This window comes from Enterobacter asburiae, assembly GCF_007035645.1.
GTDB lineage: Bacteria > Pseudomonadota > Gammaproteobacteria > Enterobacterales > Enterobacteriaceae > Enterobacter > Enterobacter asburiae_B.
Genome location: NZ_AP019632.1, coordinates 1 through 57,266, shown reverse-complemented (window position 1 = coordinate 57,266; position 57,266 = coordinate 1). Strand labels below are relative to the sequence as shown.

Genomic DNA, 57,266 nt, shown 5'->3' with positions numbered 1-57,266 from the left:
GTCGCCGGACGCGTTAAAGCTCAGCGCGTCACCGGTGGATTTCCCGGCGTGCGCAATCGTGCCCGCCGTCACCGACAGGGCGCCTTTCGCCGCCTGGGTGCCGTTCAGCGCGGCGCTCTGCGCCTGCAGGGTGAGCCCCTGCCCGCTCTGCAGGTGCGCGTCCGGGCCGGTGGTCAGGTCGCCGGCGCTGACGGTGACCGCCCCCGCCGCGTCCGTCTGCCCGTTCAGGCTGGCGCTGCGGGTCGCGGTAATCTGTATATTGCCCTGGCTGGTCGTGCGGGACGCCTGACCGCTGGTCAGGGTGCCGGCCTGCGCCGTCAGCGCCGTCGCGCCGGACAGGGTGCCGTTCTGCTCAAGCACGCCTGCGGTCACGTTCATCGCACCGTCAGCCAGCAGGCTGCCGTCGTTACGCAGGGTCTGCTGCGCCGTGACGTTCGCATTGCCCTTCGCGCTCAGCGTGCCCCGCTGCGCCAGGGTTCCGGCGCTTAACGCCAGGTTGCCGGCGCTCTGCAGGGTGCCGTTGTTGGTCACCGTCTGCCCCTTCAGGGTGACGTCGCTGCCCTGCGCCGTGCCGCCGTTCGTCAGCTCTCCGGCGTTCACGTCCAGACGGCCTTTCGCCGCCAGCAGGCCGCTGCTGGACACCCTGTCGCCGGAGAGCGCAATGTCGCGCCCCGCATTCACCTGCCCCTGGTTACTGACGGTGCTGCCCGTCAGGCGGATATCGGCCGCGGCATCGGCCCGGCTCTGGCCGTCCAGCACCAGCTGCCCGCCGCTCAGCGCCAGGCTCTCCCCTGCCGAGACCGCACTGCCCGTGGATGACAGCGTGCCGCCGCTGCTGAGCGTCGCCGCGCCGCGGGAGATAAGAGAGGTATTGTTGAGCGTCATCGCCTGCCCGCTGCTGACCGCCAGCGCGCCCGCGCTGTTTGTCCCGCCGCCCGTCATCTGCACTTTCCCCGCCGCGGAAAGGCGCATGTCGCCCTGGCTGGCGAGCGTGCTGTTACTGAGCTCCACATCCTGCGAGCTGGCCACGTTCAGTGCGCCCCCTGCCTGATGGCTGCCGCTGAGGGCCACCCCCGCGCCCTTCGCGCTAATCGAGCCGCTGGCGAGGCTGTTCCTGACCGTCAGTTTCCCGCCCGCATCCAGCTGAATGTCGCCCTGGCGCGCGGTGAGGTTGCCGAGGTTCACCCCGACGCCCGCCTCGCTGGAGACCAGGCGGATACGGTTCGCATACATCCCGCCGAGCGCGCCGGTATCCACCGCCACCACGGGCGCGGCGCCCTCGCCGGCAATTGGCCTGACGCTGCCGTCGGCACCCACGCGGTTCGCCCCTGCCGTTACCGTCAGGTCGTTCGCATGTATCGCGGCGTTCACCTCCGTTGCGCGCGCAATCAGCGACAGCGCGTCGCTCTTGCTGGCGTCCAGCCCCTGGCCTTCAACCGTGATGGCCCCTTTCGTCACCTCCAGCGCCAGCAGGTTACCGCTGGCGTCGAACTGCGGTTTCCCCGTGGTCAGGGTGACGTTCGGGGTGTTGATAAATCCGCACCCGTTACAGGTAATGCCGTACGGGTTGGCCACCATGACGTTTGCCGCCTTACCGGCGACTTCCGTGTAGCCCTGCAGCTGCGAGCGGCTGGCGCCCGTGACTTCGTTGATGATGCCTTTCGCTTCCCGCCCGGCCTGCAGGTTGGGGTTGTTCTGGATAAGCCCGCCCAGCTGGGTCCGGGTTAAACGGTCCGTGCCGTTGTTGAGGATAAGCCCCTCGCTGCCGACGTTATACTCGCCGAACTGGTTATGCGAGATACCCGCCCCGTTCGGGGTGGCGATGTTGACGACCGGCACCCCGTTCCCCGCCCGGTCGACCGTGGTCTGCCCGGCCGGCGTGAGCGCCGCCGCGACGGCGGGTGCCACCGGCTGCCAGACCATCAGGCCGCAGACAATCCAGCTGATCAGACGCTGCGAGAAACGAACGGGTGGGTGACGGGTATCCATAGTCGTAGAGTCTCTTAAAGCATGAAGGCAATGCGCCAGTTAACGCTCACATGATCCGGGCCGAGCCAGTCGGGGTAGCGCAGGGGCGTGCCGACCGAAATCTGGCTGCTGTACCCGCGTCCTGCGCTGCTCAGCCCCACCGAACCGCCCCACAGCGTGCCGGAGGCAAAGCGGTCCTGACGGTCTTTTTCCAGCCAGCCGCCGTCAACGGCGACCGTTGCGCTTACCGCGCCAATCACCGGGAGGGTGAAGAGGGAATACCCCAGCTCGTTACGCCAGTAGCCGCCGTTATCCCCGGACAGGTACTGTTCTTTAAAACCGCGCACGGAGCTTTCGCCGCCGAGCGTCAGGCGCTCGGCGCCGTACAGCCGGTCGGGCGACCACTGGCCGTAGGCGCTGGTCAGCCACCACGCGTTACGGGCGACAGGACGCTGGAAGCTGGCGTTCAGGCTCCATTTGCGGAATTCCGCCCGCGGCATATCCCCGGATTTATTTTCGTCGGTTTCGGCATTGAACCACGGCATGCCGTGGCTCCAGGTCGGGTTAAAGGTCGCCACGCCGCCCAGCATTTTTTGCGTGTGGGTAATCCCCAGGACCAGGCTCGAGAGGTTGCGCGTGCTGCTCTTAAGCGGCGCGTCGTTCAGCCAGTTGCGGCTGGAGCGCTGAACCACGCCCGCCGCAATGCCGGTTTTAACATCCCCGTTGCGGAAAACCACCCAGGACGCGTTAAGGCGGTGGGTTTTCGTATCGCCCGTGGAGAGCCAGTTGAACCCCTGGTTACTGATGGTGGTCCGGTAGTTACTCCAGGCGTAGCTGTAGTCCAGCAGGCCGTAGCCAGACGGCACGCTGACGCCCGCCTGGAAATTCTGCGCATCGTACGCGCTGGCAAAATCGCTGCTGCGCCCGCCGCTGACAAACCATTTATCCGCCAGCCCCAGCATATTATTGGCGGTGAGCACGCCGTTAAGCTGGTTTTCACCGGTGCTCTTCTGCCCGCTATTATCCAGGCTCACGGATGCATTTAACGGAAATTCCGGCTTGCCCGTGAGATTAACGATGGAATATCCGGCCTGCGTTCCCGGCAGAATTTCAATCTGCACCGGCTCGGCGCGCAAACGGTTAATTTGCTCCATCCCCTGTTCGATGTCGCGTAAATTAAGGATGCCGCCTGTCCGTCCCGGAAACGCCATTTTCAGCATGCGCGGCGTTTCACCTTCCAGACGGATCGCTTCCAGCCGTCCTTCCAGCACCACAATATTCAGCTGACCGCCGGAGAGATCCTGCTCGGTAAGAAAAGCGCGGCTGGTGATATATCCCCGGCTGATATACCAGTCAGAAATACGGGCGAGAAGCTCCGTTATTTTCGCCATATCCAGACACCGGCCCTGCCACGGCGCGACAAGGGCCTGCTGCGTTTTCGGGGAAATGAGGGTCGTGCCGGAAAGGGTAATGGTATCAATGGTGAAGCAGGGCCCGGTGCCGGCTGCAGGCAGAGGCCTGTCAGGCGCCGGGCGAGGAATACTCCGCTCCAGCTCTTCACGCTGTTGCTGGTTCTGTAATAAAAGCTGCTGCTGTTGCTGCTGAATAGTATCGCGATCGGCTGGCGACAAGGGCGCAGCGTTAATGCTTGCTGAAAAAAGCGCACCCGATAAGATAAAAATAATATAATTTGCTAATGAAATTATTCTTCTTTCTATTTTATTGCTATTCATCCATGCCACAAAATTTATTCGCAATTAATATTTTCGAAATATAAGAGCATTCTTAATGCGAGTATATCTAATTTGCGTTAAGGCGAAGCAAATAAAATATTTTTTCAGAAAAATGAGAGGTGGATTAAGAAAAAATAAGAAGTGATTTAACTACCCCTTAAATCTTGAGTTAGCCGTAATACACTAGCTGTGAAGACGGAATGTTTTCCTCCATTCCGCAGGGCTCACCCCAAAACGCGCCTTAAACTGCTGTCGCCAGGTGACGGCGGAATTAAATCCCACCAGTTCGGCCACGCGCTCAATCGGCATATTTCCGGCTTCAAGCAGGAGCTGGCTGCGCCGCAGGCGTTCGGCGGTAAGCCAGTCGGCGACGCTCATCCCCGTGGCTTGAATAAAATGACGGGTCAGGGTGCGGCGGCTCATCGAAACCACCTCCGCCAGTGAGTCCAGGCTATGCGGTTCGGTGATGTGCCGCTGCAGGTAGTCGATCAGGCAGTTAATGCGTCCGTCGCGGGTATCTTTGGGTACCGGCTGGGCGATGAACTGCGCCTGACCGCCATCGCGGTGGGGCGGAACAATCATCCGACGGGCAATCTGGTTGGCGACCACGCTGCCAAAGCGCTGACGAATGATATACAGGCAGCAGTCCAGCGCCGCCGCGGTTCCGGCGGAGGTGATGATATTGCCGTCATCCACGTAGAGCGCATTGATATCCAGCTGAACGTGCGGGAAAAGGGACTGGAACTGATGTTCGAACTCCCAGTGGGTGGCCGCACGTTTGCCGTCGAGAAGCCCCGCCCAGGCCAGCACAAACGACCCCAGACACAGCCCGACGATTTCCGCGCCGTTGTCTCTCGCCTGCACCAGGCTGTCGAGCAGCGTCTGGGGCGGTCGTTCAAGGACGTGCTGCCAGTAGGGAACGACGACAATATCGGCCTGACCAAGGGCGGTAAAATCCTGCGTGGCGTTGAGGGCAAATCCGTCTTTTGAGGTGAGAAAACCCGGCGTTTCGGCGCAGATCGCCACGTTAAAACGCTTTTCACCGGAGACCGAATCGCCAAACAGAATGCAGGGAACGGAGTAGTGGAACGGGCTGAACCCGTCTACCGCGACAATCGCGACGTTGATTAGCGACATCTGTCTCTCCTTTCCCTTTAATGCACTCAGAATATAACGGTTTCGCCATCCTGGGGAATGCTCACTGCGTCACTCACCTGATTGGCTTCAACGTACTCACGCAGCGCGCTGCGGGTCAACAGGCAGTGGTTAATCGCCTCCATATGGATCGCCACAATGCTGGCCTGCGGCAGCAGGAAATGAACGTTGAGCACGTCCTCCTGCCCCATAATAATGGGCCCAAAACCAATAACGTGGGCATAGCCCGCGTTCAGCACCACCACGTCCGGCTGGTGCTTTTGCAGATCGGCCGCCACCTCGTCACGCCAGACGGTATCCCCGGCAAGATAGAGCGTCTTCTCATCGGGATGACGCAGCACCACGCCGCAGGCCTCGCCCAGACGCTCCGCCAGCTCCGGCACGGCGTAAGCGCGATCGGTGCCGTGCTGCCCGCCGTGGGTTTTCGTAATCTGAATATCGCCGAAGAAGGTCGCGTCGGTCATGACCGTCAGGTTGCTGAATCCCTGGCTGCGCAGCAGCGCGGCGTCACGATCGTTTTGCACGTAGACAGGTTTATCTTTGGCGATCAGCTCCGCTGCAGTGCGATCCCAGTGATCGTCATGGGTATGGGTAACGATCACCGCGTCGGCGCCCAGCAGCGTGTTGACGTCAACGGGGAGTTCGACCGTCGGGTTACGGCGTTCGGCATACGCCGTGCCGGGAAAGCCCGGATAAGCCCCCTTCGGGGCCAGCATCGGGTCGATTAAAAGACGTTTTCCGGCGTAGGAAATCAGCTGGGTGGCGTTGCGAATGTGGGTAATGTTCATGGGCTATCCTCCGGTGGGTGTGATAAGGAGGATAGCCAGCCGTCGCACTTGGCGCAGTGGGTTAAAGGGCGATTACCGATGGAATCGGGCCAATTTAAGCAACCCGTTTTCCGTCAGATCGTTTACCAACCCGGCACCGCCCCGCCGTTAAAGATCGTCTCAGCCGCTTTTGCCACTTCAGGCGACTGATACGACTGGATAAACGTCTTCACGTTCTCCGCGTCCTTGTTGTCTTCGCGCGTCACCACGATGTTCACGTACGGCGAGTTTTTGTCTTCAATAAAGACGCTGTCATGCACCGGCGACAGCCCGGTTTGCTGAATATAGGTAGTGCTGATGATGGCGACATCCACTTTCGGATCGTCCAGCACGCGCGGCAGCTGTGCCCCTTCCAGTTCCATAATTTTCAGCTGTTTAGGGTTGGCGGTAATATCCAGCGCCGTCGGCAGCAGCCCGGTGCCCGGCTTCAGGGTAATGAGCTTCTCCTTTTGCAGCAGCAACAGCGCGCGGCCAAGATTGGTCGGGTCGTTTGGAATGGCAATCGTCGCCCCGTCCTTCAGGTCAGAGACGGATTTGATTTTGCGGGAATAGCCGGCCATCGGAAAAACAAAGGTGTTCGCCACGGCCACCAGCTTGTAGCCATGCGCCTTGTTATCCTCAGCGAGGAACGGGCGATGCTGGAAGACGTTGGCATCCAGTTCTCCCTGGTTGGTGGCATCGTTGGGCAACAGCGAGCCGCTGAAGCCGACCAGCTCCACGTCCAGGCCATATTTCTCTTTTGCCACCTTTTTGGCGATTTCCGCCACGTCCTGTTCAGCGCCGTTGATGACGCCCACTTTAATGTGTTTGGCATCGCTGCCACTTTGATCGCACCCTGCCAGCAGCAGGCCAGCAAGTACCAGAGCACCCAATCGACGTTTCACAAGACAGTTCCTTTTGCTAAATGTTGTAGTGACTATATCGACAACGAAGCGGTGAAATAAAAACCGAAAAAGAATCAATAAGAAGGATAAGTTATATGCGGGTTTTGCCGGGTGGCACTGCGCTTACCCGGCCTACAGATCCGGGGCTTAAAGCGCTTTCGCCAGGTAATGCCGCTGCATGCCCTCATACGGGTAATCCTGTAGCGACATCTGCAGCTGGTACCCCTGTTTTTCATAGAACGGGCGCGCCTGGAAGCTGGCGGTATCGACCAGCGCGTGCTTGCAGCCTTTGCGTCTGGCTTCCTCTTCGGCCGTTTTGATGAGCTGGCTGCCCACGCCGGATCCGCGCACGGTCTCGCTGACCCAGAGATAGTCGATATTCAGCCAGTCGCCTTTACGCACCCCAATTAGCCCGCCGAGCATGACGCCTTTATCGTCTCGTACGTAAACGCCAATGTCGCCGCTAAAGGTCGCCATATCCAAAAATTGCCCGTTATAGGCTCTTAACCCCACAAATAACTCTTCTTTTTCAGCGGGCGTTACATTATTTGTTATGCTCAGGTGCATTTTTCTCTCCTTATTTTCTATGCAATCTGAATATCTCACAGCTTAACCTCCACAAAAACTCCTCATTCCCTCCATTTTTTAAATACGGAAACATTCCCTCAATATCTAAATAAAAAAGGCCTTTCCAATATGCACCCAAAACGTATACTGAGAACGATCATTCTCACTTTTACACGGTAGCCGACGATGAGTACGAAACTGGAAGAACGACAAAAACAACGTCAGGACGAGATCATCACCGCCGCGCGTCGTTGCTTTCGCGCCAGCGGATTTCACGCCGCCAGCATGTCGCAGATCGCCAGCGAGGTGAAGCTCAGCGTCGGGCAAATTTACCGTTATTTCAGCAACAAAGACGCGATTATCGAAGAGATGATCCGCCGCATCATCGACTCGCGCATTGAGGAGATGCAGGGTAAAACCCTGGTGGAAGGGATGCCGCAGGCGCTCGCCTGGCGACAGACCCTCAATGAAGATGACGATGCGCTGATGCTGGAAATGTCCGCTGAGGCCACGCGTAATCCGCAGGTGGCGACGATGCTGATCGAAGCCGAATCGCGCATGTTCGCCAACGCCTGTGCGCACCTGAAAAAGCAGTTTCCCCACCTGAGCGACGAGCATATTCGCTGCTGCGTGGAGATTACCGCCGTGATGATTGAGGGGACGATTTATCGTCGATTAACCCCCTTAAAAGTCCCGTCAGAACAATTAGAACCCCTTTATCAGGATATTTTAAATATGCTTTTCTCTGCGAAGTAATCGCATATGAATAATTAGCGGGAATAAGTAATTCCCCTTTTTTACATTTCTGGCTCAGCCGGAGATGCGGTATCGCTGTGCCTTTAAATAGCCCTCCTCCCCGTTGAGCCATTAACGGGGCAGGCGTCGTTCACCCTGGAAAAAGATTATGAAAAACATAACAACCTCCATCGCGGCATTATTTCTCCTGACCGGGTGCGATAATGCGCAAACATCTGCTCCCCAGCGTCCTCTTCCGGATGTGGGGATTGTCACCCTCATGAGCCAGCCGGTGTCCGTCGTCAGCGAGCTGACCGGCCGCACCACCGCCGCCATGAGCGCCGAAGTGCGCCCGCAGGTGGGCGGCATTATCCAGAAGCGGCTGTTCGCCGAAGGCGATACCGTGAAAGCCGGGCAGGCGCTGTATCAAATTGACCCTTCCAGCTACCGCGCGGCGTTTGATGAAGCCGCCGCGGCGCTGAAGCAGGCTCAGGCGCTGGTAGCGGCCGACTGCCAGAAGGCCCGGCGCTATGCGCAGCTGGTGAAAGACGAGGGCGTGTCGCGCCAGGACGCAGAGGACGCACAGTCCACCTGCGCGCAGGACAAGGCCAGCGTCGAGTCAAAGAAGGCCGCACAGGAGAGCGCGCGCATTAACCTCAACTGGACCACCGTGACCGCGCCGATTGCCGGACGCATCGGCATCTCCTCCGTCACGCCCGGCGCGCTGGTGACCGCGCAGCAGGATACCGCGCTTGCCACCGTTCGCGGACTGGACAGCATGTACGTCGATCTCACGCGTTCCAGCGCCGATCTGCTGCGTTTACGCAAGCAAACCCTTGCCACAAATAGCGATACGTTAAGCGTGTCCTTAATCCTCGAAGACGGCAGCACCTACGGCGAGAAAGGCCGTCTGGCGTTAACCGAAGTGGCGGTGGATGAATCAACCGGCTCGGTCACGCTGCGCGCCGTCTTCCCGAATTCGCAGCACCAGCTCCTGCCGGGGATGTTCGTTCGCGCCAGGGTAGATGAAGGCATCATGAACGACGCGATCCTGGCACCGCAACAGGGCATCACCCGCGACGCCAAAGGCACCGCCACCGCGCTGGTGGTGAATGCCAGCAATAAGGTCGAGCAGCGTCAGCTGGAGACGGGCGACACCTACGGCGACAAATGGCTGGTGCTGAGCGGCCTGAAGGCGGGCGACAGGCTGATTGTGGAAGGTACCGACAAAGTGACTCCCGGGCAGGAAGTGAAGGCCGAAGAGATGAAAGCTGCGGGAGGAAAAGCCTGATGTTTTCCCGCTTCTTCGTGCGTCGCCCGGTCTTTGCCTGGGTTATCGCCATTCTTATCATGCTCGCCGGGATGCTGGCGATCCGCACGCTGCCGGTGGCGCAATACCCGGACATCGCCCCGCCGTCGATCAAAATCTCCGCCACCTACACCGGTGCCTCCGCGCAGACGCTGGAAAACAGCGTGACGCAGGTGATCGAGCAGCAGCTGACCGGGCTGGATAACCTGCTCTACTTCACCTCCACCAGCAGCTCGGACGGGTCGGTGAGCATTACCGTCACCTTCGAGCAGGGAACCGACCCGGACACCGCCCAGGTGCAGGTGCAGAACAAGGTTCAGCAGGCAGAATCGCGCCTGCCGACCGAGGTGCAGCAGTCCGGCATTACCGTCGAGAAATCGCAGAGCAACTTCCTGCTGATCATGGGCGTGTACGACAAAACCGACGCCGCCAGCAGCTCGGATATCGCCGACTGGCTGGTGAGCAATATGCAGGACCCGCTGGCGCGCGTGGAGGGCGTTGGCAGCCTGCAGGTGTTCGGTGCGGAATACGCGATGCGCATCTGGCTCGACCCGGCGAAGCTGGCGTCCTACTCGCTGATGCCGTCCGACGTGCAGAGCGCGATTGAAGCCCAGAACGTGCAGGTTTCCGCCGGTAAAATCGGCGCGCTGCCCTCGTCGAACGCCCAGCAGCTGACCGCCACCGTCCGCGCCCAGTCGCGCCTGCAGACGGTCGATCAGTTTAAAAACATCATTGTGAAGAGCCAGTCCAGCGGCGCGGTGGTGCGCATCAGCGACGTTGCCCGCGTGGAGATGGGCAGCGAAGACTATACCGCCACCGCGAAGCTCAACGGCCACCCGGCGGCGGGTATGGCGGTGATGCTCTCACCGGGCGCGAACGCGCTCAACACGGCGACGGCGGTAAAAGACAAGATCGCCGAGTTCAAAAAGTCGATGCCGGAAGGCTACGACGTGGCCTACCCGAAAGACAGCACCGAGTTCATCAAGATCTCCGTTGAGGACGTGATTCAGACCCTGTTCGAAGCCATTATCCTCGTGGTGGTGGTGATGTACCTGTTCCTGCAAAACATCCGCGCGACGCTGATCCCGGCGCTGGCGGTGCCCGTCGTTCTGCTGGGCACCTTCGGCGTGCTGGCGCTGTTCGGCTACTCCATCAATACCCTGACGCTGTTTGCGATGGTGCTGGCGATCGGGCTTTTGGTGGATGATGCCATCGTGGTGGTGGAAAACGTCGAGCGTATTATGCGCGACGAAGGCCTGCCCGCGCGGGAAGCCACCGAAAAATCGATGGGCGAAATCTCCGGCGCGCTGGTTGCCATTGCGCTGGTGCTCTCTGCGGTATTCCTGCCGATGGCCTTCTTCGGCGGATCCACCGGGGTGATTTACCGTCAGTTCTCGGTCACCATCATTTCGGCGATGTTCCTCTCCGTGGTGGTGGCGTTGACACTGACGCCCGCACTCTGCGGCTCGATCCTGAGCCACACGACGCCGCACAAAAAGGGCTTCTTCGGCGCGTTTAACCGCTTCTACAGCAGGACCGAGCGCGGCTATCAGAACAAGGTCCTGCGCGCCCTGCGCCGTTCCGGCGGCATGCTGGTCATCTACGCCCTGCTCTGCGGCGCGATGGGCTTCGCCATGCTTAAGCTGCCGGGCAGCTTCCTGCCGACGGAAGACCAGGGTGAAATCATGGTGCAGTACACCCTGCCGGCCGGTGCGACGACGGTGCGTACCGCCGAAGTCAGCCGCCAGGTGCGCGAGTGGTTCCTCACCAAAGAGAAAGCCAACACCAACGTTATTTTCACCATTGAGGGCTTCAGCTTCAGCGGCAGCGGCCAGAACGCCGGGATGGCGTTTGTCTCCCTGAAAAACTGGTCCGAACGTAAAGGCGATGAGAATACCGCTCAGGCCATCGCCCTGCGCGCCACGCAGGAGCTGAGCACCATCCGCGATGCGACCATCTTTGCCATGACGCCGCCCGCGGTGGACGGCCTGGGCCAGAGCAACGGCTTTACCTTTGAGCTGATGGCCAGCGGCGGCACCGACCGCGACGCGCTGCTGAAGCTGCGTAACCAGCTGATTGGCGAGGCCAATCAGGACAGCTCGCTGCACGCCGTGCGCGCCAACGATCTGCCGCAGATGCCGCAGCTTCAGGTGGATATCGATAACAACAAGGCCGTGTCGCTGGGGCTGTCCCTGAGCGACGTTACCAACACCCTTTCCAGCGCCTGGGGCGGGACCTACGTGAACGATTTTATCGATCGCGGCCGCGTGAAAAAGGTCTACATCCAGGGCGACAGCGACACCCGCGCCGTGCCGTCGGATCTCAACAAATGGTTTGTGCGCGGCAGTGACAGCACCATGACCCCGTTCTCCGCCTTTGCCACCACCCGCTGGGAGTACGGCCCGGAAAGCCTGGTGCGCTACAACGGCTCGGCGGCGTATGAGATTCAGGGTGAAAACGCCAGCGGCGCCAGCTCCGGCACGGCGATGGGCAAAATGGAGCAGCTGGCAAACAGCCTACCGTCCGGCAGCACCTGGGCGTGGAGCGGTTTGTCGTTGCAGGAAAAACTGGCGAGCGGTCAGGCGATGAGCCTGTATGCCCTCTCCATCCTGGTGGTGTTCCTGTGCCTGGCAGCGCTGTATGAGAGCTGGTCGGTGCCGATTTCGGTCATCCTGGTGATCCCGCTTGGCGTGCTGGGCGCGGCCATGGCCGCCTCGCTGCGCGGCCTGAACAACGACGTTTACTTCCAGGTGGCGCTGCTCACCACTATCGGCCTGTCGTCGAAGAACGCGATCCTGATTGTCGAGTTTGCCGAAGCCAAAGTCGCTGAAGGGTACTCTCTGACGCGCGCCGCACTGCGTGCCGCCCAGACGCGTCTGCGGCCGATCATCATGACCTCGCTGGCGTTTATCGCAGGGGTTACGCCGTTGGCCGTGGCAACCGGTGCAGGCGCCAACAGCCGCGTGGCAATTGGTACCGGCATTATCGGCGGGACGCTGGCCGCGACGCTGCTGGCGATCTTCTTCGTCCCCTTATTCTTTGTACTGGTGAAACGACTGTTCTCCGGTAAACACGCGAACCGGAGGTCATAATGTTTCGTGTATCTGTTTTAGCGCTAGCCCTGCTGAGCGCGGGTTGTGTGTCGTTAGATCCAACGTATCAACGCCCGGACGCGCCCGTCCCGGCAACCTTGCCCGGCGCGCACGGCGAAGCCACCGCCATGGTGAGCCAGTGGCAGCAGGTAATGAACGATGCGCGGCTGAAAAGCGTGGTGACGATGGCGCTTAACAGCAACCGCGACGTGCAAAAAGCGATTGCCGATATCGACGCCGCCCGCGCCCAGTACGGTGAAACGCGCTCGTCCCTGTTCCCGACGGTGGACGCCGAGCTGAGCCACACCCGCAGCCGCACGCTGGCAAGCGGCGTCGCGACAAGCGATGAAGCCAACGGCGCGGTCTCCAGCTTCGAGCTGGATCTGTTTGGCCGCAACCAGAGCCTCTCCCGCGCCGCGCGTGAAACCTGGCTTGCCAGCGAGTTCACCGCGCAGAACACGCGCCTGACGATGGTCAGCGAGCTGACCACGGCCTGGGTGACGCTGGCGGCGGATAACAGCAACCTGGCGCTGGCAAAATCCACCATGGAGAGCGCGGCAAACTCGCTGAAGATTGTGAAGCGCCAGCAGGAAGTGGGCGTGGCGGCGGCGACGGACGTCAGCTCGGCAATAGCGGTGTACCAGCAGGCGCGCGCCAGCGTCGCAAGCTACCGGACGCTGGTGATGCAGGACAAAAATGCCCTTAATCTGCTGGCGGGCGATACGGTGCCGGACAAGCTGCTGCCCGGCACGCTGGAGAGCCTGAGCGACAACGCCATCACGCTGATCCCGGCGGGCGTCAGCTCCAGCACCCTGCTGCGTCGTCCGGATATTCAGGAGGCGGAACATAACCTGCTGAGCGCCAACGCCAACATCGGCGCGGCGCGCGCCAACTTCTTCCCGACCATTTCACTCACCGCCAGCGCGGGCGTCGGCAGCGACTCGCTCTCCTCCCTGTTCAGCCACGGGATGAAGGTTTGGTCGTTTGCGCCGTCCATCACCCTGCCGCTGTTTAGCGGCGGGAACAACCTGGCGCAGCTGCGCTACGCGGAAGCGGAGAAGAAAGGGCTGATCGCCACCTATGAGAAAGCCATCCAGAGCGCGTTTAAGGACGTGGCCGACGCGCTGGCGCGACGAGAAACCCTGAGCGAACAGCTCGACGCCCAGCGCGAATACGTCGCGGCGGAGCAAAAAACGCTGGATGTGGCAACGCGAAGCTATAGGGCGGGCGCGGGGGATTATCTGACGGTACTGACCGCGCAGCGGTCGCTGTGGTCGGCGCAGGAATCGCTGATCGCGCTGCAGCAAACCGACCTGGAAAACCGCATCACGCTGTGGCAGTCGCTGGGGGGCGGTATTCAGTAGCGCTTGCCGGGAAGTTCATGACAGGCGGTGAAGAGAAAATTCATACTTTCGGCTGGCGTCGCTACACTGAATGTAACGATATATTTCATGGGAAGCATGTGACTTCTAAAGGGGGTTGTTGATGAAAGCTGCGCACCTGGTCTGCCTGCTGGTTTGTCTGCTCTTCGCCGCGTTTGTCCATGCTCAGGAAAAGGATGACCCCGCGAAAGAGGCGCAAATAAAGCAGCAGGTCCTTAAAGATATTAAGAAAACCTGTACGCCACAGAAAAAGCAGAGCGATAAAGCCTGGCAGGAGATGATTTTGTCGTCCGAGGCCAATCAGCTGCTGATTAAAAATGCCATCACCGCCGTGAAGCGCGACAACCTGGATGCCTACTGGGGGGCGATTGGTCAGGTGGATTGTATGGAAGATTATTGAGAGCTGGAAACGTGCTTCTCGCCGGGTGGCGGCTGCGCCTTACCCGGCCTACACAACATGTTTAACGCTTACGCACGTCTGGAATGATCAAATCCCCGCGCAGAACATAGGACCCGAGCATCTGCGTTTTCTCCGTCAGCCAGCTCACAATGCGCGCCGCCATCGCGTCCATGGAATATTCAATTGCCGGGATCACCGGAATGCCCGGCAGGTGCAGCGATCCGGCCAGGCTGAAGACCATGATGTCGTCCGGCACCGATTTATTAAACGCCTGCAGCTGCGGGATCACCCGCTGGGCTTCCTGCTCGTCCGCCACCAGCAGCGCGTTGAAATTCAGGGTGCTGGCGTTGTTAAGCAGCTCCTGCAGCGCAACGGATGAAGAAGTCGCGTCCATAAAGACCAGGCTGCGATTAAAGGGCAGGAAATTTTTCTCCAGCGCGTGCTTGTAGCCGAGCAGCACCTGGTCGGCAAAACCGCTGCCGTGGGGGTGGATCAGCGCAATCTGGCGACGCCCCTGGCTGGTGAGGTAGTTACATGCGGTTTCGGCGGCAAAGGCGTGATCGAACTGAATGCTGTTGGAATTATCAGACTCCATGCAGTCCACCAGAATGACGTTGTCCATCTCCACGTCCAGCGGGAAACGGGCGCCAATCACCAGGATATCATCGCAGAGCCCGCAGGAGAGTTCTTCAAGGGCGTGCATCACTTCCGCTTTGCTGTGCGCGAAGCGCAGCAGGAGGTGTTTTTGATGCTGGCTGAGCTGTTTTTCCAGCGCGTAGAGATAACCAGTGGTCTGGTTAATATTTTCCTGCGCGCAAATGACTCCAATGCAGCCCGTCGACTGGCTCAGCAGCGACTGGGCAATCACGTTGGGACGATAGTTTAGCTCATCCACGGCCTTCAGAACGGCCTGACGGCTGGCTTCCTTAACGCCACGCGACCCACTCAACACTCGCGATACCGTGGCTTTAGACACCCCGGCAAGACGTGATACATCATTGATTGTCGACATCTCTTTCCCCTGGCAGGCTTACCTCGCGCCTGCAAATTCCATCACCGCTTCGGCTTACATTATAGCCAGAACGGAGTATATCCGTTTCCGTTTTCCATGGAAACCGATTTTCCGTTTCTACTCAAAATGATGTCATAACAGCCAAATTATGTGACCCACATCCGGTTAATTAGCCTCATAAGTAAGGGATCTTGATGGTTGTCACACTTCTGTCTTTTATGAATGGAAACCGGTTTCCGTATAATGTCCAATCATCCTCGCAATAACTTTTTACATTTAGAGGATGGTTGTCGATGTTCAAGATTATGCTGTGCTGCTCTGCCGGGATGTCCACCAGCCTGTTGGTCAGCAAAATGGTCGATGTCGCGAAAGAACGTGGTTTGCCGGTGAAGATTGATGCGTACGGTGTTTCCGAATTTGATACGCAGTTTCCGCAATACCAGGTTGTCCTTCTCGGACCGCAAGTGAAATACATGTTAAAGACACTCTCAGACAAGGCGGCTACGAAAGGCATTCCGGTGCAGCCCATCGATATGATGGACTACGGCATGCAGCGTGGCGATAAAGTACTGGACTATGCTCTGTCGCTCATCGAAGCGGCACACTAAAAGGTGTTCACATGAGTTCGTTATATCAATCCATGGTCGCGGTGATTGAGCAGTCAATTACCCCGCTGGCCGCCAAGCTGGGCCAGCAAAAGTATGTGATTGCCATCCGCGACGGCTTTACCGCCGCGCTGCCGTTTATGATCATCGGCTCGTTTATGCTGGTGTTCATCTTCCCGCCTTTCTCGGCGGATACCACCAACAGCTTTGCCCGCGGCTGGCTGGATTTCTCCCAGACCTATCGTGAACAGCTGATGCTGCCGTTTAACCTCAGCATGGGCGTGATGACCTTCTTCATTTCGGTGGGAATTGGGGCGAGCCTGGGGCGTCAGTTTAACCTCGACCCGGTGATGTCCGGCCTGCTGGCCTTTATGGCCTTCCTGCTGGTCGCCGCGCCGTATGCCGACGGCAAGATCTCGACCCAGTATCTCTCCGGCCAGGGCATCTTCACCGCCCTGATCACCGCCATTTACGCCACCCGCGTTTACGCGTGGCTGAAGCAGAACAACGTGACCATTCGCCTGCCGAAGGAAGTACCAACCGGCGTGGCGCGCTCGTTTGAAATCCTGATCCCGGTGATGGTGGTGATCGGCACGCTGCACCCGCTGAACCTGTTCATTGAAGCGCAGACCGGAATGATCATACCGCAGGCGATCATGCACCTGCTGGAGCCGCTGGTGTCCGCCTCTGACTCCCTGCCCGCCATTCTGCTCTCCGTGCTGCTGTGCCAGATCTTCTGGTTCGCCGGTATTCACGGCTCGCTGATCGTCACCGGCATCATGAACCCGTTCTGGATGGCGAACCTCTCGGCAAACCAGGCGGCGCTGGCGGCCGGCGCGGCGCTGCCGCACGTTTACCTCCAGGGCTTCTGGGATCACTACCTGCTGATTGGCGGCGTAGGCTCCACGCTGCCGCTGGCGTTCCTGCTGCTGCGCAGCCGCGTTACCCACCTGCGCACCATCGGCAAAATGGGCGTGGTGCCAAGCTTCTTCAACATCAACGAACCGATTCTGTTCGGCGCGCCGATCATCATGAACCCGATGCTGTTTATCCCGTTCGTGTTCGTTCCGCTGGTCAACGCCTGCCTGGCGTACGCGGCAACCAAACTCGGCTGGCTGGCGCAGGTCGTCTCGTTGACCCCGTGGACCACCCCTGCACCGATTGGCGCCTCGTGGGCGGCAAACTGGGCGCTGAGCCCCGTGGTGATGTGCCTGGTCTGTATGGTGATGTCCGCGCTGATGTACCTGCCGTTCCTGCGCGCCTATGAGCGTACGCTCATCAAAAACGAAGAGCAGAAGGCCCAGGCAACCGTCGGCGCCGCCGAGACCGCCAGCAATTAAGTCAAAGAGGAAGAGTCATGAAATACACATTTCCCGATAACTTCTGGTGGGGCAGCGCAAGCTCCGCTCTCCAGACGGAAGGGGCAAGAGAGGGGGAAACCACGTGGGATTACTGGTTTTCCCGCGAGCCAAACCGTTTTCACAACGGCGTGGGGCCGCAGCAGACCTCCACGTTTTATCAGCACTGGAAAACGGATATTCAGCTGTTAAAGCAGCTGAACCACAACAGCTTTCGCACCTCGATTAGCTGGGCGCGCCTGATCCCCGACGGTATCGGTGAAGTGAACCCGGAAGCGGTCGATTTTTACAATCAGGTCATTGATGAGCTGAATGAACAGGGCATCACGCCGTTTATGACCCTGTTCCATTTCGACATGCCGATGGCGATGCAGGAGATCGGCGGCTGGGAAAACCGCGACGTGGTGGACGCCTACGCCCGCTATGCGCAGATTTGCTTTGAGCTGTTCGGCGATCGCGTGCTGCACTGGTTTACCTTCAACGAGCCGATCGTGCCGGTGGAAGGCGGTTATCTGTACGACTTCCACTACCCGAACGTGGTGGATTTTCGTCGGGCAGCCACCGTGGCGTATCACACCGTGCTGGCCCATGCGAAGGCGGTGCAGGCCTACCGCGCCGGGCATTACGCGGGGGAGATTGGCATCGTGCTAAACCTGACGCCGTCGTACCCGCGTTCGCAGAACCCGGCGGACGTGAAGGCGGCGCACATCGCGGATCTGATGTTTAATCGCAGCTTCCTTGACCCGGTCCTGCGCGGCGAATACCCGGCAGATCTCGTAGCGCTGCTGAAATCCTGCGATCAATTACCCGCCTGTAAACCGGAAGACGGTTTCCTGATTGCGGAAGGGAAAATCGACCTGCTCGGCGTGAACTACTATCAGCCGCGTCGCGTGAAGTGTCGCGACAGCGCGGTGAACCCGCAGGCGCCGTTTATGCCGGAGTGGTTCTTCGATAATTACGAGATGCCGGGCCGCAAGATGAACCCGTACCGTGGCTGGGAAATCTACGAGCCGGGTATTTACGATATTCTGGTTAACCTGCGCGACAATTACGGCAACCCTCGCTGCTTTATTTCTGAAAACGGCATGGGCGTCGAAAACGAGCAGCGGTTTATTGAAAATGGCCAGATTAACGATCAATACCGCATCGAGTTTATTTCCGAACATTTAGCCTGGCTGCATAAGGGTATTAGCGAAGGGTGCAATTGTCTCGGCTACCATATGTGGACGTTTATTGATAACTGGTCGTGGTGCAACGCGTATAAAAATCGCTACGGATTTATCCAGCTCGATTTAGAGACGCAGAAACGCACCATTAAGAAAAGCGGAGAGTGGTTTGCCGCTACCGCGTTAAATAATAGTTTTGAAAAAGAGTAATGATGATGATCGCATTAGAAGAAGCCGTAATGGAAATTATCGTCAATGCCGGACAGTCCCGCAGCCTGTGCTTTGAAGCGCTGCACGCGGCGCGCCAGGGCAATATTGACGAAGCCAAAAGCCTGCTGCGCGAAGCCGACGGCTACGCGCGCCAGGCGCACAAGATGCAGACCAAACTGATCGAGCAGGATGCGGGCGAAGGCCGCCAGCCGATGACGTTAATTATGGTGCACGCGCAGGATCATTTAATGAACTCCTTATTAGCGCGTGAACTGTCCGAAGAAATTATTCATTTATATCAGAGATAGTCTATGGCGAAATAATTATTGTAATACCTCTGTACCCTAAATAGAGATCCACTTGTTCTGATGATAGCGACATACTCTGTCAGATCGGAGCGGGATGGTTATTGTCTGAATAAAATTAAACTATATTGAGATAACCATGAATACGATTAAAAAACTTCCATTAACCATGGCGGTTATCGCCGCGCTTTGCCCAATTTCCGTGCTCGCACAGGAATTCACCCAGGAGCAAATCGACGCCATTGTGGCGAAAGCGGTGGATAAAGCCCTGGCCGAACGTCAGGCTAAAATGGATGCGGCGGTCGCGAAAAAAGCGGACGTGGTGACCGAGCCGCAAAGCGCGGCGCAATCTCCGGATATGGCGATCCCGTTCGGAATTAAATTTACCGGCTACGCCCGCTACGGCGCGCACTTCCAGGCCGCCGATCAGAAATACGTCGCGGTGGACGGCTCGTACAACGGCGCGTCCGCCATTGGTCGTCTGGGCAACGAAGGCAACGGCGGGGAATTCCAGCTCTCCAAGGCCTTCAAGGGTGAAAACGGGGCCATCTGGGACGTTAACGTGATGATCGACCACTGGGGCGACGAAGTTAACCTGAAAAAAGCCTACGCGGGGGTGACCAACATTATGGCCTCCAACCCGAACGCCTATTTCTGGGCAGGTCGTGACTTCCACCAGCGTCCGCAGCAGGGCATCAACGACTACTTCTGGATGAACCACGACGGCCAGGGCGCCGGGGTGAAGAACTTCGACATCGGCGGCGTGCAGTTCGACGTGGCCGCCGTGGCGGCGGTGGAATCCTGTAGCCCGGAAGTGATGGAAGATGAAGCCAACCCGTCGCGCATCACCTGTACCGGCGGTTCCGGCACGGGCGACAAAGGCAACTACGCCGCGACCTCAAAAATCCACGGCATGAAGCTTGGCCCGATCGACATGGAGCTGTACGCCAACTACGGCTTTGACTCCAAGGCGGTGGAGAGCGACGAGCGTCTGAACGCGTGGCAAGGCGGCGTGGTGTTGAGCCACACCAACGACAGCGGCGTGAACAAGGTGATCGCCCGCTACTCCGATAACGCGGACAACAGCGTGTTCAACAAAACCGAGGATCTGACCACGGTCTACGCCAGCTTCGAAGGGCTATACAAATTCACCCAGGCCACGCAGGTGGAGTACATCCTCGCCTTCCACGACTACGACAACAGCCGCGATAAGACCGACAACCGCAAAAACTACAACGCCATCGTGCGACCAATGCACTGGTGGAACGACGTTCACTCCACCTGGCTGGAAGCGGGCTGGCAGCATGTTGATTACGACAACGGTGGCGACAACAAGGGCTGGAAGCTGACCCTGTCCCAGAACATGTCTATCGCCATGGGGCCGGAGTTCCGCCCGATGCTGCGCTTCTACGTGACCGGCGGCAAGGTGGATAACGAACGCACCGCGCGCGTAAACAACACCAAAGACGAAACGCTCGACGACTTCAACGTCGGCGCGATGTGGGAGGCGTGGTTCTAGGCAAGGTAGAAGCAAAACGGCAACGCAAGTTGCCGTTTTTAGTGTTTGCTCCCTCTCCCCGTGGGAGAGGGCCGGGGTGAGGGCATCAGGCCGCACGCAACCATGCTATGCTGTTGACCGAATTAACGACAACATCGCAGGGGAGAAAATGGGTTCCACACGTAAAGGGATGCTAAACGTCCTGATCGCCGCCGTTTTATGGGGCAGTTCCGGCGTTTGCGCGCAGTACATCATGGAGAAAAGCCACATTTCTTCGCCTTACCTGACCATGGTTCGCCTGCTGTTTACCGGCGTGATCCTGCTGACGCTTTCTTTCGTGCACGGCGATAAGATTTTCTCGGTCATCAAACATCGCAAAGACGCCCTCAGCCTGCTGATTTTCTCGCTGGTCGGCGCGCTCACCGTGCAGCTCACCTTCCTGCTGACGATTGAAAAATCCAACGCTGCGACCGCTACCGTGCTGCAGTTTCTCTCGCCGACCATTATCGTGGCCTGGTTCGCCCTGGCGCGGAAAAAGCGTCCCGGCCTGTTTGTGCTGTCGGCCATCATGACGTCGCTTGTCGGCACCTTCCTGCTGGTCACTCACGGCGACCCGACCTCGCTCTCCATCTCGCCTGCCGCGCTGTTCTTCGGCATCGCCTCGGCGTTTGCCGCCGCGTTTTACACCACCTATCCGTCAACGCTGATCGCCCGCTACGGCACGCTGCCGATTGTCGGCTGGAGCATGCTGATCGCCGGGCTAATGCTGACGCCGTTCTACGCCGGACGCGGGACCACCTTTGTGATTGACGGCAGCCTGCTGCTGGCGTTTTTCTACCTCGTGGTGATTGGCACGGCGCTGACGTTCAGCCTGTATCTGAAAGGCGCACAGATGATCGGCGGGCCGAAGGCGAGCATTCTGAGCTGCGCCGAGCCGCTGAGCAGCGCGCTGCTGTCGGTGATTTTGCTGGGGGTGGCGTTCACCCTGCCGGACTGGCTGGGGACGCTATTGATTGTGTCGTCGGTAGTGTTGATTTCAATGGATTCGAGAAGACGGGTTCAGACATCGGCGTAGCCTGATGTCCCCTCACCCTAACCCTCTCCCCACAGGGGAGAGGGGACGGCTCGGTGCTGTCTTTTCACCCTCGCCCCTTTGGGGAGAGGGCCGGGGTGAGGGGGGAAATTGACTTACTTCGCCTTAACCTTCCCCGCCACCAGCAGCGCGGTCAGCAGCATCAGCGTGCCGGAGATCACCAGCGGTGACGTCAGCCCCAAATGGTCGAGCGCCACGCCGCCAATGGCCGCGCCGCAGGTGTTTGCCAGCTGGATCACCGCCACCTGAATCGACCCGGCTTTTTCCGCCTGATCGGCCAGCGTGCGGGTGATCCACGTCGACCAGCCCACCGGCACCAGGGCAAAGGCCAACCCCCATATAATCGCGATGGCAGACGCCACCCACTTATCGCTGCCCCACAGCACCAGCACCGCCGCGCTCGCTGCCAGCACCAGCGGCGCACCCGCCAGCGCCACCTTCAGGGAGCGTTTCAGGAACTGGGAAGACAGCGAGGTGCCGACAAAGCTGGCGATACCAAAGCTCAGCAGCACCAGCGTCAGGCCGTCCACGTCAAAGCCCGCCATGGTCATAAACACCGGGCGGATATAGGTAAAGAAGGCAAACTGCCCGGCAAAGGACATAAAGATGGCGGTCATCCCCGCCAGCACGCCGGGGCGCTTCAGCAGCGCGAACATGTTCTGTTTGTGGTGCGCCGCTTCGCCCGGTAGCGACGGTAGCGCTTTCCACACCCAAATGATGCAGAGCAGGCCCATCACCGCCGCGGCGTTGAAGACGTTACGCCAGCCGATAATCCCGCCGAGGAAGCTGCCGAGCGGCGCGGCAATCACCAGCGCGATAGAGACCGCACCGAAGATAACGGAAAGCGCTTTTGGCACCGTCCGCGCGGGCACCAGTCGCATCGTGAGCGAGGCCGACATCGCCCAGAAACCGCCTAATCCCAGCCCCAGGCAGGCGCGCCCCAGCAGCAGCAGGGTGAAGCTTTCCGCGAAGGAGACCAGCAGGCAGGAGAGCGTCAGCAGCACGCTGAACAGAATGACCACCTTGCGGCGGTCGATGGTGCCAATCACCTGGGTGATAAACAGGCTGGCGAACATCGCCACGAAGGCGGTAACGGTGACGGACTGCCCCGCCACGCCCTCGGAAATGCCCAAATCCTGCGCCATCGGCGTCAGCAGGCTCACCGGCAGAAACTCAACGGTAATCAGGCAGGCGACGCAGAACGCCACGGCGAAAACGGCCGACCAGTTGGGGCGAGAAACCTCTTTGGTCTGCGGTCTGGTCGTGGGCTGGATATGTTCTGTCATGGCGTCACCTGAAGATAAAAACGTGCGGAAAAGTCGCGCAGTTTATCATCAAAAGTGTGACGGATTTAACGATTTGACAACTTTTGTCGTTTTTACAGGGGATCAGTGTAGGTAAAACACGCCCTCTTCCGGCAGGAAGAGCTGGTTATAGCGAAGCTGGAAAGCGTTTAGCTCCTGCGGATCGGGCTCCATCTCGCGCATGAAGCCAAGCGCCAGACGAATTTGCGCATCGGTAATCGGCGCGGCAAGGCGGGCTTTACGCAGCATGCGGTGCCAGGCGTGCAGGTTCTCCTCGCTGCCGTCGACGATGCAAACCTGCCAGATCAGCAGCACCTGCGCCGCGTTTTGCAGATGCGCCTCGTCCGGCCGCTCAAGGTAGCGGATAAACTCATTGCCGGGCGTTTTACCGAACTGGTCGATCATCGACTCGACCGGCATCGGGGTGATCCCCAGACGCTCGCTCAAACGTTTGATGGCGCGGCGGGAATCTGAGGTCAGGACGCGAAATCCCACCACAAACACCACGGCAAGCGTTGCCAGCATTATCCAGACCATGCGTTCTCCTATGAATTGCCGCTCATCATAGCGGGAAACGCAGGGCGTCGACAGCGACAGGCATAAAAAAGCCCGGCATCACACACCGGGCAAAGAAGTTACCTGCACACTCAGGCTGTTTTTAATTTCTGCGCACGATTCTCACGGCGAATTTTACGTTCTTCCAGCACCGCTACCATCGCCATCAGGACGATACAGCCGATGGCTGCCGCATCCAGCGCCGCGAAGGTGCCCGCCCAGCCGGTGAGGCCGAAAATTGGCGTGCCGTCGGCGATCATCCCCAGACCCAGCTTGGCGAAGCTGTCGCCGATCAGGTAGGCGAAGGTGCCTTTAATCCCATCGGCGGCGCCGATCGCTTTTTTCGGTACGAAGCCGACTGCCGCCACGCCGATCAGCAGCTGTGGACCAAACACCAGGAAGCCGAGCGCGAACAGGGACGCCAGGTAAACGTACTGGTTGCTGGCATGCTGGTAGACGCCGAGCGTGGCGATAATCAACGCCAGCGCGACGCAGGCCACCAGCGCACGACGGCCGTTGGCGAGATCCGAGAGCCAGCCCCACAGCAGGGTGCCGACCAGGGCGCCCACTTCGAACAGAGTGAAGCCCTGAATCGCCACTTCTTTAGAGAGCTTCAGCTCCTGGAAGGCATATACGGTCGACCACTGGTCGATGCCAATACGCACCACGTAGAGGAAGATGTTTGAGAAGCACAGCAGCCAGATCACTTTGTTTTTCAGCACGTACTCAACAAAGATCTGCCATTTGGACATCTCGTTTTCTTCGGTCTCTTTGTCCTCTTCGCTGATCTCCTCGCCGAACAGCTCTTCGGCTTTGCCGAGGCCGTAAGATTCCGGGGAGTCGCTGCCGTAGCGCAGGCCGATAAAGCCGACAATCAGGGCGATAATCGACGGGAAGATAAACATGCCGATCACGTGGCCGTCGAACAGGTAGTTTGCGCCAAACAGCGCCACGCCTGCCGCACCCGCCCCGCCGAGGTTGTGGGAGATGTTCCACATGCCGAGGTACGAACCACGCTTGCGGCGCGGGGTCCATTTGGTGATGGTGGAGTAGCTGCACGACCCGCCGGTACTCTGGAAGAAGCCGCTCAGGGCGTAGAAGACGATCATCATGAACAGGCTGACGGAGCCCGCGCCCATGCTGGCGCTGAAGCCGAGCATACAGATGGCGGAGAGGATCAGCATAAACGGCAGGAACTGCTTGGTGTTTTTGCCGTCCGCGTAGTAGGAAACGACGGTTTTACCCACGCCGTAGGTGATGGAGAAGCCCAGGCCAATCATCCCCAGCTGCGTCATGCTCAGCCCGTAGGTTGAGATCATGTCGTTCTGCGCGATGTTAAAGTTTTTGCGGATCAGGTACATGGTCAGGTAGCCGATGAAGACCACCAGATAGGACTGCATGAACGGTTTGAACCACATCTTGCGCCGCACGTCGAGCGGCAGATCCAGGGTCGGCTTGCGCACCTGGTTGAGGAAGGCCAGCATGGTTTGCTCCTGAGCTGATTTTTACCTGCGAATGGCAGGCATTGTAAAAATCAGCCGGGAGAGATGCCTGAGACAGCGTCCAGGTAAAACCGGGAAAATTTCCTGGTTTTGCGCCATTCGGGGTGAAAAGGTGAGACGCATCACGCTTCGCTCACCTCGCGCGGCGCCTGCGCGTGCAGGAAGGGCAGCAGTAGCAGCGCGGAGATCCCCGCCGCGATAGCGATCACCGCGAAGAATCCGCTCCAGTGCCAGACGTCGATCACCCGCGCCAGCGGCCAGCCGGAGAGCGATGCGCCGAGGTAGGCAAACAGTCCGACAAAGCCCGTCGCCGCGCCTGCCGCCTCTTTGTGGGAACACTCCGCCGCCGCCATGCCGATCAGCATCTGCGGGCCAAACACGAAGAATCCGGTGGTGAAGAAGCACGCCGCCTGCATCACGTAGCTGGCGAACGGCATCAGCCACAGCGAGCCGACGGAGAGCAAAATCCCGGCGGCGAAAATCAGGTTCATCGGGCCACGGTTGCCGTTGAACAGCTTGTCCGAGCCCCAGCCCGCCACCAGCGCGCCGATAAACCCGCCCAGTTCGAACATCGTAACCGCCGAGTTGGCGGTCACCAGATCCACGCCGAGCGTCTCGGACATGTACAGGTTGCCCCAGTCGTTGATCGCCGCGCGCACCACGTAGACCAGCACATAGCAGAGCGACAGCAGCCAGATGTACGGGTTTTTCAGCACGTACTTGGTGAGGATCTCCCTGCGGGTCAGCCCCGCACCCTCCTGCTGCTGGGCAATCTCCATTTCGTCGTGCCGCCAGTCGCCCACCGCAGGCAGGCCGACGGTTTGCGGCCGGTCGCGCAGGCGCCAGCAGAGAAACAGCCCGGCAATTATCGCCAGGCCACCGGCAATCATCATCCCCGCGCGCCAGCCGTAGTGCAGCGCCGCCGCCCCCACCACCATCGGAATCAGCGCCCCGCCGACGTTATGCGCGGTGTTCCAGATTGCCCACCAGCCGCCGCGCTCGTTGCGCGAATACCAGGCGGTGAGCAGGCGGGCGCAGACCGGCGCGCCCCAGCCCTGGAAAAAGGCGTTCAGCGCCCACAGCAGGGCAAAGGCCCAAAGCGACGTCGAGAAGCCAAACAGGATATTCACCACCCCGGTGGCGATCAACCCAACGCCCATGAAATAGCGCGCGTTGGAGCGGTCGCTGACGATGCCGGAGAAGAACTTCGACAGACCGTAGGTGATGTAAAACAGCGTCGCCAGCAGGCCGATATCGATGCGCGTCATCACGCCGCTGGCGAGGATTTCCGGCGCGGCGGCGTTGAAGCTTTTGCGGGTGAAGTAGAACAGCGCGTAGCCGAGCCAGATGGTCATCAGGATATGGCGACGCCAGTAGCGGTAGCGGGCGTCGATTTCCGCTTTATCGCCAATCGGCGCGGCGCTGGCAGGGGTTTTAAACATGGTAACTCCGTAGCGGCAGGCTGACGCTGACGCGCGTCCCGTGGGTGCAGGAGAGGTTCAGCGTGCCGCCCAGCGCCTTCACGCGCTCGCGCATGCCCGCCAGGCCAAAGCCCTGCTGGCCGGAACCCGGCGGCAGGCCGCAGCCGTCGTCTTCAATTATCAGCTTCAGGCTGTCGTCCTGCTGCCAGCCCTGGATCGTGACCGCGCTGGCGCTGGCGTGCTTGACGATGTTGTTCAGCCCCTCCTGACAGACGCGGAACAGCGTCACGCGCTGGCCTTCGCTGAGCGTAAATTCGTTAATGCGCCAGTCGAGATGGCTGACTATTCCGCGGCTTTCCAGCTCCATCTCGCGCATCAGAGAACGCACCGCCTGCTCCAGCGACAGGTCGTCAAGCTGGCGCGGGCGCAGTCGTCCTAACAGGCGACGAACGGAGTCATAGACGCCCAGCGAAAGCTGTTCGATATGCGCCCCGCCCTGCTTCACGCCTGCGTTTTCTGCCGCCAGGCGCTGGACAATGCCCGCCTGGGTGCGGATAGCGGTGATGGTCTGGCCGATATCGTCGTGCAGCTCGCGGGCGACCTCCTGCCGCACGCTCTCTTCCGTCTCCAGCAGACGCTCCGCCAGGCGGCGGTTGCGCGCCAGCTCGGTTTGCAGAGACTGGTTCAGCTCGCGCAGGCGCTGAATGCCCGCGCCGAGCAGCAGCCCGGTCAGGCTCTGAGCCAGCAGGGAAAGCAGTAAATCCACAGGGTGATCGTGCCAGGTCTGGCTGGCGATCAGCGCGATGGCGTTCATCAGCGTGGCGATCAGCGCCCCCTGCCAGCCGTAGTGCCAGGCCAGGGCGATAATCGGCAGCGCCAGGCAGAACGGCGTGAAGCGAGAAAGCTCGGCGGGCAGGCCAAGCTGGAGCCACAGGCTCACCACAAACAGCAGCAGATACCAGATGAGGTGCCGGGCGCGCCAGTTCACCGGCTGGGAAACCAGCGCCGGGCCGAGCGGCTGCCAGACGGTGCTGGTGAGGTAGTGCCAGATCACGAGACAGGTTGGCGCCAGCGTCAGGCCGCCGGTCAGGGTCAGCAGCAGGGCGTTGAGCATCTCCTTCTCGCCGACCCACGGAAGCGACTGCAGCAGCGCGGCGGCCATCAGCGCCGCCCCCTGCCGCAGCAGCGTGCGCCAGTCGCGCTGGTGGCGGTAGCGGGAAATGAGAGCAACCGGGAGAAGCGTGAGCAGGCTTCCGGTCATCAATAAGGGCAGGTGCGCGAGAGCGACTTCCTGCGCCAGCCAGACCAGCATCAGCCATTCAGCACCGAGCAAAACGGGCCAGTAGGCGCGCGGACACTGGAGCATTAACCCCAGACGCAGGCCGAAGGGAAACAGCAGCACCGCCAGCTCCGGGCGTTCCACCAGGTGCAGGCTGATGCTCCACAGGCAAAACCAGGCGGCGGAGAAGATAAAAAAGCTGGCGACAACGGCGATCAGCCGTGAAAAAGCGGAACTCATTGCCAGCTGTCAAACATGCGGCGCGCCAGCTCGACGTCGTTGCTGACGTTGAGTTTTTCCATCAGGTTGGCGCGGTGGACGTGCACGGTTTTCGGGGACAGATCCAGCTCGGCGGCAATCTCTTTTACCGACATCCCCTGCGCGAGCTTCTCAGCCACCTGGCGCTCGCGCCGAGTGAGCGGATCCTGACGTCCGGCCGCCAGCTTGATGGCGATATCCGGCGTTAAATAGCAGCCGCCGGTGGAGACGGTTCGCACGGCGGCGATCAGTTCGTCGGGGCTACAGCGCTTGGAGAGAAAGGCGCGCGCGCCCGCGTTGAGGGCCTGCTCGACCAGCGCCGGGCTGTCGTGGACCGACAGCATAATCGTCGCCAGCCCTTTCGGCAGCTGGCTTAGCAGCTCCAGCCCGGAGAGATCCGGCATCGAGATGTCGCAGATACAGACCTGCACCCCGCGCCCCGGCAAGCCCGCCAGCGCCTCGCGACCGGAGCCAAACTCGGCCACGACCTGAAAATCCGGTTCGAGGTTTAAAAGCTGGGCAAAGCCGGAGCGGACGATAAGGTGGTCGTCGATGAGAGCGATGGTGGTCATGTGTCTTCCTGCGGTCTGAAAGCGCCGGATGGCGCTGCGCTTATCCGGCCTGCAAGCGCGACGCCTGCAGGCCGACCAGGGCGCTTACCTTAAGCGATTTATTCGAAAAACACCGCAATTTTGTTAAACATGGTGGGATCGGACTGGTTGCGCGCCACTCTGGTGACGTCTTCCAGCTTGTCGATCTGCGCCATCATCTGCTCCAGACGCTGGTCGTCGTTGACCAGCAGCCAGATGCGGCTGTGCTCGCTGCCCTGAATCGGCAGACAGAGAATGCCTTCCACGTTAAACGCCCGGCGGGCAAAGAGCCCGCAGACGTGGGTCATGACGCCAGGATGGTTGCGGACGGTGAGTTCCAGAATGACGTTATCATGTTGTTTCTGCATGGCTTATTCTCCCACCATCTCAGTATTTGCCGCTCCCGGCGGCACCATCGGATACACTTTTTGTTCAGGGTCGATACGCACGTGGATCAGCGCCGGGCCGGGGCGAGAAATCGCGTCCTGCAGCGCCGCGTGGGCATCCTCTTCGGCGTTCAGATCGCAGGTGTGCAGGCCAAAACCGGCGGCAATCTGCATAAAGTTAATCATCCCCGGGTAGGTCGCGGCAAACACGCCCTGCTTGTAGAACAGGCTCTGCTGCTGATGCACCAGCCCCAGCGCCTCGTTGTTCATCAGGATGATTTTCACGTCTAACTGGTTTTCGGCCGCGGTCGCCATTTCCTGAATGTTCATCATCAGGCTGCCGTCGCCGGAGAAGCAGATGACCTTACGGTCCGGGTTGGCGAGCGCCGCACCCACGGCTGCGGGCAGGCCGAAGCCCATGGTTCCCAGACCGCCGGAGGTCAGCCACTGGCGCGGACGGTTCAGCGGGTAGGCCTGGGCGGTCCACATCTGATGCTGGCCCACGTCGGTGGTGATGATTGCGCTGTCGTCCACGCAGGCTGCCACGGCGTTGATCAGTCCGTAGTGGCTCAGCGGGTCGCCTTCGGTTGGGATGGCGCCCGGGAACTCGCGCTGCAGATCGGCCACCAGCTGGCGCCAGTCGGCGCGGTCGGCTGCGTCCGTCTGCGGGATCAGCTGCGCCAGAACCTCGGCCACGTCGCCCTGAATCGCCACGTGCGGCTGCTTGATTTTACCCAGCTCGGCGCGGTCGATATCCACGTGAATGATTTTGGCGTTCGGGCAGAACTGCTCGGTTTTGCCGATCGCCCGGTCATCAAAACGCGCGCCCATAACAATCAGCAAATCAGCCTCTTGCAGGATGTAGTTGGTGCTGCGCGCGCCGTGCATACCCAGCATGCCGAGAGAGAGCGGGTGCGCTTTAGGCAGCATGCCCAGCGCCATCAGGGTCATGGTGGTCGGCAGGTTGGCTTTCTCTGCAAACTGGCGGATTTCATCCGCAGCGTTAATCGCTCCGCCGCCCAGATAGAGCACCGGGCGTTTGGCGGCGTTAATCATGGCGGCGGCATCGCGCACGCTCTCAGCGCTGAATTCCGGCGCGGGGGCACGCTCGCCCGGCTCCGGCAGGACGTCGATTTCGATCTCAGCGGTCTGGACATCCTTAGGAATGTCTATCCACACCGGGCCCGGGCGGCCAGACTGCGCAATGTGGAACGCATCGCTGATAACCTGAGGAAGCTCGCTGATATCGCGAACTAAATAGTTATGTTTGGTGATGGGGATAGAGATGCCGTAGGTGTCCACTTCCTGGAACGCATCGGTGCCGATCATTGAGGACGGTACCTGGCCGGTAATGCAGATCAGCGGAATGGAGTCGAGGCGCGCGTCGGCGATGGCGGTCACCAGGTTGGTTGCGCCCGGGCCGCTGCAGGCCATACAGACCGCCGGTTTGCCCTGCGTACGCGCCATGCCCTGAGCAATAAAGCCAGCCCCCTGCTCGTGGCGCGCCAGCACGTGGCGGATCTGCGTGCTTTGGCTTAACGCATCGTACAGCGGCAGTACCGTGCCGCCAGGGATACCCGCAACCGTGGTGATGCCCTGCCGTTCCAGCAGATGAACGATCAGCTGCGCGCCAGTAAAACGCGTCGTGGTGGATGTTGTGCCCGAACTTGCCATGCTCCAGTCCTTTTCTTCTGGGCCGACGTTCCGGGGAGGGTCCTAAACGAAAAACCCCGCCCGGTTTGCGCCGGCGGGGTTTTGGATTCGTGTGTTGATCCAGTCCCTACGGCGCATTGCCGACGACCACCACCACACGCACGACGACCACTGCGGCTGGTTGCGCAGTTTTTAGTAGGGTCGAAGTGAAGATGGATGAAGTCATTGGGGACCTGTGTTTGGAATCATTGATGGAATTTATACAAACACAGGTTTTCGGGCGTGACAATGGAAATATTTTCATCTGCGCAAAAATGCGCCAGGGATCACGTTTCGTTTGTTGAGGGATGAAAACAAAAAACCCCGCCGGAGCGAGGTTTTTATCAGGGTTTTGCGGTTGGTCGCCGCAGAACACACTGTGTTACGTCAACGCAAAAAGTATACGCGATCGAAGACGAACGCGCAATTCCGGCACGGATTTTGACGCTTTTGATTATGGATCGCCTTCCTGATTTTGTCCAAAAAATACTGTTCATGCATACAGTGTTTATCTATACTGAGGGTGTTCGCAGTGAGCGAGGGGGCCGCAGTTTTACCGGCGCAACGAAGTCCTGGCTGAAACGGGTGGTGCCGTCAGTGCCTTAACCCCTGAAGTGAGCACACTGTGTTACGTCAATCCAGGTGCTGGCAACAGGCGGCGGAAAGGTACGCCAGCATCGTGCTCCTTTTAACCAAAAGGAGACGCGTATGAGCGTAGTGGATATGGTGATACTTATCCTCAAACTCATTGTTGCAGTACTGCAACTGCTTGATGCTGTCCTGAAATTCCTTCGGTAATTCAGGTTCAAGTCGCACCTGAGAGGGGCGGGAAACCGCCCCTCTTTAATAACGAGGGAATGCTATGTCGCGTCTGTTAATTGAGCCCGTCACACCGGATGAACCGGGGTATATCGCCCTGAAGGCTGAAAGTATCGCACTGAATTTCAACATGCTGCGCAGGCTGGAAGAGAACTGGCAGCGCGGCGAGAACCGCTTTAACGCACCGGGAGAAAAGCTGCTGGGCGCGTTTCTTAACGGCAAGCTGGTCGGCGTATGCGGCCTCAACCGCGATCCGTTCAGCCAGCAGCCGCGCGCCGGACGTATTCGCCATCTCTACGTCAGCGAGAAGTGCCGCGGGCTGGGCATTGGCAAACAGCTTTTAACCGTGGTGATGGCCGATGCCAGCATCTGGTTTGATTTTCTGAATACCCACGCGCCGGACAGTGCCTACGGGTTTTATAATCGGGCGGGTTTTACGCTGGTCTCGGACGAACCGCGGATGACGCACCGCCTTTTTTGTGCCGTGTAACCGGCTGGCAGCATCAGGGTGTGAATGTTACAGTTGAGTGACAATTCATCACCCGATACGCCATGACCACCATCGTTTTCTGCATTTTGCTCTTCGCCGCGCTGCTGCATGCCAGCTGGAACGCCATCGTTAAGGCCGGAACGGACAAGCTCTATTCCGCGATAAGCGTCAGCGGATCCGCCACGCTTATCGCTCTGGTCTTACTGCCGTTGTCCCCACAGCCATCTGCTGCAAGCTGGCCGTTTTTGATCGTCTCCTGCGCCTTACAGGTGGTATACACCGTGCTGGTAGCGAAGACCTATCAGGTCTCCGATATGAGCCAGACCTATCCCCTGATGCGCGGCACCGCCCCGCTGCTGGTGGCGCTGATCGGCGTGCTGGCGCTCGGCGATCGTCTCTCCTGGCTCGCCTGGTCCGGCATCGGAGTAATTTGCCTTTCGATTCTGGCGATGGCGATGCATAGCCGCATGCAGTCACGCAAAGGGATCTGGCTGGCGCTGCTGAACGCCTGCTTCATTGCCGGGTATACGCTGGTGGACGGCACCGGCGTGCGGCTGTCGGACACCGCGCTGGGCTACACGCTGTGGACCTTCTTTATGAACGGCTTCTGCCTGCTGAGCTGGGCGATGGTGGCGCGTCGGCGCGAGGCGTCCGGCTACCTGCGCCTGCACTGGAAAAAGGGGTTACTCGGCGGGGTGGGCACCATGGGCTCTTACGGTCTGGCGCTTTGGGCCATGACGCAGGCACCGCTGGCGGTGGTCGCGGCGCTGCGTGAAACCTCGATTCTTTTCGGGGCGCTGATCGCGTTTGTCCTTTTAAAAGAGAAGGTTGCGGGCCTGCGCATCGCGGCGGCGCTGGGTATTGCCGGCGGCGCCATTCTGCTGCGCCTGGCGTAAATCACTGGCAACATTAGTTGCCGTTCTTGTTTACAAATCCTGCCTTTCCCGGTTTTTTCATTCACCACGACAATGCTTAAATTGTCATCTCTCTGTGGTAGATTCCTCGCGCATTTATGGGAATGCGCAGTCACTTATTCTTCATTTTTCTCTTTTGGCAAAAGTATTCAGCGACATGAAAAAACAAAGGAACGTTAACTTATTGTTGATGCTGGTGTTACTGGTGGCCGTCGGTCAGATGGCGCAAACCATCTACATTCCGGCGATTGCCGACATGGCAAAGGAATTGAACGTCCGCGAGGGCGCGGTGCAGAGCGTGATGGCAGCCTACCTGCTGACCTATGGCGTTTCGCAGCTCTTCTACGGCCCGCTGTCTGACCGAATCGGGCGTCGCCCGGTGATCCTGGTGGGCATGAGCATTTTCATGGTGGCGACGGTGATTGCCATTACCACGCACAGCCTGACCGTACTGATTGCCGCCAGCGCCCTGCAGGGCGTCGGAACCGGCGTCGGTGGGGTGATGGCGCGAACCTTACCGCGCGATATGTATCAGGGCACCCAGCTCCGTCATGCCAACAGCTTGTTGAATATGGGTATTCTGGTCAGCCCGCTTCTCGCCCCGCTGATTGGCGGCCTGCTGGACACAATGTGGTCCTGGCGCGCCTGCTACGCCTTCCTGCTGGTGCTGTGCGTCATTGTCACCTTCAGCATGGCGCGCTGGATGCCGGAAACGCGCCCGCAGGACGCGCCGCGCACGAAGCTTATCACCAGCTATAAAACGCTGTTCGGCAACGGGTCGTTTACCTGCTACCTGCTGATGCTGATCGGCGGCCTGGCGGGCATTGCGGTGTTTGAAGCCTGTTCCGGCGTGCTGCTGGGCGCGGGTCTGGGCCTGAGCAGCATGGTCGTGAGTATTCTGTTTATTCTGCCGATCCCGGCGGCGTTCTTCGGCGCGTGGTTTGCCGGACGCCCAAATAAACGCTTCTCCACCCTGATGTGGCAGTCGGTGATCAGCTGTCTGCTGGCGGGTCTGATGATGTGGATACCGGGGCTGTTTGGCGTGATGACGGTCTGGACGCTGCTCATCCCGGCAGCGCTGTTCTTCTTCGGCGCGGGGATGCTGTTCCCGCTAGCGACCAGCGGCGCGATGGAGCCGTTCCCGTTTCTCGCAGGCACGGCTGGCGCGCTGGTAGGCGGTTTGCAGAATATCGGCTCCGGCGCGCTGGCCTGGCTCTCGGCGATGATGCCGCAGACCGGGCAGGCTAGTTTGGGCCTGCTGATGACGCTGATGGGGCTGCTGATTTTACTGTGCTGGCTGCCGCTGGCGTCGCGTGTTCCGCATCACGAGCAGCCGGTTTAACCGCATGATGGCCCGGCTTCTCGCCGGGCTTTTCACAGACGGGCGCAATCATCGCCTGCAGTAACGGCTCTGGCGCGGGCCGCCAGGCCCCCTCTTCCCCATCGTAAAACTGGAAATCTGCGTTCAGCGCATACGGGATTTTCGCCTTTTGCAGCTCGCACGCCATAAAAGTGGAGAACGCCATTTGCGAAGCAGTTGGCGTAAGGTGGTTTGACTCTCCCACGCCCCAGCCCCCGACCCAGCTCACGTGCCCGGTTTTTTGCTGCCAGCGCAGCGCGGTAGTGATGCGATTATGGATAGCCGCTTTCTCCGCCGCCGTGCCGGACGTCCACGGATATTTACCGCTATTTTTCAGCGGCCCCCACGGGAAAATATGCCACTCCGCCAGCAGGTAGTTTTGGCTGTGCGCGGGCAGCTTCAGGCTGGATAAATCCTCCGGCGCGGCGCGCAGGCGTGGCGCAATAAAGATCATGCGCTGCGGGTCCATGTCGTGGATAGCTTTAATGGTTTTTTCATACACGCGGTTTAGCGACGCGAGGTTGTGGTTAAGCTTGTCGGCGGGCTCATAAATGAGATCAAAACCCAGCAGCGGATAGCTCTGACCGAAATAGTGCGCCACGGCAATCCACCAGTTAATCGTCTCTTTCTCGTTATCGGCTTTCGGGTCGTTTTTATATTCATCAGCCTGATAAGCGATAATCGGGATCACGCCATACTGTTCGCAGGCTTCCACCAGCTTGCGCAGGTGAATTAGCCGCGCTTCCGTCGGCTCATCGGCGACGCGAATGCGCACGTGGGTAATGCCTTTTGCACGAAAATCGCGCACCACCAGCGGGTCGAATTCGCGTATGCCGCGCTCGGTGCGTGCCCAGTCCACATCCATCCCGACGCCCAGCTGCTGCGCATAACGGGCAGCCGTCAGCGGCGGCTCAGCGGCAATCGCCCAGCCGGAAGAGATCAGTAATGCACAGGCAATAAAAGGCTTTAACACGGTTTACCCTGGATAAATCGAAAGCATTACCTGTATTTAGCACGCTTTTTCACATTTCGTGTAGAGCGAAAGCGTAATAATTCTTCAACCTGCCAGTTCTCTCAGCCAGCCGATAAAGGCGTCTATTTTCGGCCACTGTCGGCCAGAGAGCGTCGAGATATAGTAGTGCTGATGGCATTTCAGGGTCTTTTCACCAAACGGGGCGATAAGCTCGCCCCGTTCGAGCCGTTTCTGCACCAGCCGCTTTCTGCCCATCGCGACGCCGACGTGGTTGATGGCCGCAATAATCGCTAAATCGGAACGATCGAAACCAATACCCGACGATGGCGGCATATTCACCGCAAAATGTTGCGCCCAGCTCAGCCACTCATCCGTACCGGAATCGTTGCTCCAGGCCTGACGGTCGTGCAGCAGCGTGCAGTGGCTGAGGTTATCGGGGTTTTTCAGCAGCTCATGCTCGCGGGCATATTGCGGCGAGCAGACGGGCAAAATCGCCTCGTCCATCAGGAAGTGATGAGAGAGGTGGTTTGGCGGCGTATCGTCGAAATAGAGCGCCAGATCGACGCCCGTTCGCTGCATATTAACGTAATCATTGCCGGTCAGGATGGTGAGTGAAATTGACGGATAGCGGCGGGTAAAGTCCCCCAGCATGGGCACCAGCCAGCACTGGGCGATCGACGGCCGGGAGTAGACCGTCAGCGTGCCGGACAGCGCCTGGTTTTTGATGTCCAGGATCTCCTGATTCAGGGTGTCGAGGGACGACTTAAGCGTCCAGTAAACGCGCTTTCCCTCCTGCGTCAGCTCAACTTTACGGTGCGAGCGGACGAACAGCTGAATACCCAGCTCCTCTTCCAGCAGGTTGATGCGGTGGCTCACCGCACTTGGGCTGAGCGACAGCTCCTCCGCCGCCAGGGCGAAGGACTCATGCCGGGCGGCCACTTCAAAGGTGTACATTTTCGACAGCTGCCAGCCGTTTAACAGCCGGTTTCTGGCTTCATTCGCATCGGTCATCACAATTCTCACGCGGGTTTTCTGCGCTCAGCATACCGCTCAAGGGTGAATTTATGTGAACCTAATACGAATTAAGTGCACTTTTTAGACCGCAGTCACTCAGTTGATCCAATCTGGCTCACCTGAACGCCAATTTATATCGTTTGTCAGCCCACGCCGTTTTTTCGTCCAATACCCACAGATGACATAAGGGTGAGGTGAGATATGGGATCTCAGGTCTGGGTTGTGGCAACGCTGCTGGTCAGCATTGTGTTGATTGTTTTAACCATCGTTAAGCTGAAGTTTCACCCGTTCCTCGCGCTGCTGCTGGCGAGCTTTTTCGTCGGCGCGATGATGGGGATGAGCCCGCTGGATATGGTGAATGCCATTGAGAGCGGAATTGGCGGTACGCTGGGCTTCCTGGCGGCGGTGATTGGTCTGGGCACCATTCTCGGCAAAATGATGGAAGTCTCCGGCGCGGCCGAGCGCATCGGGATCGCACTGCAGCGCTGCCGCTGGCTGTCGGCGGACGTGATTATGGTGCTGGTGGGTCTTATCTGCGGGATCACGCTGTTCGTGGAAGTGGGTGTGGTACTGCTGATCCCGCTGGCGTTTTCGATCGCCAAAAAGACCAACACGTCGCTGCTCAAGCTGGCCATTCCGCTCTGTACCGCGCTGATGGCGGTGCACTGCGTGGTGCCGCCGCATCCGGCCGCGCTGTTTGTGACCAATAAATTAGGCGCGGACGTCGGAACGGTCATTGTCTACGGTTTGATGGTAGGCCTGATGGCCTCGCTGGTCGGCGGCCCGCTGTTCCTGAAACTGCTCGGCAACCGTCTGCCGTTTAAACCGGTTCCGGCGGAATTTTCAGACCTGAAGGTGCGGGAAGAGCACACCCTGCCGTCGCTGGGCGCCACGCTGTTCACGGTGCTGCTGCCGATTGCCCTGATGCTGGTGAAAACCATTGCCGAGCTGAATATGGCAAAAGAAGGCACGCTGTATACGCTGCTGGAGTTTATCGGCAACCCGATCACCGCCATGTTTATCGCCGTGTTTGTCGCCTACTACCTGCTGGGGATACGCCAGCATATGGGCATGGGCACGATGCTGACGCACACCGAGCACGGCTTCGGCTCTATCGCTAACATTTTGCTGATTATCGGCGCGGGCGGCGCGTTTAACGCCATCCTGAAAACCAGCGGGCTGGCGGACTCGCTGGCGCATATTCTCTCGAACCTGCACATGCACCCTATCCTGCTCGCCTGGCTGGTGGCGCTAGTGCTGCATGCCGCCGTCGGCTCCGCGACGGTGGCGATGATGGGCGCGACGGCGATAGTCGCGCCGATGCTGCCGCTCTATCCGAACGTGAGCCCGGAGATCATCACCATTGCCATCGGTTCCGGCGCCATTGGCTGCACGATCGTGACCGATTCCCTCTTCTGGCTGGTGAAGCAATACTGCGGCGCGACCCTGAATGAGACCTTCAAATACTATACGACGGCGACGTTTATCGCCTCGGTGCTTGCACTTGGCGGCACATTCCTGCTTTCCTTCATTATCTGAGCGCGAAGAGACGTATTATGGAAAACGCAACTATCACTACTTTAACCGCACAGTTTCCTCTGGTTGAGGATCTGATCGCACTGAAAGAAACCACCTGGCTTAACCCGCGCACCACGACGCTTGCAGAAGGGTTGCCGTACGTCGGGCTGACCAAAGACGACGTGGACGACGCGCACGCGCGCCTCAACCGCTTCGCGCCGTATCTGGCGAAAGCCTTCCCGGAAACGGCGGCAACGGGCGGGATTATCGAATCCGAACTGGTTGCCATCCCGGCGATGCAAAAGCGGCTGGAGAGAGAAACTGGTAAGCCTATTCCCGGCACGCTGCTGCTGAAAAAAGACAGCCATCTGCCGATTTCCGGCTCGATTAAAGCGCGCGGCGGCATCTATGAAGTGCTGACCCATGCGGAAAAACTGGCGCTGGAAGCCGGGTTGCTGAGTATCGACGACGACTACAGCATTCTGCTGGAGCCACGCTTTAAGGACTTCTTCAGCCAGTACAGCATTGCGGTAGGCTCAACCGGCAACCTCGGGATGTCCATCGGCATTATGAGCGCCCGCATCGGCTTTAAGGTGACGGTGCATATGTCCGCCGACGCCCGCGAGTGGAAGAAAGCCAAACTGCGCAGCCACGGCGTCATCGTCGTGGAATATGAGCAGGATTACGGCGTGGCGGTGGAGCAGGGACGAAAAGCGGCGGAAAGCGATCCGAACTGTTTCTTCATTGACGATGAAAACTCCCGCACCCTTTTCCTGGGCTACGCCGTTGCAGGCGAGCGGCTGAAGGCGCAATTTGCCGAACAGGGCCGCGTGGTGGATGCGGACCATCCTCTGTACGTTTACCTGCCGTGCGGCGTCGGCGGCGGCCCCGGCGGCGTAGCATTTGGCCTGAAGCTGGCCTTTGGCGATAACGTCCACTGCTTCTTCGCGGAGCCAACGCACTCCCCGTGCATGCTGCTTGGCGTCTACACCGGCCTGCACGATGAGATCGCGGTGCAGGATCTGGGCATTGATAACGTGACGGCGGCGGACGGGCTGGCGGTAGGACGCGCCTCCGGCTTCGTGGGCCGCGCGATGGAGCGCCTGCTCGACGGGTTCTACACCCTTTCCGACCAGAGCATGTACGACATGCTCGGTTGGCTCGCGCAGGAGGAAGGGATCCGCCTCGAACCGTCCGCGCTCGCGGGCATGGCCGGGCCGGTGCGCGTTCATTCGCATACCAACGTTACCCACCTGGTGTGGGCGACCGGCGGCGGAATGGTGCCGGAAGACGAGATGGCGAAGTATTTAGCAAAAGGCCGTTAATCGTAGGCCCGGTAAGGCGCAGCCGCCACCGGGCTTACAGGCTCAAAATTTGCTGAATATGGGTTATCGCAAACAGCAGCGACAGGGAGAGAACAGCGAGCGCGATCAGGAACTTATCCCGCACCGCTTTCGGCTGTACAAAATCGTTCTGCGCCACGTCCATCAGGTTACGGCTGCGGGTATAGCGCCATAAAACGATCGCCACCAGCGCCAGCACAACAATAGAAATCCAGAATGGCACCCCCGCGCGGTGCCAGTTGTGCTTAATCGCCAGGGCAATCAGCGCGCCATACCCCAGCAGCGTGCGCAGCCAGGCGAGTGACGTCCGCTCCGGCTGCAGGCCGGGGTCCGCCTCGCGCCGCGCTTTGCGGCTATCCGCCATAGAACACCAGCACCATCAGCACGCCCGCCACCGTCAGCAGAATCGTGCTGATAATCAGCAGCCCGCGCGTATATGGCAGATCCTGCTTCAGACGCATCGCCTTCTCATTGCGCAGCCAGCGCAGGTAGCCGTAAATCGCCAGCACGCCCGCAAACAAGCACAGCAGCAGCGCCAGCACTTCGCGAATCAGCGGCGTGGCGAAATCCGGCGCGAGCTGATCGAGACCGACCCCTGCGGCAAGAAAGCCCAGCGCGGTGCGGATCCACGCTAAAAAAGTGCGTTCATTGGCCAGAGAGAAGCGGTAGTCCGGCGCTTCGCCGAGGCGGGAAATTTTCATGAAGGTTCCTTGTCGTGCTCCAGGCAGGCTTCAGCATAGCGTAAATCGACAAGGACAAGGAGACCGGCATCGGGCGATGCCGGTCAGGACGATTAGTGCAGCTCTGGCCAGTAGTCCTTATTGGCCTCGATCAGGTCATCCAGAATCGCTTTCGCGACGGACGCGCTCGGCACGGTTTTCGACAGGGTGATTGCCTGCCAGAGTTTCTGGTACGAGCGCTGCTCCCAGGCATCCACCACCAGTTTTTCCACCGCCACCTGCTGGCTCATCAGCCCTTTCTGGAAGTGTGGAATATCGCCCACCGTAAGCGGCTCCGGCCCGTTATGCCCCACCAGGCACGGGATCTCCACCATCGCGTCGGCATCAAAGTTATGGATGGCCCCGTTGTTTGGCACAATCAGCAGCATCCGCTCCTGGGTGTTGAAGGCAATCGCCGTCGCCAGATCGACGATGTACGACGCATGTTCGTCGATTTCCAGCTCACCGGCGGCGGAGTGAACGGCTTCGATAATCGCCCGGCAGGCGCTGAATACGTGCTTCTCACGGTGATCCATGACCTCATTGGCGCGGGTGCGTTCCGGGTTGGAGTGCGCGACCACGTAGTCCGGGAACAGGTAATACTTCAGGTAGGTGTTCGGCATGGTATCCGGATCAAGCGCCTGTACGTCTCTGGCTTTGGCAAAGGTATCGTTCCAGCTCGCTTCGGTATGCGCATCTTCCGAAGGCGGAACATAGCCGTTTTTCGCCACGTATTCGCGCAGTTTCGGCATCAGATCGTTGCCGTTGAGATCTTCAATCGACGTCCACCAGCCGAAGTGGTTCAGGCCGTAGTAGCGCACGCGCATCTCTTTGCGGTTTTTCAGGCCGACAATCTGCGCCATGCGCCCTTCAATGCCGATCGGCATATCGCAGATGTTGAGGATTTTGGCGTTCGGACGCAGGCGGCGCGTGGCTTCCGCGACAATCGCCGCCGGGTTGGAATAGTTCAGCATCCACGCGTTCGGGGAGTACTGCTGCATATAATCAACCAGCTCCAGCACGCCGCCGATAGAGCGCATTCCGTAGGAGATGCCGCCCGGTCCGCAGGTTTCCTGGCCCAGCACGCCGTGGCGCAGCGGGATTTTTTCATCTTTTTCACGCATCGGGTATTTGCCCACGCGGATATGCGCCATCACGAAATCCACGTCGGTAAACGCCGCTTTAGGATCGGTGGTGTAGCTGAATTCAATCTCCGGCGCCTGCTCCCTGAGGATGATTTTGCACGCTTCGGCGATGGTCTCCTGACGTGCGCCGTCGTTGTCATAGAACTTCAGCGCGCGCAGCGGGAAACGGTCACGGTTGGCTAACAGCATCAGGACGATACCAGGCGTAAAGGTGCTGCCGCCGCCTGCAATAACAACTGAGAATTTTTTCATGATATAGCCTCTGTCAGGGTGGTTTGTTCATTTGTTAAAGGGGTTTTCATCAGCGATTCCAGCTGGTCGCGCACCTGAGGAACGTGCAGGCCGACAATCACCTGAATGCCGTTGCCGCGTCGCACCACGCCGTGGGCGCCGAGGGCTTTGAAGACGTCATCGCTTTGGGTTTTCGCCATATCCACCAGCGCAATGCGCAAGCGGGTGGCGCAGTTGTTGATGCTTTCGATGTTGGCCGCGCCGCCGAGCGCCTGCAGGAATCCGGCGGCCTGCCCTACCTGCTGGCTGGCCGCCGCCGGGGCGGTGGTTTGCCCGCGCGCCGCCTTATAGTCGGCCTTGCTGTAGAGTTTGATTTCGCTCTCTTCCCGGCCCGGCGTTTTCAGGTTCAGACGTTCGATCAGCGTTTTGAAGACCACGAAGTAAATCCCGGTGAAGCAGACGCCAATGCCGATCTGGGTGAATACCGTCGAGGCGTGGTTGTGGAACATTGGGATCCAGTTTTGCGGCAGGAACTGGTCCAGCAGGCCGCCGCCCATGTTCCCCACGACGCCAAAGGCGTACATCACCGTTGCCATGGTGGCCGCCAGCACGGCGTGCACGGCAAACAGCAGCGGCGAGATAAACAGGAAGGTGAACTCAAGCGGTTCAGTGATGCCCACCAGCACGGCGGTGAGCGTGGCCGGCACCAGCAGCCCCGCCACCTTGACGCGGTTTTCCGGCGACGCGGTATACCAGATCGCCAGCGCAATCCCGACCGAGCCAAACACTTTTGAGTTGCCGTGCAGCGCGAATCCGCCTTCCGGGAAGAGGGTTTTCAGCGGCAGGGTGCTCTGGCTGAATTCCTGCAGGTGCTGTGCCCAGTAGACCTGAATGCCGCCTTCTACCGCCGCCGGGCCGAAGATGAACGGACCGTAGACGAAGTGGTGCAATCCGGTTGGGATCAGAATGCGTTCCAGGAAGGTATACACCCACACGCCCAGCGCACCGGCGGAGCGCAGAAACGCCTGCAGGGACTCGATGCCCATCTGCACTTTCGGCCAGCCCAGCAGCGTCAGCCAGGCGCAGGGGATCATGACGAAGAACGCGAGGATAACGACAAACGAGCTGCCCTGGAAAATCCCCAGAAACACCGGCAGCGGCTTGTCGAAGTAGCGGTTGTGGATGGCGGTGACGATGCCTGAGATCACAATGGCACCGATGATGCTGGTATCGAGCGTTTTGATACCGGCAATCATCGCCAGCCCGCTTCCGGCCGTCGGTTCGGCGGAGAAGTCGACGCCGAAGAAGTGGCCCCAGGTCATCCCCATCGCGTTAATAAAGTAGTTCCAGGTCAGGAAGCTAATCAGCACCGCAAGACAGGCGCGGCCCTGCGCCTGCTTCGCCAGGCCAATCGGTAAGCCAACGGCAAAAATCAGCGGCATATTGCGAAACACCGCCCAGCCGCCCTCTTCAATGATGTGGACAATCTGCGCGAAAAGATGATCGGGGGCCGTTAAGGCTTCGCCGACAAACAGCGGGTTGCGAAGCATGATGGCGATTCCCACCACGATCCCGGCGAACGGAAACAGCAACACCGGGGTAAACATGGCACCGCCAAAACGTTGTATTTGACTGAGCATTTTTAAATCCTCATGAAACAACCTGTAGGGGTAGAGGCCTTTATGGTTTTTTGCTGGCCTGAGGTGAGCATAAGAAGTTACTGATGCGCGAACATGGCGTGCCGCTGCGATTCGTGATCGCATTCATGGTTTTATTTTGACCAATCAGGTCTACTTTTTGCGGTAAATATGGACATGTCAGAACGCAATCCACGCCCTGATAACGGCAGAGAGGTCTACTGGTGATCTACAAATCTATTGCTGACAGATTGCGGCTGCGGCTGAATTCGTCGGACTACAACGTCGGCAGCCCGCTGCCCGGCGAAAAAGCGCTGGCGCAGGAGTTCGGCGTGGCGCGAATGACCATCCGCAAGGCGCTGGATCTGCTGGTGAGCTGGGGGCTGGTTGAGCGTCGACACGGCAGCGGAACCTTTGTCTCACGCAAAGACGTTCACCACGAAACCACCAACCTGACCGGGCTGGTGGAGGTGCTGCGTCAACAGGGAAAAGAGGTGCAGAGTAAGGTCTTACAGTTTGAAGTGATGCCCGCCCCGCCCGCCATCGCCAGCCAGCTGCGGATTCAGGTGGATGAACGGATCTACTTTTCCCGGCGGGTGCGCTACGTGGACGGGAAGCCGCTGATGCTGGAGGACAGCTTTATGCCGGTGAAGCTGTTCCGCAATCTGTCGCTGGCGCATCTTGAGGGGTCTAAGTTTGATTACATCGAGAAGGAGTGCGGGATCACCATCAGCGGCAACTACGAGAGCCTGACGCCGGTGCTGGCAGATAAAACGCTGGCCGGTTATATGAACCTGCCGGAACAGACGCCGCTGCTGCGCATTACGTCTCTTTCCTACAGCGACAGCGGCGAGTTCCTCAATTATTCCGTGATGTTCCGAAATACCAGCGATTACCAGGTGGACTACCATCTGCGGCGCATCCACCCGGACGACCTGCTAGCTCATCCCCCAGAACAGCACCGCCAGTAGCTGCGGGGTGATGATGCGCAGGAACATCACCAGCGGATAGACGGTGGCATAGGAGAGCGCGGCCGCACCGCTGGTGGCGTGCAGGTTGTTGGCAAAAGCCAGCGCGGGCGGATCGGTCATGGAGCCCGCCAGCATCCCGCACAGCGTCAGGTAGTTCATTTTGGCGAACATACGCGCCAGTATTCCCACCGTCAGCAGCGGGATCGCCGTGATAAAGATGCCGTATCCAACCCAGCTCATCCCTTCGCCCTTGACCAGGGTATCGACAAAATCTCCGCCGGATTTCAGGCCGACCACCGCCAGGAACAGCACGATGCCCAGCTCGCGCAGCGCCAGGTTGGCGCTCGGCGGCATAAACCAGTAGAGCTTGCCGATACAGCCGATACGCCCGAGGATCAGCGCCATAATCAGCGGCCCGCCCGCCAGGCCCAGCTTGAGCGCCACCGGGAAGCCCGGCACGTACACAGGAATAGAACCGAGCAGCACGCCAAGCCCGATACCGATAAACACCGGCAGCATCTGCACCTGCTGCAGCTTTTGCTGGGCGTTACCCACCATATCCGCCACGGCGTCGATGGACGACGGGCGCCCGACCAGGTTGAGGATATCCCCGAACTGCAGGCTGGCCTCCGGGCTGGCGACCAGTTCAACACCCGCACGGTTAAGGCGAGAGATCACCACGTCATAGCGCTCTTTTACCTGCAGATCGCGTATTTTCTTGCCAAGAACGTGTTCGTTAGTCACCACAACGCGTTCCACGCGCATATCGGTGCCGCGGGTTGAGAGCGAGGTATCCACTTCCTGGCCAATCACCAGCCGCGCGTTGTTTAAATCTCCGGGCTGGCCGACCAGGTGCAGCAGATCGCCCTGCCGAATGACGGTGCCGGGCGCGGGCACCATCAGCATATCGTCACGCTTGAGGCGGGAGCAGATGATATTGGCGCTGTTGAGGATCGGCACGTCCTGAATCGCCATATTGTTCAGGTTGGGGTTATCGACCCGAATGTTGATGGTTTTAATTGGCATATGGCCGTTGGTGAGCGTGGTTTCGTGGTCCTTCGCCTCTTTGTCAACGTTAATGCGAAACAGGACGCGTACCAGCCACATGGAAAGCAGAATGCCGCAAATCCCAAACGGGTAGGCCATGGCGTAGCTCATCCCCATCTGGTCGACGATGCCGGGTTCGATACCCAAATCGCGCAGGATTTGCTGCCCGGCGCCGAGCGCAGGCGTGTTGGTAACCGCCCCGGAGAAAATGCCCAGCACCACGGGAAGCGGGATATCGAAGATTTTGTGCAGAATTGCGGTGACCAGCCCGCCCATCACCACTATGCCGAGGGCAAACAGGTTGAGCCGTAATCCGGAGACCCGAAGTGAGGCGAAAAAGCCCGGTCCCACCTGAATACCGATGGTATAAACGAAGAGGATCAGGCCGAACTCCTGAGTGAAGTGGAGCATTTCGGCGCTGAGGAGCAGCCCGAGCTTGTCGGCGAAGTGCCCGACAAAAATGCCGCCAAACAGCACCCCGCCTATCCCAAACCCGACGCCACGGATTTTGATATTCCCTATCCACAGGCCAACAACAGCGACCAGGGCCAACACGCTTACGGTTAACGCGATATCACTCATGATCCACTTCCTGTGCATAACCTTAGTTATGCTAAGGATTCTCTCAGAGCCGGATGCGATTGTATGGGCGATGGCGCACAAAAAAGCCCTGCCGGGGCAGGGCTTCGTGCAGTCTATGAGTATTGTCGGGTGGCGGCTGCGCCTTACCCGACCTACAGGTTCGGCGGGCTTGTTAACTGTTTAACGCTGGCCGCTCGCTAATGGCGATACGCTGCGGCGCGATGGCTTCCGGCACGTTGCGTATCAGGTCGATATGCAGCAGACCGTTGGTAAACGTTGCGCCGGACACTTCCATATGGTCTGCCAGGGTAAAGCTCAGGCTGAACGGCTGATTAACCAGCCCCTGATGCAGCCATTTGGTCTCGGTCTCTTGTTTTTCCGGCGTGCCTTTCACGGTCAGGCGAGTGCCTTCAAGCTGGATGTCCAGATCGTCCTGGCGGAAACCAGCCAGCGCAAGGGTAATGCGATAGTGGTTATCGTCGCTCTTTTCGATGTTGTACGGCGGAAACGTCTGTTGCTCGGTGGTGCTTTGCAGGGCGTTAGCCAGTTTGTCAAAACCAATCCACTGACGCAGCAGAGGGGATAAATCATAGTTACGCATACTAAATCTCCTTCTGAGAAGCGAGTTCGGCACAGTCTAATTTTGTGCACAGTTGTTCCTGCAAATCCTGATGGATTCGCATATGCTCCCGTTACGGCAAGCAAGTCTGGGTGGGCCGCTTACGCGACCCGCGTAATTAGTTAATTTCGATACGACGCGGTTTTTTCTCTTCCGGAATCACACGTTCCAGTTCGATAAACAGCAGGCCGTTAACCAGGTTCGCGCCTTTAACATGAATGTTCTCGGCTAACTGGAACTTGCGTTCAAAGTTGCGCTCGGCGATGCCCTGATAAAGATAGGTACGTTCTTTCTGCTCGGCCGTATGGGAACCTTTCACCACCAGCAGGTTGTCCTGCGCGGTGATCTCCAGTTCGTTTTCTGCAAAACCGGCGACGGCAATAGCGATGCGGTAGTGATTTTCGTCAACCAGCTCAACATTGTATGGAGGGTAGCCGTTGCTCTGGCTTTGGTTATTTTCTAAATGGTTAAACAGGCGGTCAAAACCAATTGCAGAACGGTATAGCGGAGAAAGATCGAAGTTACGCATAAATAAAACTCCTGAAATCAGCGAGAAATTGTAGCCTTCCACCATGGACAGGCCTTTGCGCCCCCGAACACCCATCAGGCGAGTTCGTTATCGGGCCACATTCTTAAAATGGGTCTGCAATCGGGCTTTTCAAGAACGACAGCTGCACTTTTTTTTGCACTTTCCTGCATCTCGCTTAGACTGGGACAACAGCACAAAGGGTTAAATTGCGATGGCTGCCACAGTGCGGGGTTATCGGGCTATCCATTTTGGATAAGGCTCGCTATAACCCTGAGTTGCAGGTCTATGCAGTGCCATTAACGATGACTGAGTGATGATGAAAAATGTTCTGATAAAGCTGACGACGTTCAGCGGGGTAGTTTTACTTTGCGGGTGTTCGAGCGTGATGTCTCACACCGGCGGTAAAGAAGGAACATATCCGGGGACGCGCGCCAGCGCGGCGATGCTCTCCGATGACGATACAAACTGGGGCACCAAATCCCTGGTTATCCTCGATATGCCGTTTACGGCCGTGGCGGATACGCTTCTGCTGCCGTGGGATATGTTTCGTAAGGACAACTCCGTACGCTCGCGTGTAGAGAAAAGCGAGCAGGAAAATCTGGCGACAAACGCCGTCATCCCGCCCGCTGACATGCCTCCACGCTAGTACTGTGCGGTTTCCGTCACCCAAAGCTGACGGAAACCGGCTGTCTCCTCCATCCACGCAATAACGCGCCCGTCAGGGGAAAACACGACCGCATCAGCAGACGGCGGGTTGCCGTGATCGGACGTCAAAAACGTCACCTCTCCGGTCCGTGCGTCGCAGCAGGCGATCCGATTTTCGAGCACAAACCCCAGACTGCCGCCCGCAGGATGCCAGTTAAATGCTGACTGAATATCGCTCCCGGTACGCGTCAACTGGCGCGGCTCGCCGCCCTCAGGAGAGATCAGCCACAGCTGCACAATGCCGTTATCATCCCGCATCAGAAACGCAATCTGCGTCCCCTGCGGGTTGCTGCGAACCCAGTGACGCGGCACGTTCACCAGGCCCGGGTACGCCCTCTGATGCGTAAAGGTCAAACGACGCTGGTTCACTCCTGCAGGCGGGGCTGGCAGGGTCTCCGTCGTGCCCTGTAGCGGCGCATCGCCCGCACGCTTCCAGCCCTGCTCGTCTTCCGGCAGGTCGACGATAAACAGTTCGGGTACTTTTTCGCCCTGCGCGGAGAGGGTATCGCCGATAAACGCCAGCCTGTCGTTGCCCACCCAGCCCTCTTCGTAAGCGCGGTTGATGTCATCGCTGCCCGGCCGTGGGTTGGGCGTGGTGCGGCTAACCAGCACGCTCCAGAAGGTTCCCGAATATTCACGGGGATGGTTCCCCTGCGGGTTCACCGGGCCATAAGGCGCAGCCACGCCGACGTTGCGTAAATCGAGTTTAGGATCGCGCTCGTGCAGGACATGGTCGTTATAGGTAAAGCTGACGAGCTGCCCGTTCGGGCTGAAGACATGGACGTGGCTGCCGCCGCGCAGCGCGCCTGCGGTGTAAGGCGCGGTGATATCCATCGCGTCCAGGTTGCTCACCTGACCGTTTTGCGCAATCACTCCCTGGCGATGATGAAAATCGTAGCGCCAGTCGGCATCCGGGTTTTTCGGGCCGTGGATAAAGACATATTTATCTTCTGCAGGATGAACGGTCACCACGCCGACATGCGCGCCGTCAGTCGCGCGATAAACCACCTCTACCTCACCCGTCGCGACATTGACCCGCTCGATGGTTTCACCGGTGAACGACGCACCGGACGGGCGCACGTCGTAGACCAGCCACTGGCTGTCCGGCGTCCAGGTATTGATGTTGGTCAGCTGGTGGTTGCGGGAAGCGAAGGTGACTTGTTTCATGAGGATACCCTGATGCGCAGTTATCGCATCAGGGTATCGCAAGCGGGTTTTTAGTTCAGCACAAACTTCTCAATGGCATAAGCCACGCCGTCTTCGAGGTTGGATTTGGTCACGAAGTTGGCCACCTCTTTCACCGATGGGATCGCGTTATCCATCGCCACGCCCATACCGGCGAACTCAATCATCGCGATGTCATTTTCCTGGTCGCCCAGCGCCATGATCTCGTCCTGTTTAATGCCCAGCGCATCGGCCAGCGATTTGACACCGGTGCCTTTATTGACGCGTTTATCGAGGATTTCGAGGAAATACGGCGCACTTTTCAGCACGGTGTACTTCTCTTTTACCTCCGCCGGAATGCGCGCAATCGCTTTATCCAGGATCTCCGGCTCGTCGATCATCATCACTTTCAGGAACTGCGTCGCCGGGTCCATTTTCTCCGCTTCACAGAACACCAGCGGAATGGTCGCAACGTAGGATTCATGTACCGTGTAGTAGCTGATATCGCGGTTGGCGGTATAGAGCGTATTGCGATCGAGCGCGTGGAAGTGGGAACCCACTTCACGGGACAGTTTTTCCAGGAACAGATAGTCTTCGTAGCTCAGCGCGGTTTGCGCAACCGTACTGCCATCTGCGGCTTTCTGCACCAGCGCGCCGTTATAGGTGATGCAGTAGTCGCCCGGCTGATTCATGTGCAGCTCTTTCAGGTAGCTGTGTACGCCCGCATACGGACGCCCCGTGGTCAGGACCACATTCACGCCCTTAGCGCGCGCCGCGGCGATCGCGTTTTTAACGGCTGGAGAGATGGTGTGGTCTGGCAGCAGCAGCGTGCCGTCCATGTCGATTGCAATGAGTTTGATAGCCATTAGTTCCCCGGAATAAATGAGTGCTGCCTCATGCTAACGCGATTAAGCACACAAAAATAGAGCTATATTGCGCAACAGGAATGCCCCTTTTACGCTTATTCCGGGGAACGAAGGCTTACTCGCGGGTGAGCACAATTTTACCGAACGCGCCTCGGTCAAGATGTTCAAACGCCTGTTCAAGCTCGTTAAAACGATAGCGATGCTCAATCACCGGCTTCAGCCCCGTGACGTCAACAGCGCGGACAAAATCTTCCAGCGCCCGGCGATGCCCCACGCCAATCCCCTGAATGACGGGGGATTTCAGCAGCAGTTCGCCAGCAGAGAGGGTAATCTCCGTCCCGGCGAGCACGCCAATGACGGAGATACGTCCGTGAACGGCAACGGCGCGCAGGGAATGCTTCAGGTTCTCTCCACCGACGGTTTCGATAATATGGTCGATACCGCGATCCTGCGTGAGCGCCAGCGTATTTTCAGCCCAGTCGCCTTTCAGCCGGTTGATGCCGTGGCTGGCCCCCAGCGTTTTGGCCAGCGCCAGTTTCTCATCGCTCCCCGAGGTGACAAACACCTCCGCGCCGTGCGCTTTTGCAATCTGAAGGGCGAATATCGCCACGCCGCCCGTGCCCTGCACCAGCACCGATTGCCCGGGGCGGAGCTGGCCGCGCTCCACTAGCGCAAACCAGGCGGTAAGCCCTGCGCAAGGTAAGGTGCTGGCCTCGGCGTCATCCAGGGTCTCCGGAGAGGCCACCAGCGCGTCTTCCTTCACAATCACATACTCGGACAGCATGCCCTGGAAGTATCCGCCGGACGTTTTATAGGGCAGATTGCGCGCGTCCGCCTGCGGCTTACCGTCGATCCACTCAGGGAAGAAGGTTGAGATGACGCGCGCGCCGGGCTGGAAGCGCGTAACGCCTTCACCAATGCTGTCCACCACGCCCGCCATGTCAGACGCCGGGGTAAACGGGAAGGAAAGCGGGATCGGCATTGTGCCTTCAACAACCATTTTATCGCGATAGTTGAGCGCAACAGCATTCACCCTTACGCGCACTTCACCCGGGCCTGGCTGTAGGACGGGCGCCTGAGTCAGCTTGAGGTTCTCGCGCCCGAGGGCATCCATGGACCAGCGTTGCATTGTCTCTGTCATTTTATTTCTCCTGCCATCAGATGAGCTTTAGTCCTGACAGTCTACCGTTGACTAAAGGTCGCCAGTGGCGATAAGTTTTCTCTTTATTGACGCCAGAATAGATACAATCCATGACCGATACGCTGAAGGATATTCCTGTTTTCGTGGCCGCCGTTGAGGCGGGAAGTTTCGCGCAGGCCGCGATTCGCCTGCATTTGTCACGTTCGGCGGTCGGAAAAAGCATCGCTCGCCTCGAACAGCGGCTGGGGGTACGTCTTTTTCAGCGCACCACCCGCAGCCAGAGTCTGACCGATAACGGCGCCCTTTTTTATGAACGCTGTCTGCGCGCGCTGGAGGAGATTCGGGGTGCGGAATCGCTGCTTGAAACGGGGAAACAGCAGGTCAGCGGCCGCCTGCGCATTTCCATGCCGGTGCTGTTTGGTCGCCAGTGCGTCGCCCCCTTGCTGGTAGCGCTGGCGCAGGAACACCCCGGGCTTGAACTGGAAATGTCATTCAGCGACCGCGTGGTGGATCTCGTCGAGGAAGGGTTTGATATGGCGGTGCGTAACGGCACGCTTCAGGACAGCAGCGTGCTGGTCGCCAGAAAGCTGGGAGAACACCGGATGGTGCTGTGCGCCGCGCCGGAGTATCTGCTGAAGAAAGGCCAGCCACAAAGCGTTAATGATTTATCCCAGCATACGGCCATCAACTATTTGAGCGCAGGCAGAGTGTTGTCCTGGCAGCTGATGGATAACGAAGGAACGTCGCACACCTTTACGCCCCGATCGTCGCTCAATATGGATGATTTGCAGGCGATCTGCGACGCTGCGCTGGCCGGACACGGCATTGCATGGCTGCCCTGCTGGATGGTCGTCAAAGATATTCACCAGGGTAAACTCGTCCCGCTCCTGAAGCAGGCACCGGATGTGCATTTCAACGTTCATGCCGTATGGCAGCAGACGCCGCATCTGCCGCTGAGGGTAAGAATAGCGATAGATACGCTGGCGAGCCGTTTACCGGCAGCGATGTCACTGGACCTTCCAGCGTCCATAAAAAAGCCGCGCTAAAAGCGCGGCCAGTTATCGTGCGGTATAACGACAATTAAATATCGATATTTGCCGCTTTCAGGGCGTTCTCTTCGATGAAGGCACGACGTGGTTCAACCGCATCGCCCATCAGGGTCGTGAACAGCTGGTCCGCAGCAATCGCGTCCTTAACGGTCACGCGCAGCATGCGGCGGCTTTCCGGATCCATGGTGGTTTCCCACAGCTGGTCCGGGTTCATTTCGCCCAGACCTTTATAGCGCTGGATCGCGAGGCCACGACGGGACTCTTTCACCAGCCAGTCCAGCGCCTGCTCGAAGCTGGTTACCGGCTGACGACGTTCGCCACGTTCGATGAACGCATCGTCTTCGATCAGGCCGCGCAGCGTCTCGCCGAGCGTGCAGATACGACGGTATTCCGGACCGGTCACAAACTCGTGCTCCAGCGGATAGTCGGTGTCAACGCCGTGGGTACGCACGCGAATAATAGGCTCGAACTGCTTATCGGCGTTCTGCTGGATATCGCATTTCCACATGCTGCCGTGCTGCTCTTTCTCGTTGAGATCGGTCACCAGGGCATTCACCCAGCGGGTCACGGTCTGCTCGTCGCTCAGATCGGCTTCGGTCAGGGTTGGCTGATAAATCAGCTCCTTCAGCAGCGTTTTCGGATAACGGCGTTCCATACGCGTAATCATTTTCTGCGTGGCGTTGAACTCGGACACCAGACGCTCCAGCGGCTCACCGGCCAGTGCAGGGGCGTGCGAGTTCGCGTGCAGGGTCGCGCCATCAAGGGCGATCGCGATTTGGTACTGATCCATCGCTTCGTCGTCTTTAATGTACTGTTCCTGCTTGCCTTTCTTCACCTTGTACAGCGGCGGCTGTGCAATGTAGACGTGACCACGCTCAACGATTTCAGGCATCTGACGATAGAAGAAGGTCAACAGCAGCGTACGAATGTGCGAGCCGTCGACGTCCGCATCGGTCATGATGATGATGCTGTGGTAGCGCAGTTTGTCCGGGTTGTACTCATCACGGCCGATGCCGCAGCCCAGCGCGGTAATGAGCGTCGCCACTTCCTGAGAAGAGAGCATCTTGTCGAAACGGGCTTTCTCAACGTTGAGGATTTTACCCTTCAGCGGCAGGATAGCCTGGTTCTTACGGTTACGGCCCTGCTTCGCAGAACCGCCCGCGGAGTCCCCTTCCACGAGGTACAGTTCGGACAGCGCCGGGTCACGTTCCTGGCAGTCAGCCAGTTTGCCCGGCAGGCCTGCTAAGTCCAGCGCGCCTTTACGACGGGTCATTTCACGGGCTTTACGCGCCGCTTCACGGGCACGCGCCGCATCAATAATTTTACCCACCACGATTTTCGCGTCGGACGGGTTTTCCAGCAGGTATTCGCTCAGCAGTTCGTTCATCTGCTGTTCAACCGCCGATTTCACCTCGGAAGAGACCAGCTTGTCTTTGGTCTGGGAGGAGAACTTCGGATCCGGCACCTTCACGGAGACAACGGCAATCAAGCCTTCACGGGCGTCATCACCGGTGGCGCTGACTTTTGCTTTCTTGCTGTAGCCTTCTTTGTCCATGTAGGCGTTCAGGGTACGGGTCATCGCCGCACGGAAGCCTGCAAGGTGCGTACCGCCGTCACGCTGTGGAATGTTGTTGGTGAAGCAGTAGATGTTTTCCTGGAAACCGTCGTTCCACTGCAGCGCCACTTCCACGCCGATACCGTCTTTTTCGGTGGAGAAGTAGAAGATATTCGGGTGAATAGGCGTTTTGTTCTTGTTCAGATACTCAACGAACGCCTTGATACCGCCTTCGTAGTGGAAGTGGTCTTCTTTGCCGTCACGCTTGTCGCGCAGGCGAATAGAGACGCCGGAGTTCAGGAACGACAGTTCACGCAGGCGTTTCGCCAGGATGTCGTACTCGAATTCGGTGACGTTGGTGAAGGTTTCATGGCTCGGCCAGAAACGCACCATGGTACCGGTTTTGTCGGTATCGCCGGTAACGGCCAGCGGTGCCTGCGGCACGCCGTGCGTATAGAGCTGACGGTGAATTTTGCCTTCTCGCTGGATAACCAGCTCCAGCTTCTGCGACAGGGCGTTAACCACGGAGACGCCTACGCCGTGCAGGCCGCCGGAAACTTTATAGGAGTTATCGTCAAACTTACCGCCTGCGTGCAGCACGGTCATGATCACTTCCGCAGCAGAGACGCCCTCTTCCGGGTGAATACCGGTTGGGATGCCACGACCATCATCGGTGACGGAGACGGAGTTGTCCGCATGGATGGTGACCACGATGTCTTTACAGTGACCCGCGAGCGCTTCGTCGATAGCGTTATCTACCACCTCGAATACCATGTGGTGCAGACCGGTGCCGTCATCCGTGTCGCCGATATACATACCCGGGCGCTTACGCACCGCATCCAGCCCTTTCAGGACTTTGATACTGGAGGAGTCATAAGAATTCGACATCAACGTTTCTCGCTCATTTCAACTTGGGTTAATCCGTTATTTTACCCTTTTCCACGGTAAACATCTTCGAATTTTCGTCCGACATGTCTATAACGTGTTCAGCGCTAATGGCGCTGACGAAAACCTGCGACTGCGTGGCTTTTAAGCGGCTGGCAAGCAGCCCGCGCCGCGCGTCGTCAAGTTCCGAGGCAAAATCATCTATCAGGTACAGGCAGCGTCTTCCGCTCTCGCGGGTGAGAAACTCCCCCTGTGCCAGGCGCAGCGCGCACATCAGGAGCTTGAGCTGCCCGCGCGACAGCGTGTCTTCCACCGGTGCACCGTCGGCACGAATGCGGAAATCCGCCTTGTGCGGGCCGTGCGCGGTATAGGTCAACATGCGGTCGCGCTCGAAGCTTCTCTCTAACACCTCGGCATAATCCGTCTCTTTCTCCCAGCCGCGCTGGAAAGAGAAGGTGAGAGAGAACTCGGGTAAAAACTGTTTGCAGGTGTCGGCCATGTCTTCGGCGATACCTGCGCTGTATTCGGCACGCCAGTTGCTGATTTGTTCCGCGAGAGGGATTAACTCCATGTCCCACGGACGCAGCTGGGCGTAACGGGTAACCTGGCGCAGTGCAGCGTTACGCTGCTTGAGCAGACGCTTCAGGTTGCTCCAGGCGTTAAAGAAACCGGCTTCGTTGTGAAAGCATCCCCAGTCGAGGAACGCTCTTCTGTATTTGGGGCCGCCGTTGAGTAAAGTAAACCCCTCCGGCGTAATCAGCTGCATTGGCATCAGCAGCGCCAGTTCCGCCACTTTATGGCCGTCGGTGCCGTCGATGCGCACCTTACTGTCGCCATGCTTGTCTTTGGTCAGGCCGATCGCGGTTTCCCGCTCCGCCCCCTGCAAACGCCCGTGCAGAACAAAGGATTCCTGCTCGTGGCGAATGACGCGACCAATCTGCAAACTGCGAAACGCCCGACCGTGGCCGAGCGTATAGATGGCCTCAAGCACGCTGGTTTTGCCGCTGCCGTTTGCGCCAACCAGGAAGTTAAAGCCAGGGGATAAAGCGAGATCCGCGCTTTCGATATTGCGAAAGTCGCGGATCAACAGACGGGTGAGCGACATTACAGTCTCATTGGCATAACAACATAGGCAGCCGACTGTGATGCGGCATCTTCAATCTGTACGCTTGAAACGGAGTCGGTCAGCAGAATGCGCACGTTTTCGCATTTCAGCGCATTCAGCACATCCAGTACGTAGCTGACGTTAAAGCCGATTTCCATCTCAGCGCCGGCGTAGGTGACGTCCAGAATCTCTTCTGCCTCTTCCTGCTCCGGGTTGTTAGCGGTGATTTTGATCTGGTTTTCACTCACGTACAGGCGCACGCCGCGGAATTTCTCGTTGGAGAGAATGGCCGCACGGGCAAAGGCCTGCTTGAGGCTATCGCAGCCCGCTTCCAGCGTTTTGTCCGGATTCTTCGGCAATACGCGGCGATAATCCGGGAAACGACCGTCAACCAGCTTAGAAGTGAAGACAAAATCGCCCACATGTGCGCGGATGTTGTTGCTGCCGATCTGCACGCGCAGCGGCGTGTCGCCGCCGTCGAGCATACGCATCAGCTCAATCACCCCTTTACGCGGCACGATCACCGAATGGTTTGGCAGCGCGTCGCCAATCGGCATAGAACAGACCGCCAGACGGTGGCCGTCGGTGGCTACGGTACGCAGCTCTTCACCTTCAGTTTCGAACAGCATGCCGTTTAAGTAGTAACGGACGTCCTGATGCGCCATGGAGAACTGCGTGGCTTCAATCAGACGCTTCATCGTCGCCTGCGGCAGGGTGAATTCAACTTCGCTCTGCCAGTCGTCCAGGTTCGGGAAGTCCGCAGCAGGCAGCGTGGAGAGCGAGAAACGGCTGCGGCCAGAGCGCACCAGCATACGGTCGCCTTCCAGCTGCACGGCGATTTCAGCGCCTTCCGGCAGCCCGCGGCAGATGTCAAAGAATTTACGTGCCGGAACCGTGGTCGCGCCCGCGTCGTGCGGCTGCGTCAGCGTAACGCGCGCGATCATTTCCATTTCCAGATCTGTACCGGTCAGCGACAGCGTACCGTCCGCGACCTGAAGCAGCAGGTTTCCGAGAATAGGCAGCGTTGGGCGGCCACCTAATGGGCCACTCACCTGTTGCAGCGGTTTTAATAAATGTTCACGTTCAACGGTAAATTTCATAGCGTCACGATGATAATGTTCTGATTAAATTGGAAAAATCTTCTTTTATGTCGTGGCTTTCTTCGCGTAACTGCTCAATCTTACGACAAGCGTGCAGCACGGTCGTATGGTCACGGCCACCAAACGCATCCCCGATTTCCGGCAGACTGTGGTTGGTTAACTCCTTTGCCAGCGCCATCGCCATCTGACGCGGACGCGCCACCGAGCGGGAACGACGTTTAGACAGTAAATCTGCCACTTTGATCTTGTAGTACTCAGCCACCGTCTTTTGAATATTGTCGATAGTGACCAGTTTTTCCTGCAATGCCAGCAAATCTCGCAGCGCTTCACGCACAAAATCGATGGTGATCGCACGACCGGTGAAGTTGGCATTGGCGATAACGCGGTTCAGTGCCCCTTCCAGCTCGCGCACGTTGGAGCGCAGACGCTTGGCAATGAAGAACGCCACTTCGCCCGGCAGGCGAATGTCGTTTTCATCGGCTTTCTTCATCAGGATCGCGACGCGGGTTTCCAGCTCCGGTGGCTCGATCGCCACGGTCAGGCCCCAGCCGAAGCGGGATTTCAGACGATCTTCAACGCCGTTGATCTCTTTTGGATAACGATCCGAGGTCAAAATGATCTGCTGATTGCCTTCCAGCAGGGCATTGAAGGTGTGGAAAAACTCTTCCTGAGATCGTTCTTTATTCGCAAAGAACTGGATGTCATCGATGAGCAGCGCGTCAACGGAACGATAGTAGCGTTTAAACTCTTCGATCGCATTGTTTTGCAGGGCTTTTACCATGTCCTGAACGAAGCGCTCGGAGTGCATATACACCACTTTGGCATTGGGCTTGCGCGCCATAATGCCGTTACCCACCGCATGCAGCAGGTGCGTTTTACCCAGACCCGTGCCGCCGTAAAGGAACAGCGGGTTGTAGGCCCCACCAGGGTTATCAGCAACCTGACGAGCCGCCGCGCGCGCCAGCTGGTTCGACTTACCTTCAACGAAGTTATCGAACGTGTGTTTCACGTTAACGTTAGAGCGGTAGGTTGGCTCAGCCGGTGCAGGGACATTATCCCAGCCCTGACGAGCGGGTGCGACGCGAGGGGCCGGAGCAGGCGCGGCCTGAGCAGGCGCTGCTACGTTCACGGTTTCACGAACGGTTTGGGTGACCGGCTTTGTGCCCACTTCAAAGCGCAGCTGCGGGGCATCTGACCCGCAGAAATCGTTCAGCAGTCCATTGATGTTATTAAGGTACTTATCCCTTACCCAATCGAGCACAAAACGGTTTGGCGCATACAAAGCCAGCGTGTTATCGCTCAGTTCCGCCTGCAACGGGCGGATCCACATACTGAATTCTGTGGCTGGTAACTCATCCTGCAATCGGGCAAGACACTGCTGCCAAAGCGAAAGTGACACGGCGGACTCCACTCGAACAATAAAAGAAAACTATTGAATATTCATGATTGTTGGCGCACATCGACATGACCCAATGAGGGTGATGTGCGAACCGCTATCT

General features: G+C 58.8%; 51 protein-coding genes, 2 pseudogenes and 1 other annotated feature (1 of these 54 running past the window's edge). Of the genes and pseudogenes, 20 read left to right on the top strand and 33 right to left on the bottom strand.

The window, feature by feature from the left end:
* From FOY96_RS23320 to FOY96_RS00235, 7 genes and pseudogenes are all read right to left on the bottom strand, one after another.
* Positions 1–447: pseudogene (locus FOY96_RS23320) on the bottom strand (hypothetical protein) (its annotated part extends 468 nt beyond the left edge of the window); the annotation flags it as partial.
* 243 nt (positions 448–690) lie between these two features.
* Positions 691–1,989, bottom strand: a pseudogene (locus FOY96_RS23230) (filamentous hemagglutinin N-terminal domain-containing protein); the annotation flags it as partial.
* A 14-nt stretch (positions 1,990–2,003) separates the two neighbouring features.
* Entirely contained in the window at positions 2,004–3,701 is a 1,698-nt protein-coding gene (locus FOY96_RS00255) for a ShlB/FhaC/HecB family hemolysin secretion/activation protein (protein WP_269473765.1), read from the bottom strand.
* A 183-nt stretch (positions 3,702–3,884) separates the two neighbouring features.
* Positions 3,885–4,838 (bottom strand): GlxA family transcriptional regulator, encoded by a 954-nt coding sequence (locus FOY96_RS00250; RefSeq protein ID WP_143346335.1) that lies wholly within the window; start codon positions 4,836–4,838, stop codon positions 3,885–3,887.
* A 26-nt stretch (positions 4,839–4,864) separates the two neighbouring features.
* Complete coding sequence (locus FOY96_RS00245; protein ID WP_143346334.1) at positions 4,865–5,644, bottom strand: MBL fold metallo-hydrolase; 780 nt, start codon at positions 5,642–5,644, stop codon at positions 4,865–4,867.
* 122 nt (positions 5,645–5,766) lie between these two features.
* Positions 5,767–6,567 (bottom strand): lipoprotein NlpA, encoded by an 801-nt coding sequence (nlpA, locus tag FOY96_RS00240; RefSeq protein ID WP_087822877.1) that lies wholly within the window; start codon positions 6,565–6,567, stop codon positions 5,767–5,769.
* A gap of 147 nt (positions 6,568–6,714) precedes the next feature.
* The gene (locus tag FOY96_RS00235; RefSeq protein WP_143346333.1) at positions 6,715–7,134 is read right to left on the bottom strand and encodes a GNAT family N-acetyltransferase; all 420 of its coding nucleotides are present in this window, start codon (positions 7,132–7,134) and stop codon (positions 6,715–6,717) included.
* A 186-nt stretch (positions 7,135–7,320) separates the two neighbouring features.
* Between FOY96_RS00235 and FOY96_RS00230 the strand changes: the two genes are divergently transcribed.
* From FOY96_RS00230 to FOY96_RS00210, 5 genes are all read left to right on the top strand, one after another.
* Positions 7,321–7,890 carry a TetR/AcrR family transcriptional regulator gene (locus FOY96_RS00230; RefSeq protein WP_143346332.1) on the top strand — a complete coding sequence of 190 codons (570 nt, stop codon included), beginning with the start codon at positions 7,321–7,323 and terminating at the stop codon, positions 7,888–7,890.
* Between the two features lie 148 nt (positions 7,891–8,038).
* Positions 8,039–9,160, top strand: a complete 1,122-nt coding sequence (locus tag FOY96_RS00225; protein ID WP_143346331.1) for an efflux RND transporter periplasmic adaptor subunit — start codon at positions 8,039–8,041, stop codon at positions 9,158–9,160.
* Positions 9,160–12,270, top strand: a complete 3,111-nt coding sequence (locus FOY96_RS00220) for an efflux RND transporter permease subunit (RefSeq protein ID WP_143346330.1) — start codon at positions 9,160–9,162, stop codon at positions 12,268–12,270. The genes FOY96_RS00225 and FOY96_RS00220 overlap by 1 nt, the downstream gene beginning before the upstream one ends.
* Complete coding sequence (locus FOY96_RS00215; protein ID WP_143346329.1) at positions 12,270–13,634, top strand: efflux transporter outer membrane subunit; 1,365 nt, start codon at positions 12,270–12,272, stop codon at positions 13,632–13,634. Before FOY96_RS00220 ends, FOY96_RS00215 begins: the two co-directional genes overlap by 1 nt.
* Positions 13,635–13,755: 121 nt before the next feature.
* On the top strand, positions 13,756–14,052 hold the full coding sequence (locus tag FOY96_RS00210) for a YicS family protein (protein ID WP_023309843.1): 297 nt from the start codon (positions 13,756–13,758) through the stop codon (positions 14,050–14,052).
* A 61-nt stretch (positions 14,053–14,113) separates the two neighbouring features.
* Here FOY96_RS00210 and FOY96_RS00205 read toward each other — a convergent pair whose 3' ends face one another.
* Complete coding sequence (locus FOY96_RS00205; RefSeq protein WP_063438949.1) at positions 14,114–15,064, bottom strand: LacI family DNA-binding transcriptional regulator; 951 nt, start codon at positions 15,062–15,064, stop codon at positions 14,114–14,116.
* Between the two features lie 293 nt (positions 15,065–15,357).
* On the opposite strand from FOY96_RS00205, the gene FOY96_RS00200 reads away from it, so the two are divergent.
* The 6 genes from FOY96_RS00200 to FOY96_RS00175 all read left to right on the top strand — a co-directional run bounded on the left by FOY96_RS00200 (position 15,358) and on the right by FOY96_RS00175 (position 21,281).
* Positions 15,358–15,672, top strand: a complete 315-nt coding sequence (locus FOY96_RS00200) for a PTS sugar transporter subunit IIB (protein ID WP_039260376.1) — start codon at positions 15,358–15,360, stop codon at positions 15,670–15,672.
* Positions 15,673–15,683: 11 nt separating this feature from the next.
* On the top strand, positions 15,684–17,009 hold the full coding sequence (locus FOY96_RS00195) for a PTS sugar transporter subunit IIC (protein WP_023309840.1): 1,326 nt from the start codon (positions 15,684–15,686) through the stop codon (positions 17,007–17,009).
* A gap of 17 nt (positions 17,010–17,026) precedes the next feature.
* Positions 17,027–18,403, top strand: a complete 1,377-nt coding sequence (locus tag FOY96_RS00190; protein WP_143346328.1) for a glycoside hydrolase family 1 protein — start codon at positions 17,027–17,029, stop codon at positions 18,401–18,403.
* Positions 18,404–18,408: 5 nt separating this feature from the next.
* Positions 18,409–18,711, top strand: coding sequence for a PTS lactose/cellobiose transporter subunit IIA (locus tag FOY96_RS00185; protein WP_029741865.1), 303 nt, complete (start codon positions 18,409–18,411; stop codon positions 18,709–18,711).
* A 136-nt stretch (positions 18,712–18,847) separates the two neighbouring features.
* Positions 18,848–20,227 (top strand): carbohydrate porin, encoded by a 1,380-nt coding sequence (locus FOY96_RS00180; protein WP_033144328.1) that lies wholly within the window; start codon positions 18,848–18,850, stop codon positions 20,225–20,227.
* A gap of 148 nt (positions 20,228–20,375) precedes the next feature.
* Positions 20,376–21,281 carry an EamA family transporter gene (locus FOY96_RS00175; protein ID WP_126797230.1) on the top strand — a complete coding sequence of 302 codons (906 nt, stop codon included), beginning with the start codon at positions 20,376–20,378 and terminating at the stop codon, positions 21,279–21,281.
* Between the two features lie 113 nt (positions 21,282–21,394).
* Here the strand turns inward: FOY96_RS00175 and nepI are convergent, their stop codons facing one another.
* From nepI to ivbL, 9 genes are all read right to left on the bottom strand, one after another.
* Complete coding sequence (gene nepI, locus FOY96_RS00170) at positions 21,395–22,585, bottom strand: purine ribonucleoside efflux pump NepI (RefSeq protein ID WP_033144329.1); 1,191 nt, start codon at positions 22,583–22,585, stop codon at positions 21,395–21,397.
* A gap of 102 nt (positions 22,586–22,687) precedes the next feature.
* Positions 22,688–23,140, bottom strand: a complete 453-nt coding sequence (locus FOY96_RS00165) for a DUF1198 domain-containing protein (RefSeq protein ID WP_021242696.1) — start codon at positions 23,138–23,140, stop codon at positions 22,688–22,690.
* Positions 23,141–23,250: 110 nt separating this feature from the next.
* On the bottom strand, positions 23,251–24,642 hold the full coding sequence (gene uhpT, locus FOY96_RS00160) for a hexose-6-phosphate:phosphate antiporter UhpT (RefSeq protein WP_143346327.1): 1,392 nt from the start codon (positions 24,640–24,642) through the stop codon (positions 23,251–23,253).
* Between the two features lie 140 nt (positions 24,643–24,782).
* Positions 24,783–26,102 (bottom strand): MFS transporter, encoded by a 1,320-nt coding sequence (locus FOY96_RS00155; RefSeq protein ID WP_143346326.1) that lies wholly within the window; start codon positions 26,100–26,102, stop codon positions 24,783–24,785.
* Positions 26,095–27,600: a signal transduction histidine-protein kinase/phosphatase UhpB gene (uhpB, locus tag FOY96_RS00150; RefSeq protein WP_143346325.1), complete on the bottom strand. Its 1,506-nt coding sequence runs from the start codon at positions 27,598–27,600 to the stop codon at positions 26,095–26,097. Before uhpB ends, FOY96_RS00155 begins: the two co-directional genes overlap by 8 nt.
* Positions 27,597–28,190 carry a response regulator transcription factor UhpA gene (gene uhpA / locus FOY96_RS00145; RefSeq protein WP_143346324.1) on the bottom strand — a complete coding sequence of 198 codons (594 nt, stop codon included), beginning with the start codon at positions 28,188–28,190 and terminating at the stop codon, positions 27,597–27,599. Before uhpA ends, uhpB begins: the two co-directional genes overlap by 4 nt.
* Positions 28,191–28,288: 98 nt before the next feature.
* A complete protein-coding gene (gene ilvN, locus FOY96_RS00140) occupies positions 28,289–28,576 on the bottom strand; it encodes an acetolactate synthase small subunit (RefSeq protein ID WP_033144334.1) in 288 nt (95 codons plus the stop codon).
* Between the two features lie 3 nt (positions 28,577–28,579).
* A complete protein-coding gene (gene ilvB / locus FOY96_RS00135; RefSeq protein WP_143346323.1) occupies positions 28,580–30,268 on the bottom strand; it encodes an acetolactate synthase large subunit in 1,689 nt (562 codons plus the stop codon).
* Between the two features lie 106 nt (positions 30,269–30,374).
* On the bottom strand, positions 30,375–30,473 hold the full coding sequence (gene ivbL, locus FOY96_RS00130; protein WP_057979964.1) for an ilvB operon leader peptide IvbL: 99 nt from the start codon (positions 30,471–30,473) through the stop codon (positions 30,375–30,377).
* A gap of 521 nt (positions 30,474–30,994) precedes the next feature.
* Here ivbL and tisB point away from each other — a divergent pair.
* From tisB to emrD, 4 genes are all read left to right on the top strand, one after another.
* A complete protein-coding gene (gene tisB / locus FOY96_RS00125) occupies positions 30,995–31,084 on the top strand; it encodes a type I toxin-antitoxin system toxin TisB (RefSeq protein ID WP_023309830.1) in 90 nt (29 codons plus the stop codon).
* A 64-nt stretch (positions 31,085–31,148) separates the two neighbouring features.
* Positions 31,149–31,595: a GNAT family N-acetyltransferase gene (locus FOY96_RS00120; protein WP_143346322.1), complete on the top strand. Its 447-nt coding sequence runs from the start codon at positions 31,149–31,151 to the stop codon at positions 31,593–31,595.
* 62 nt (positions 31,596–31,657) lie between these two features.
* Positions 31,658–32,491 carry an EamA family transporter gene (locus FOY96_RS00115; protein ID WP_143346321.1) on the top strand — a complete coding sequence of 278 codons (834 nt, stop codon included), beginning with the start codon at positions 31,658–31,660 and terminating at the stop codon, positions 32,489–32,491.
* Positions 32,492–32,666: 175 nt separating this feature from the next.
* Positions 32,667–33,851 (top strand): multidrug efflux MFS transporter EmrD, encoded by a 1,185-nt coding sequence (gene emrD / locus FOY96_RS00110; protein WP_033146466.1) that lies wholly within the window; start codon positions 32,667–32,669, stop codon positions 33,849–33,851.
* Here the strand turns inward: emrD and FOY96_RS00105 are convergent.
* The gene (locus FOY96_RS00105; protein WP_126797239.1) at positions 33,754–34,842 is read right to left on the bottom strand and encodes a cellulase family glycosylhydrolase; all 1,089 of its coding nucleotides are present in this window, start codon (positions 34,840–34,842) and stop codon (positions 33,754–33,756) included. The two genes, emrD and FOY96_RS00105, sit on opposite strands and share 98 nt — an antisense overlap.
* Before the next feature lie 84 nt (positions 34,843–34,926).
* A complete protein-coding gene (dsdC, locus tag FOY96_RS00100) occupies positions 34,927–35,853 on the bottom strand; it encodes a DNA-binding transcriptional regulator DsdC (protein WP_143347739.1) in 927 nt (308 codons plus the stop codon).
* A 204-nt stretch (positions 35,854–36,057) separates the two neighbouring features.
* On the opposite strand from dsdC, the gene dsdX reads away from it, so the two are divergent.
* Entirely contained in the window at positions 36,058–37,395 is a 1,338-nt protein-coding gene (dsdX, locus tag FOY96_RS00095) for a D-serine transporter DsdX (RefSeq protein ID WP_023309824.1), read from the top strand.
* Between the two features lie 17 nt (positions 37,396–37,412).
* On the top strand, positions 37,413–38,699 hold the full coding sequence (gene dsdA / locus FOY96_RS00090; RefSeq protein WP_143346320.1) for a D-serine ammonia-lyase: 1,287 nt from the start codon (positions 37,413–37,415) through the stop codon (positions 38,697–38,699).
* Positions 38,700–38,733: 34 nt separating this feature from the next.
* Here the strand turns inward: dsdA and FOY96_RS00085 are convergent, their stop codons facing one another.
* The 4 genes from FOY96_RS00085 to FOY96_RS00070 form a co-directional block, all read right to left on the bottom strand.
* On the bottom strand, positions 38,734–39,081 hold the full coding sequence (locus FOY96_RS00085) for a DUF202 domain-containing protein (protein ID WP_143346319.1): 348 nt from the start codon (positions 39,079–39,081) through the stop codon (positions 38,734–38,736).
* Positions 39,071–39,418 carry a YidH family protein gene (locus tag FOY96_RS00080; protein ID WP_143346318.1) on the bottom strand — a complete coding sequence of 116 codons (348 nt, stop codon included), beginning with the start codon at positions 39,416–39,418 and terminating at the stop codon, positions 39,071–39,073. Before FOY96_RS00080 ends, FOY96_RS00085 begins: the two co-directional genes overlap by 11 nt.
* Positions 39,419–39,510: 92 nt before the next feature.
* Positions 39,511–40,833 carry a 6-phospho-alpha-glucosidase gene (locus FOY96_RS00075; RefSeq protein WP_143346317.1) on the bottom strand — a complete coding sequence of 441 codons (1,323 nt, stop codon included), beginning with the start codon at positions 40,831–40,833 and terminating at the stop codon, positions 39,511–39,513.
* Positions 40,830–42,452 (bottom strand): alpha-glucoside-specific PTS transporter subunit IIBC, encoded by a 1,623-nt coding sequence (locus tag FOY96_RS00070; protein ID WP_033144347.1) that lies wholly within the window; start codon positions 42,450–42,452, stop codon positions 40,830–40,832. The genes FOY96_RS00075 and FOY96_RS00070 overlap by 4 nt, the downstream gene beginning before the upstream one ends.
* A gap of 221 nt (positions 42,453–42,673) precedes the next feature.
* Here FOY96_RS00070 and FOY96_RS00065 point away from each other — a divergent pair, with 221 nt between their 5' ends.
* Complete coding sequence (locus tag FOY96_RS00065) at positions 42,674–43,420, top strand: GntR family transcriptional regulator (RefSeq protein WP_033144348.1); 747 nt, start codon at positions 42,674–42,676, stop codon at positions 43,418–43,420.
* Here FOY96_RS00065 and FOY96_RS00060 read toward each other — a convergent pair.
* The 3 genes from FOY96_RS00060 to ibpA form a co-directional block, all read right to left on the bottom strand.
* Entirely contained in the window at positions 43,388–45,049 is a 1,662-nt protein-coding gene (locus FOY96_RS00060; RefSeq protein WP_143346316.1) for a putative transporter, read from the bottom strand. The two genes, FOY96_RS00065 and FOY96_RS00060, sit on opposite strands and share 33 nt — an antisense overlap.
* Positions 45,050–45,221: 172 nt before the next feature.
* On the bottom strand, positions 45,222–45,650 hold the full coding sequence (gene ibpB, locus FOY96_RS00055) for a small heat shock chaperone IbpB (RefSeq protein WP_032662053.1): 429 nt from the start codon (positions 45,648–45,650) through the stop codon (positions 45,222–45,224).
* 136 nt (positions 45,651–45,786) lie between these two features.
* Positions 45,787–46,197 (bottom strand): small heat shock chaperone IbpA, encoded by a 411-nt coding sequence (gene ibpA, locus FOY96_RS00050; RefSeq protein ID WP_008500162.1) that lies wholly within the window; start codon positions 46,195–46,197, stop codon positions 45,787–45,789.
* Positions 46,191–46,262 (bottom strand) — a sequence feature (ROSE (Repression Of Heat Shock gene Expression) occurs in the 5'-region of heat shock genes and acts as an RNA thermometer to modulate expression.). Its footprint overlaps the gene before it by 7 nt.
* Positions 46,263–46,510: 248 nt before the next feature.
* Between ibpA and FOY96_RS00045 the strand changes: the two genes are divergently transcribed.
* Complete coding sequence (locus FOY96_RS00045) at positions 46,511–46,843, top strand: YceK/YidQ family lipoprotein (RefSeq protein ID WP_039260364.1); 333 nt, start codon at positions 46,511–46,513, stop codon at positions 46,841–46,843.
* On the opposite strand, the gene FOY96_RS00040 is transcribed toward FOY96_RS00045, so the two are convergent.
* The 3 genes from FOY96_RS00040 to FOY96_RS00030 form a co-directional block, all read right to left on the bottom strand.
* Positions 46,840–48,069, bottom strand: coding sequence for a YidR family protein (locus tag FOY96_RS00040; RefSeq protein WP_143346315.1), 1,230 nt, complete (start codon positions 48,067–48,069; stop codon positions 46,840–46,842). The genes FOY96_RS00045 and FOY96_RS00040 overlap by 4 nt on opposite strands.
* A 50-nt stretch (positions 48,070–48,119) precedes the next feature.
* Positions 48,120–48,932 (bottom strand): sugar-phosphatase, encoded by an 813-nt coding sequence (gene yidA, locus FOY96_RS00035; RefSeq protein WP_094935443.1) that lies wholly within the window; start codon positions 48,930–48,932, stop codon positions 48,120–48,122.
* Between the two features lie 115 nt (positions 48,933–49,047).
* Positions 49,048–50,073 (bottom strand): zinc-dependent alcohol dehydrogenase family protein, encoded by a 1,026-nt coding sequence (locus FOY96_RS00030; RefSeq protein ID WP_143346314.1) that lies wholly within the window; start codon positions 50,071–50,073, stop codon positions 49,048–49,050.
* Between the two features lie 110 nt (positions 50,074–50,183).
* On the opposite strand from FOY96_RS00030, the gene FOY96_RS00025 reads away from it, so the two are divergent.
* The gene (locus FOY96_RS00025) at positions 50,184–51,119 is read left to right on the top strand and encodes a LysR family transcriptional regulator (RefSeq protein WP_143346313.1); all 936 of its coding nucleotides are present in this window, start codon (positions 50,184–50,186) and stop codon (positions 51,117–51,119) included.
* A 34-nt stretch (positions 51,120–51,153) separates the two neighbouring features.
* On the opposite strand, the gene gyrB is transcribed toward FOY96_RS00025, so the two are convergent.
* From gyrB to dnaA, 4 genes are read right to left on the bottom strand one after another with little or no spacing between them, the layout of a single operon-like run.
* Entirely contained in the window at positions 51,154–53,565 is a 2,412-nt protein-coding gene (gyrB, locus tag FOY96_RS00020) for a DNA topoisomerase (ATP-hydrolyzing) subunit B (RefSeq protein WP_143346312.1), read from the bottom strand.
* Between the two features lie 28 nt (positions 53,566–53,593).
* Positions 53,594–54,667: a DNA replication/repair protein RecF gene (recF, locus tag FOY96_RS00015; protein WP_143346311.1), complete on the bottom strand. Its 1,074-nt coding sequence runs from the start codon at positions 54,665–54,667 to the stop codon at positions 53,594–53,596.
* Entirely contained in the window at positions 54,667–55,767 is a 1,101-nt protein-coding gene (gene dnaN / locus FOY96_RS00010) for a DNA polymerase III subunit beta (RefSeq protein ID WP_014830028.1), read from the bottom strand. Before dnaN ends, recF begins: the two co-directional genes overlap by 1 nt.
* 4 nt (positions 55,768–55,771) lie before the next feature.
* Positions 55,772–57,166, bottom strand: a complete 1,395-nt coding sequence (gene dnaA, locus FOY96_RS00005; RefSeq protein WP_010426558.1) for a chromosomal replication initiator protein DnaA — start codon at positions 57,164–57,166, stop codon at positions 55,772–55,774.
* Positions 57,167–57,266: the final 100 nt, after the last annotated feature.

Coding starts and splice junctions, on each gene's coding strand:
- dsdX (WP_023309824.1), top strand. CDS start 36,058: ATGGGATCTCAGGTCTGGGTTGTGGCAACGCTGCTGGTCAGCATTGTG.
- FOY96_RS00195 (WP_023309840.1), top strand. CDS start 15,684: ATGAGTTCGTTATATCAATCCATGGTCGCGGTGATTGAGCAGTCAATT.
- uhpT (WP_143346327.1), bottom strand. CDS start 24,642: ATGCTGGCCTTCCTCAACCAGGTGCGCAAGCCGACCCTGGATCTGCCG.
- FOY96_RS00225 (WP_143346331.1), top strand. CDS start 8,039: ATGAAAAACATAACAACCTCCATCGCGGCATTATTTCTCCTGACCGGG.
- FOY96_RS00200 (WP_039260376.1), top strand. CDS start 15,358: ATGTTCAAGATTATGCTGTGCTGCTCTGCCGGGATGTCCACCAGCCTG.
- FOY96_RS00245 (WP_143346334.1), bottom strand. CDS start 5,644: ATGAACATTACCCACATTCGCAACGCCACCCAGCTGATTTCCTACGCC.
- FOY96_RS00215 (WP_143346329.1), top strand. CDS start 12,270: ATGTTTCGTGTATCTGTTTTAGCGCTAGCCCTGCTGAGCGCGGGTTGT.
- FOY96_RS00220 (WP_143346330.1), top strand. CDS start 9,160: ATGTTTTCCCGCTTCTTCGTGCGTCGCCCGGTCTTTGCCTGGGTTATC.
- emrD (WP_033146466.1), top strand. CDS start 32,667: ATGAAAAAACAAAGGAACGTTAACTTATTGTTGATGCTGGTGTTACTG.
- tisB (WP_023309830.1), top strand. CDS start 30,995: ATGAGCGTAGTGGATATGGTGATACTTATCCTCAAACTCATTGTTGCA.
- FOY96_RS00115 (WP_143346321.1), top strand. CDS start 31,658: ATGACCACCATCGTTTTCTGCATTTTGCTCTTCGCCGCGCTGCTGCAT.
- FOY96_RS00255 (WP_269473765.1), bottom strand. CDS start 3,701: ATGAATAGCAATAAAATAGAAAGAAGAATAATTTCATTAGCAAATTAT.
- FOY96_RS00060 (WP_143346316.1), bottom strand. CDS start 45,049: ATGAGTGATATCGCGTTAACCGTAAGCGTGTTGGCCCTGGTCGCTGTT.
- FOY96_RS00075 (WP_143346317.1), bottom strand. CDS start 40,833: ATGAAAAAATTCTCAGTTGTTATTGCAGGCGGCGGCAGCACCTTTACG.
- dsdA (WP_143346320.1), top strand. CDS start 37,413: ATGGAAAACGCAACTATCACTACTTTAACCGCACAGTTTCCTCTGGTT.
- FOY96_RS00045 (WP_039260364.1), top strand. CDS start 46,511: ATGATGAAAAATGTTCTGATAAAGCTGACGACGTTCAGCGGGGTAGTT.
- ivbL (WP_057979964.1), bottom strand. CDS start 30,473: ATGACTTCATCCATCTTCACTTCGACCCTACTAAAAACTGCGCAACCA.
- ilvB (WP_143346323.1), bottom strand. CDS start 30,268: ATGGCAAGTTCGGGCACAACATCCACCACGACGCGTTTTACTGGCGCG.
- FOY96_RS00210 (WP_023309843.1), top strand. CDS start 13,756: ATGAAAGCTGCGCACCTGGTCTGCCTGCTGGTTTGTCTGCTCTTCGCC.
- FOY96_RS00080 (WP_143346318.1), bottom strand. CDS start 39,418: ATGAAAATTTCCCGCCTCGGCGAAGCGCCGGACTACCGCTTCTCTCTG.
- FOY96_RS00040 (WP_143346315.1), bottom strand. CDS start 48,069: ATGAAACAAGTCACCTTCGCTTCCCGCAACCACCAGCTGACCAACATC.
- FOY96_RS00205 (WP_063438949.1), bottom strand. CDS start 15,064: ATGTCGACAATCAATGATGTATCACGTCTTGCCGGGGTGTCTAAAGCC.
- uhpB (WP_143346325.1), bottom strand. CDS start 27,600: ATGAGTTCCGCTTTTTCACGGCTGATCGCCGTTGTCGCCAGCTTTTTT.
- FOY96_RS00120 (WP_143346322.1), top strand. CDS start 31,149: ATGTCGCGTCTGTTAATTGAGCCCGTCACACCGGATGAACCGGGGTAT.
- FOY96_RS00250 (WP_143346335.1), bottom strand. CDS start 4,838: ATGTCGCTAATCAACGTCGCGATTGTCGCGGTAGACGGGTTCAGCCCG.
- FOY96_RS00085 (WP_143346319.1), bottom strand. CDS start 39,081: ATGGCGGATAGCCGCAAAGCGCGGCGCGAGGCGGACCCCGGCCTGCAG.
- FOY96_RS00230 (WP_143346332.1), top strand. CDS start 7,321: ATGAGTACGAAACTGGAAGAACGACAAAAACAACGTCAGGACGAGATC.
- FOY96_RS00155 (WP_143346326.1), bottom strand. CDS start 26,102: ATGTTTAAAACCCCTGCCAGCGCCGCGCCGATTGGCGATAAAGCGGAA.
- nepI (WP_033144329.1), bottom strand. CDS start 22,585: ATGACAGAACATATCCAGCCCACGACCAGACCGCAGACCAAAGAGGTT.
- dsdC (WP_143347739.1), bottom strand. CDS start 35,853: ATGACCGATGCGAATGAAGCCAGAAACCGGCTGTTAAACGGCTGGCAG.
- uhpA (WP_143346324.1), bottom strand. CDS start 28,190: ATGACCACCATCGCTCTCATCGACGACCACCTTATCGTCCGCTCCGGC.
- FOY96_RS00180 (WP_033144328.1), top strand. CDS start 18,848: ATGAATACGATTAAAAAACTTCCATTAACCATGGCGGTTATCGCCGCG.
- FOY96_RS00185 (WP_029741865.1), top strand. CDS start 18,409: ATGATCGCATTAGAAGAAGCCGTAATGGAAATTATCGTCAATGCCGGA.
- ibpB (WP_032662053.1), bottom strand. CDS start 45,650: ATGCGTAACTATGATTTATCCCCTCTGCTGCGTCAGTGGATTGGTTTT.
- yidA (WP_094935443.1), bottom strand. CDS start 48,932: ATGGCTATCAAACTCATTGCAATCGACATGGACGGCACGCTGCTGCTG.
- recF (WP_143346311.1), bottom strand. CDS start 54,667: ATGTCGCTCACCCGTCTGTTGATCCGCGACTTTCGCAATATCGAAAGC.
- ibpA (WP_008500162.1), bottom strand. CDS start 46,197: ATGCGTAACTTCGATCTTTCTCCGCTATACCGTTCTGCAATTGGTTTT.
- FOY96_RS00175 (WP_126797230.1), top strand. CDS start 20,376: ATGGGTTCCACACGTAAAGGGATGCTAAACGTCCTGATCGCCGCCGTT.
- FOY96_RS00070 (WP_033144347.1), bottom strand. CDS start 42,452: ATGCTCAGTCAAATACAACGTTTTGGCGGTGCCATGTTTACCCCGGTG.
- FOY96_RS00235 (WP_143346333.1), bottom strand. CDS start 7,134: ATGCACCTGAGCATAACAAATAATGTAACGCCCGCTGAAAAAGAAGAG.
- gyrB (WP_143346312.1), bottom strand. CDS start 53,565: ATGTCGAATTCTTATGACTCCTCCAGTATCAAAGTCCTGAAAGGGCTG.
- dnaN (WP_014830028.1), bottom strand. CDS start 55,767: ATGAAATTTACCGTTGAACGTGAACATTTATTAAAACCGCTGCAACAG.
- ilvN (WP_033144334.1), bottom strand. CDS start 28,576: ATGCAGAAACAACATGATAACGTCATTCTGGAACTCACCGTCCGCAAC.
- FOY96_RS00190 (WP_143346328.1), top strand. CDS start 17,027: ATGAAATACACATTTCCCGATAACTTCTGGTGGGGCAGCGCAAGCTCC.
- FOY96_RS00025 (WP_143346313.1), top strand. CDS start 50,184: ATGACCGATACGCTGAAGGATATTCCTGTTTTCGTGGCCGCCGTTGAG.
- FOY96_RS00030 (WP_143346314.1), bottom strand. CDS start 50,073: ATGACAGAGACAATGCAACGCTGGTCCATGGATGCCCTCGGGCGCGAG.
- FOY96_RS00165 (WP_021242696.1), bottom strand. CDS start 23,140: ATGGTCTGGATAATGCTGGCAACGCTTGCCGTGGTGTTTGTGGTGGGA.